50 protein-coding genes (1 of these 50 cut by a window edge) are annotated in these 56717 nt (G+C 71.6%); 26 read left to right on the forward strand and 24 right to left on the reverse strand.

Features of this window, described 5'->3' with window-relative positions; translation table 11 throughout:
* Positions 1 to 96 precede the first annotated feature (96 nt).
* The gene (nucS, locus tag ACH4KB_RS02205) at positions 97 to 768 is read right to left on the reverse strand and encodes an endonuclease NucS (RefSeq protein WP_097870781.1); all 672 of its coding nucleotides are present in this window, start codon (positions 766 to 768) and stop codon (positions 97 to 99) included.
* Between the two features lie 275 nt (positions 769 to 1043).
* On the opposite strand from nucS, the gene ACH4KB_RS02210 reads away from it, so the two are divergent.
* Positions 1044 to 1436, forward strand: coding sequence for an SCO5389 family protein (locus tag ACH4KB_RS02210; RefSeq protein ID WP_003966234.1), 393 nt, complete (start codon positions 1044 to 1046; stop codon positions 1434 to 1436).
* A gap of 130 nt (positions 1437 to 1566) precedes the next feature.
* Here the strand turns inward: ACH4KB_RS02210 and ACH4KB_RS02215 are convergent, their stop codons facing one another.
* Positions 1567 to 2616 (reverse strand): LLM class flavin-dependent oxidoreductase, encoded by a 1050-nt coding sequence (locus ACH4KB_RS02215; protein WP_398062708.1) that lies wholly within the window; start codon positions 2614 to 2616, stop codon positions 1567 to 1569.
* Positions 2617 to 2828: 212 nt separating this feature from the next.
* On the opposite strand from ACH4KB_RS02215, the gene ACH4KB_RS02220 reads away from it, so the two are divergent.
* Positions 2829 to 3158: an ATP/GTP-binding protein gene (locus tag ACH4KB_RS02220; RefSeq protein ID WP_398062710.1), complete on the forward strand. Its 330-nt coding sequence runs from the start codon at positions 2829 to 2831 to the stop codon at positions 3156 to 3158.
* A gap of 90 nt (positions 3159 to 3248) precedes the next feature.
* On the opposite strand, the gene ACH4KB_RS02225 is transcribed toward ACH4KB_RS02220, so the two are convergent.
* The 7 genes from ACH4KB_RS02225 to mce all read right to left on the reverse strand — a co-directional run bounded on the left by ACH4KB_RS02225 (position 3249) and on the right by mce (position 12892).
* A complete protein-coding gene (locus ACH4KB_RS02225; protein ID WP_398062712.1) occupies positions 3249 to 4112 on the reverse strand; it encodes an ABC transporter permease in 864 nt (287 codons plus the stop codon).
* A complete protein-coding gene (locus ACH4KB_RS02230; RefSeq protein ID WP_398062714.1) occupies positions 4109 to 5245 on the reverse strand; it encodes an ABC transporter ATP-binding protein in 1137 nt (378 codons plus the stop codon). Before ACH4KB_RS02230 ends, ACH4KB_RS02225 begins: the two co-directional genes overlap by 4 nt.
* 130 nt (positions 5246 to 5375) lie before the next feature.
* The gene (locus ACH4KB_RS02235; protein ID WP_398062716.1) at positions 5376 to 6155 is read right to left on the reverse strand and encodes an ABC transporter permease subunit; all 780 of its coding nucleotides are present in this window, start codon (positions 6153 to 6155) and stop codon (positions 5376 to 5378) included.
* A 5-nt stretch (positions 6156 to 6160) separates the two neighbouring features.
* Complete coding sequence (locus tag ACH4KB_RS02240; protein WP_398062718.1) at positions 6161 to 7165, reverse strand: ABC transporter ATP-binding protein; 1005 nt, start codon at positions 7163 to 7165, stop codon at positions 6161 to 6163.
* Positions 7166 to 7249: 84 nt separating this feature from the next.
* Complete coding sequence (locus tag ACH4KB_RS02245) at positions 7250 to 8188, reverse strand: cellulose-binding protein (protein ID WP_018958966.1); 939 nt, start codon at positions 8186 to 8188, stop codon at positions 7250 to 7252.
* A 184-nt stretch (positions 8189 to 8372) separates the two neighbouring features.
* Entirely contained in the window at positions 8373 to 12266 is a 3894-nt protein-coding gene (gene scy / locus ACH4KB_RS02250) for a polarized growth protein Scy (RefSeq protein ID WP_398062722.1), read from the reverse strand.
* 197 nt (positions 12267 to 12463) lie between these two features.
* A complete protein-coding gene (mce, locus tag ACH4KB_RS02255; protein ID WP_018958964.1) occupies positions 12464 to 12892 on the reverse strand; it encodes a methylmalonyl-CoA epimerase in 429 nt (142 codons plus the stop codon).
* A 134-nt stretch (positions 12893 to 13026) separates the two neighbouring features.
* Here mce and ACH4KB_RS02260 point away from each other — a divergent pair, with 134 nt between their 5' ends.
* Positions 13027 to 14232, forward strand: coding sequence for an acetyl-CoA C-acetyltransferase (locus tag ACH4KB_RS02260; protein WP_398062724.1), 1206 nt, complete (start codon positions 13027 to 13029; stop codon positions 14230 to 14232).
* Positions 14233 to 14296: 64 nt separating this feature from the next.
* Positions 14297 to 15265: a methylmalonyl Co-A mutase-associated GTPase MeaB gene (meaB, locus tag ACH4KB_RS02265; protein ID WP_398062726.1), complete on the forward strand. Its 969-nt coding sequence runs from the start codon at positions 14297 to 14299 to the stop codon at positions 15263 to 15265.
* An 86-nt stretch (positions 15266 to 15351) separates the two neighbouring features.
* Here the strand turns inward: meaB and ACH4KB_RS02270 are convergent, their stop codons facing one another.
* Positions 15352 to 16089, reverse strand: a complete 738-nt coding sequence (locus tag ACH4KB_RS02270; protein ID WP_398062728.1) for a PepSY domain-containing protein — start codon at positions 16087 to 16089, stop codon at positions 15352 to 15354.
* Positions 16090 to 16206: 117 nt separating this feature from the next.
* Between ACH4KB_RS02270 and ACH4KB_RS02275 the strand changes: the two genes are divergently transcribed.
* Together ACH4KB_RS02275 and ACH4KB_RS02280 are read left to right on the forward strand one after the other, a co-directional pair.
* A complete protein-coding gene (locus ACH4KB_RS02275; RefSeq protein ID WP_398062730.1) occupies positions 16207 to 16869 on the forward strand; it encodes a response regulator transcription factor in 663 nt (220 codons plus the stop codon).
* Positions 16866 to 18353, forward strand: coding sequence for a sensor histidine kinase (locus ACH4KB_RS02280; RefSeq protein WP_398062732.1), 1488 nt, complete (start codon positions 16866 to 16868; stop codon positions 18351 to 18353). The genes ACH4KB_RS02275 and ACH4KB_RS02280 overlap by 4 nt, the downstream gene beginning before the upstream one ends.
* A 12-nt stretch (positions 18354 to 18365) precedes the next feature.
* Here the strand turns inward: ACH4KB_RS02280 and ACH4KB_RS02285 are convergent, their stop codons facing one another.
* The 4 genes from ACH4KB_RS02285 to ACH4KB_RS02300 all read right to left on the reverse strand — a co-directional run bounded on the left by ACH4KB_RS02285 (position 18366) and on the right by ACH4KB_RS02300 (position 21035).
* Complete coding sequence (locus ACH4KB_RS02285; protein ID WP_398062734.1) at positions 18366 to 18842, reverse strand: MarR family winged helix-turn-helix transcriptional regulator; 477 nt, start codon at positions 18840 to 18842, stop codon at positions 18366 to 18368.
* Positions 18843 to 18991: 149 nt separating this feature from the next.
* On the reverse strand, positions 18992 to 19756 hold the full coding sequence (locus ACH4KB_RS02290) for an AIM24 family protein (RefSeq protein ID WP_398062736.1): 765 nt from the start codon (positions 19754 to 19756) through the stop codon (positions 18992 to 18994).
* A complete protein-coding gene (locus tag ACH4KB_RS02295) occupies positions 19753 to 20403 on the reverse strand; it encodes an AIM24 family protein (RefSeq protein ID WP_398062738.1) in 651 nt (216 codons plus the stop codon). The genes ACH4KB_RS02290 and ACH4KB_RS02295 overlap by 4 nt, the downstream gene beginning before the upstream one ends.
* Positions 20403 to 21035 (reverse strand): AIM24 family protein, encoded by a 633-nt coding sequence (locus ACH4KB_RS02300; RefSeq protein WP_398063328.1) that lies wholly within the window; start codon positions 21033 to 21035, stop codon positions 20403 to 20405. Before ACH4KB_RS02300 ends, ACH4KB_RS02295 begins: the two co-directional genes overlap by 1 nt.
* Positions 21036 to 21258: 223 nt before the next feature.
* Between ACH4KB_RS02300 and ACH4KB_RS02305 the strand changes: the two genes are divergently transcribed.
* The 6 genes from ACH4KB_RS02305 to ACH4KB_RS02330 all read left to right on the forward strand — a co-directional run bounded on the left by ACH4KB_RS02305 (position 21259) and on the right by ACH4KB_RS02330 (position 27729).
* Positions 21259 to 21609, forward strand: coding sequence for a DUF3817 domain-containing protein (locus ACH4KB_RS02305; protein ID WP_003966215.1), 351 nt, complete (start codon positions 21259 to 21261; stop codon positions 21607 to 21609).
* The gene (locus tag ACH4KB_RS02310) at positions 21606 to 21899 is read left to right on the forward strand and encodes an MTH1187 family thiamine-binding protein (RefSeq protein WP_265599293.1); all 294 of its coding nucleotides are present in this window, start codon (positions 21606 to 21608) and stop codon (positions 21897 to 21899) included. Before ACH4KB_RS02305 ends, ACH4KB_RS02310 begins: the two co-directional genes overlap by 4 nt.
* A gap of 182 nt (positions 21900 to 22081) precedes the next feature.
* Positions 22082 to 23899: a glycosyltransferase family 2 protein gene (locus ACH4KB_RS02315; protein ID WP_398062741.1), complete on the forward strand. Its 1818-nt coding sequence runs from the start codon at positions 22082 to 22084 to the stop codon at positions 23897 to 23899.
* A gap of 3 nt (positions 23900 to 23902) precedes the next feature.
* Positions 23903 to 25858 (forward strand): galactose oxidase-like domain-containing protein, encoded by a 1956-nt coding sequence (locus tag ACH4KB_RS02320; protein WP_398062743.1) that lies wholly within the window; start codon positions 23903 to 23905, stop codon positions 25856 to 25858.
* Positions 25859 to 25936: 78 nt separating this feature from the next.
* Positions 25937 to 26494: a SigE family RNA polymerase sigma factor gene (locus ACH4KB_RS02325; RefSeq protein WP_398063330.1), complete on the forward strand. Its 558-nt coding sequence runs from the start codon at positions 25937 to 25939 to the stop codon at positions 26492 to 26494.
* Positions 26491 to 27729, forward strand: a complete 1239-nt coding sequence (locus ACH4KB_RS02330; RefSeq protein ID WP_398062745.1) for a hypothetical protein — start codon at positions 26491 to 26493, stop codon at positions 27727 to 27729. Before ACH4KB_RS02325 ends, ACH4KB_RS02330 begins: the two co-directional genes overlap by 4 nt.
* Positions 27730 to 27749: 20 nt before the next feature.
* On the opposite strand, the gene ACH4KB_RS02335 is transcribed toward ACH4KB_RS02330, so the two are convergent.
* A complete protein-coding gene (locus ACH4KB_RS02335; RefSeq protein WP_398062747.1) occupies positions 27750 to 28799 on the reverse strand; it encodes a glycoside hydrolase family 6 protein in 1050 nt (349 codons plus the stop codon).
* A 212-nt stretch (positions 28800 to 29011) separates the two neighbouring features.
* Positions 29012 to 29995, reverse strand: a complete 984-nt coding sequence (locus tag ACH4KB_RS02340) for a DUF5937 family protein (protein ID WP_398062749.1) — start codon at positions 29993 to 29995, stop codon at positions 29012 to 29014.
* Between the two features lie 81 nt (positions 29996 to 30076).
* Between ACH4KB_RS02340 and ACH4KB_RS02345 the strand changes: the two genes are divergently transcribed.
* From ACH4KB_RS02345 to ACH4KB_RS02360, 4 genes are all read left to right on the forward strand, one after another.
* Entirely contained in the window at positions 30077 to 31735 is a 1659-nt protein-coding gene (locus ACH4KB_RS02345; protein WP_398062750.1) for an MFS transporter, read from the forward strand.
* 10 nt (positions 31736 to 31745) lie between these two features.
* The gene (locus ACH4KB_RS02350; protein WP_217226404.1) at positions 31746 to 32255 is read left to right on the forward strand and encodes a MarR family winged helix-turn-helix transcriptional regulator; all 510 of its coding nucleotides are present in this window, start codon (positions 31746 to 31748) and stop codon (positions 32253 to 32255) included.
* A gap of 79 nt (positions 32256 to 32334) precedes the next feature.
* Positions 32335 to 32661 carry a DUF3817 domain-containing protein gene (locus tag ACH4KB_RS02355; protein WP_026290710.1) on the forward strand — a complete coding sequence of 109 codons (327 nt, stop codon included), beginning with the start codon at positions 32335 to 32337 and terminating at the stop codon, positions 32659 to 32661.
* Positions 32662 to 32756: 95 nt separating this feature from the next.
* A complete protein-coding gene (locus ACH4KB_RS02360) occupies positions 32757 to 34457 on the forward strand; it encodes a methylmalonyl-CoA mutase (RefSeq protein WP_398062752.1) in 1701 nt (566 codons plus the stop codon).
* A gap of 37 nt (positions 34458 to 34494) precedes the next feature.
* Here ACH4KB_RS02360 and ACH4KB_RS02365 read toward each other — a convergent pair whose 3' ends face one another.
* Entirely contained in the window at positions 34495 to 35121 is a 627-nt protein-coding gene (locus tag ACH4KB_RS02365; protein ID WP_398062754.1) for a TetR/AcrR family transcriptional regulator, read from the reverse strand.
* Positions 35122 to 35575: 454 nt separating this feature from the next.
* On the opposite strand from ACH4KB_RS02365, the gene ACH4KB_RS02370 reads away from it, so the two are divergent.
* From ACH4KB_RS02370 to ACH4KB_RS02385, 4 genes are all read left to right on the forward strand, one after another.
* The gene (locus ACH4KB_RS02370) at positions 35576 to 36547 is read left to right on the forward strand and encodes a tetratricopeptide repeat protein (RefSeq protein WP_398062756.1); all 972 of its coding nucleotides are present in this window, start codon (positions 35576 to 35578) and stop codon (positions 36545 to 36547) included.
* A gap of 667 nt (positions 36548 to 37214) precedes the next feature.
* A complete protein-coding gene (locus ACH4KB_RS02375; RefSeq protein WP_398062758.1) occupies positions 37215 to 37859 on the forward strand; it encodes a DUF6230 family protein in 645 nt (214 codons plus the stop codon).
* A gap of 93 nt (positions 37860 to 37952) precedes the next feature.
* On the forward strand, positions 37953 to 38531 hold the full coding sequence (locus tag ACH4KB_RS02380; RefSeq protein WP_398062760.1) for a DUF6114 domain-containing protein: 579 nt from the start codon (positions 37953 to 37955) through the stop codon (positions 38529 to 38531).
* Complete coding sequence (locus ACH4KB_RS02385; protein WP_398062762.1) at positions 38521 to 39840, forward strand: hypothetical protein; 1320 nt, start codon at positions 38521 to 38523, stop codon at positions 39838 to 39840. Before ACH4KB_RS02380 ends, ACH4KB_RS02385 begins: the two co-directional genes overlap by 11 nt.
* 99 nt (positions 39841 to 39939) lie before the next feature.
* On the opposite strand, the gene pyk is transcribed toward ACH4KB_RS02385, so the two are convergent.
* The 3 genes from pyk to pta all read right to left on the reverse strand — a co-directional run bounded on the left by pyk (position 39940) and on the right by pta (position 44818).
* Positions 39940 to 41367, reverse strand: coding sequence for a pyruvate kinase (pyk, locus tag ACH4KB_RS02390; RefSeq protein ID WP_398062764.1), 1428 nt, complete (start codon positions 41365 to 41367; stop codon positions 39940 to 39942).
* A 104-nt stretch (positions 41368 to 41471) separates the two neighbouring features.
* Positions 41472 to 42683 (reverse strand): acetate kinase, encoded by a 1212-nt coding sequence (locus ACH4KB_RS02395; RefSeq protein ID WP_398062766.1) that lies wholly within the window; start codon positions 42681 to 42683, stop codon positions 41472 to 41474.
* Between the two features lie 53 nt (positions 42684 to 42736).
* Entirely contained in the window at positions 42737 to 44818 is a 2082-nt protein-coding gene (gene pta, locus ACH4KB_RS02400; protein WP_398062768.1) for a phosphate acetyltransferase, read from the reverse strand.
* 495 nt (positions 44819 to 45313) lie between these two features.
* On the opposite strand from pta, the gene ACH4KB_RS02405 reads away from it, so the two are divergent.
* The gene (locus ACH4KB_RS02405) at positions 45314 to 46339 is read left to right on the forward strand and encodes an ATP-dependent 6-phosphofructokinase (protein ID WP_329159706.1); all 1026 of its coding nucleotides are present in this window, start codon (positions 45314 to 45316) and stop codon (positions 46337 to 46339) included.
* A 90-nt stretch (positions 46340 to 46429) separates the two neighbouring features.
* Here ACH4KB_RS02405 and ACH4KB_RS02410 read toward each other — a convergent pair whose 3' ends face one another.
* From ACH4KB_RS02410 to ACH4KB_RS02420, 3 genes are all read right to left on the reverse strand, one after another.
* Positions 46430 to 47134: a helix-turn-helix domain-containing protein gene (locus ACH4KB_RS02410; RefSeq protein WP_398062771.1), complete on the reverse strand. Its 705-nt coding sequence runs from the start codon at positions 47132 to 47134 to the stop codon at positions 46430 to 46432.
* Positions 47135 to 47315: 181 nt separating this feature from the next.
* Positions 47316 to 47990, reverse strand: a complete 675-nt coding sequence (locus ACH4KB_RS02415; RefSeq protein WP_398062773.1) for a response regulator — start codon at positions 47988 to 47990, stop codon at positions 47316 to 47318.
* Entirely contained in the window at positions 47987 to 49741 is a 1755-nt protein-coding gene (locus ACH4KB_RS02420; RefSeq protein WP_398062775.1) for an ATP-binding protein, read from the reverse strand. Before ACH4KB_RS02420 ends, ACH4KB_RS02415 begins: the two co-directional genes overlap by 4 nt.
* A 161-nt stretch (positions 49742 to 49902) precedes the next feature.
* Here ACH4KB_RS02420 and ACH4KB_RS02425 point away from each other — a divergent pair, with 161 nt between their 5' ends.
* The 5 genes from ACH4KB_RS02425 to ACH4KB_RS02445 all read left to right on the forward strand — a co-directional run bounded on the left by ACH4KB_RS02425 (position 49903) and on the right by ACH4KB_RS02445 (position 54593).
* Positions 49903 to 51267, forward strand: coding sequence for a cation:dicarboxylate symporter family transporter (locus tag ACH4KB_RS02425; protein ID WP_398062777.1), 1365 nt, complete (start codon positions 49903 to 49905; stop codon positions 51265 to 51267).
* Between the two features lie 226 nt (positions 51268 to 51493).
* Complete coding sequence (locus ACH4KB_RS02430) at positions 51494 to 52780, forward strand: LAETG motif-containing sortase-dependent surface protein (protein WP_398062779.1); 1287 nt, start codon at positions 51494 to 51496, stop codon at positions 52778 to 52780.
* A gap of 56 nt (positions 52781 to 52836) precedes the next feature.
* Positions 52837 to 53247, forward strand: coding sequence for a MerR family transcriptional regulator (locus ACH4KB_RS02435; RefSeq protein ID WP_398062781.1), 411 nt, complete (start codon positions 52837 to 52839; stop codon positions 53245 to 53247).
* Positions 53244 to 53648, forward strand: coding sequence for a thioredoxin (gene trxA / locus ACH4KB_RS02440; RefSeq protein ID WP_398062783.1), 405 nt, complete (start codon positions 53244 to 53246; stop codon positions 53646 to 53648). Before ACH4KB_RS02435 ends, trxA begins: the two co-directional genes overlap by 4 nt.
* 51 nt (positions 53649 to 53699) lie before the next feature.
* Positions 53700 to 54593, forward strand: coding sequence for an NAD(P)-dependent oxidoreductase (locus ACH4KB_RS02445; protein ID WP_398062785.1), 894 nt, complete (start codon positions 53700 to 53702; stop codon positions 54591 to 54593).
* Positions 54594 to 54702: 109 nt separating this feature from the next.
* Here the strand turns inward: ACH4KB_RS02445 and glgB are convergent, their stop codons facing one another.
* Positions 54703 to 56717 carry the 3' portion of a 1,4-alpha-glucan branching enzyme gene (gene glgB / locus ACH4KB_RS02450; RefSeq protein WP_398062787.1) on the reverse strand. The gene runs 409 nt beyond the window's last position, so the window shows 2015 of its 2424 coding nt (coding positions 410–2424); its start codon lies beyond the right edge, outside the window — the gene reads right to left on this strand; the stop codon is at positions 54703 to 54705.

Consider the following 56717-nt stretch of genomic DNA (forward strand, 5'->3'; position numbering starts at 1 on the left):
CCCGCCCGGCTGGGCCCCCCCCCGGCGGGGGGGGGGGGGGGCGGGCGCCGCCCCCGCCCCCCCCCCCCCCCCCCCCCCCCCCGTTGACGCCGTCGCTCAGAACAGCCGCAGCTTGTCGTCCTCGATGCCGCGCATCGCGTCGTAGTCCAGGACCAGGCAGCCGATGCCGCGGTCCGTCGCCAGTACCCGGGCCTGCGGCTTGATCTCCTGCGCGGCGAAGACGCCCCGGACCGGCGCGAGGTGCGGGTCGCGGTTCAGCAGCTCCAGATAGCGCGTCAGCTGCTCCACGCCGTCGATGTCACCACGCCGCTTCAACTCCACGGCCACCGTCTGCCCGTTCGCGTCCCGGCAGAGGATGTCCACCGGCCCGATGGCGGTGGGGTATTCGCGGCGGATCAGGGTGTGACCCTCGCCGAGGATCTCCATCCGGTCCGCGAGCAGCTCCTGGAGGTGCGCTTCCACGCCGTCCTTGATCAGCCCCGGGTCGACGCCCAGCTCGTACGACGAGTCGTGGAGGACTTCCTCCATGGTGATGATCAGTTTTTCGCCCGCCTTGTTCACCACGGTCCAGACGCCTTCCTCACCGTCGGCGCCCTCCTTCAGGGTGCACGGCGGGGACATCCAGTTGAGCGGTTTGTACGCCCGGTCGTCGGCGTGGATGGAGACGCTTCCGTCCGCCTTCACCAGGATCAGTCGGGGGGCGGAGGGCAGGTGGGCTGTGAGCCGGCCCGCGTAGTCCACGGAGCAACGGGCGATGACGAGACGCATGGTCGGCAACGCTACTCGACGACGGGGGCTCGACGCGATTTCCCCATCCGTCGCCCCCGCCACTCGGTGCACACCGCGACGCGGCGGAGCGGGCTTGCCCCTCTTTGCGCCCCTTCGTTATTGGCCGGTTGTGTTCCCAATCTTCTGGTGCGGCCCCGACTGCGCGCTTACCGTGTAAGCAGGAGGTCGCCGTCCGTGCACGCTGCGTCGTCGCCGCCCCCCCTTCCCTGCCCGTAAGGCCCCGGCCATCGCCCGGGGTCGCGAGAGGAGAACCCATGTCGCTCGACGTCTCACCGGCGCTGTTGGAACAGGCCGAGCGAGGCGAGGTCGACGAAGCCGACTTCGTCGACTGCGTCCGGACCTCCCTGCCCTTCGCATGGGAGATGATCAGCTCGTTGGTGGCTCAGCTGAAGGTCGACGGCGGACAGTTCGCCGACAACCAGACGCCGCCGCCGGACGAGCAGGCACGTGGTCAGCTGCTGCGCGCGCTCGCGAGTGATGCGATACGCGGCGCGCTCCAGCGGCACTTCGGAGTGCGCATCGCATTCCAGAACTGCCACCGCGTCGCGGTGTTCCCGCTGGACGCCTCGGTCGACGACCGACTGGCCAAGTTCACTTCGGTGAGGGGTCAGTTGCTCAATCAGTCGCCCGAACTCCGGGACTGCTGAACGCCTCTGCTGCCGCCCCGGGCCGCGGGAGGTGTACTGGCCCCGGGGCGGCAGCTCCCGCACCACCGCACCACTCGTCCCACAGATCTCGGCTTCCGGACGGCTCCGAGGAAACACCGGCATGCGCAGATCAGGTGAGCAGGGGCAGCACATCGGCGCCCAGCCGCCGGACGTTCTCCTCGGTGGCCGCGAGATCACCCGACCCCTCCACCAGGAGGGCGAAGCGCGTGATCCCGGTCCGCTCGGCGGTGGCCGCCAGCCGGTCGGCCGCCAGCCGCGGCGGGCCCACCGGATGCAGCCCGCACAGCAGTTCCGTGTACGCGACCGGGTCCCGCATCACGCGGTGCCTGCCGTCGACCGTGACATGGGCGTCGAGCCCCTGGCGCAGCCAGCCGGGCATCGACTTCACCAGCAGCTCCGTGGCCTCTCCGGCGCCGTCCTCGATCTGGGCCACCCCGGCGCACACATGTGCGGCCGCCTCCACCGCCTCGGGCGGATGCCCGGCCTCCCGGGCGGCCGTACGCCACAGGGCGACCATCTCCGCCTTCTCCTCGTCCCCGCAGTGCATGCCCAGCAGCATCGGCAGCGCCTGCCGGGCCGCGAGCCGCACGCTCTTCGGCGAGGTGCACGCCACGACCACCTCGGGCCCCGCCGCTCCCGCTCCCGCGTCCGCCGGGCCCTCCAGCAGCTCGTCCGCGCGCGGCACCACCGCCACCTCACGGAAGCCGAACCGCTCGCCGCGCCCCGCGACGCGCGGTTCCCGCAGCCAGTCGAGCACCAGGCCGAGCGCCTCGGGGAAGCCGTTCTCGTACGCGTCGAGACCGCCGCCGAACACTTCCAGGTCCACCCACGGACCGCCCCGGCCCACCCCGAGCGAGAAGCGTCCGCCGCTGGTCAGGTGCAGCAGCGCCGCCTGCTCGGCGAGCGCGACCGGGTGGTGGTTGGGCAGCACGCTGACCGCCGTGCCGACCCGGATTCTGCGGGTGCGGCCCAGCAGCAGCGCCGCCAGCGTGGTCGCGGACGGGCAGACCCCGTACGGCACGAAGTGGTGCTCGGCCAGCCAGACCGAGTCGAGACCGCTCTCCTCCGCCGCCTCGGTGGACCGGACGGCCCGGTGCAGGGCCTCACCGGGCCCCTGTCCCGGGAACTGGGCTGCCAGAACGAACGTTCCGATGCGCATCGCCTATTGCCTCCTTGCGGCCGACGCGTTTCTCCCCCACCGGCAACAACGTCTGACACGTGCCAAAGGCACGGTCCAGGAGGAAGTTGTTGCGATTTTCCGCTAACTCACCCCAGTGCCGAACAGGGCCGCCGGACAGCCCGACCGCCGCTCCCGACGCCAGGCTCTAGGCTTGGGCGGAACCGTGTCCGATCCGCCCCGTGAGGTGTCCTGTGTCCCCGCGCCGTAACCGCCCCCGTGGTGGCGAGAGTCCCGACGAACACCCCGGATCGGCGCTCGGCAGGTACGGCGGGGGAGGGGCCACCGAGAGCTGGCAGGGCGAGGAGTGGTCGGTGCGCCCGGTCAGCGGCGCGAGCGCCCAGGGCAAGCGGTACCGCTGCCCCGGCTGCGACCAGGAGATTCCCTCCGGCGTCCCGCACCTCGTGACCTGGCCCGAGTTCGGCGGCATCGACGACCGCAGGCACTGGCACAAGGCGTGCTGGAACGCGAAGGACCGCCGCACCACCCGGGTGCAGCGGTCCCGGAACGCTCCGCGCTACTGAGCCCGACCGGCCCCTCGGCCCCCGACCGACCCCTCCAGCCCTGCTCGGGCCCTCGGACATCGCTCGGTCCCTCAGACGTCGCTCGGTCCCTCAGACGTCGCGCCGGTTCAGTATCGCGACGGCCCCGCCCAGAGCCGCGGCGGCCAGGCCCAGCATCAGCAGCAGCGGCTCCCAGCCGGTCGGACCGGTAGTGGTCATCGTCGTGCCGTATATCCCGCCGATCTGGTTGGGGATCGAGTAGTCGATCAGGAAGCGCTGAAGGCCCCGCAGGCTGTCGGCGAACATGAACAGCGCGAGGACCAGGGGCGCCAGCACCACGCCGATCATGATGGTGATCGCGCCCGCCGAGTGCCGCACGATCGCGCCGACCCCGAGCGACAGCAGGCCGAGGGCCGCGAGATAGAGCCCCACACCGACCGTGGCGAGCGCCCATTCGCCGCCCGACGCGGCGGGCCCGTCCAGGATCAGGGTCTGGAGCCCCGCCACGACCGCGGCGGTCACCGTCGTGACGGCGAAGGACAGCGCGGCGAAGACGATCGCCTTCGCCGCGAGCACCCGGCCCCGGCTCGGACAGGCCGTCAGCGTCGTACGGATCATCCCGGTGCTGTACTCGGACCCGATGGTCAGCACACCGAGCGTGATCACACAGATCGAGCCGAGCAGCACCCCGAAGAAGCCGAGGACCAGGACCGGCTCATTCGGCACGCCGCTGCCGCTGCTGCCGCCGTCCCCCGCCAGCAGCAGCAGCGCGGTGCCCGGCCCGACCGTCAGCATCAGCGCGACCATCACACCGAGCGTCCAGAGCGTGGCGCGCACCGAACGGATCTTGGTCCACTCGGAGGCGACCGCGTCGCCGAGGGTGGCGGGCCGGATCGGGATCGGCGACTCGTAGGAGCCCAGCAGGCCGGCGTCCGGCGCCTGCTGGTGGGCCCGCGGGGTGGCCGGCGTCGTCATCGGAGGTCCTCGCTCGTCTGGTCCCCGGCCGCGGTGGCGGCAGAGGGCTCGGCTTCGGGGGAGGGCGCCGCCGGTGCGGGGCCCCGGCCGGGAACGGGCGGCGGCGGGGCGTACCAGCCCTCCTGCGGCACCTCCACCGGCTCGGGGTACACGAAGCCGTCGGCGCTCCCGTACGCGTCCTGGGGGAGCGGCTCCACGAGCCCCGCCTTGGCGTCGTCCGTCGAGCGGTAGTCCACCAGGCCCTGCGTGAGGCGCATGTACGCCTCCTCCAGAGAGGCCTGGTGCGGCGACAGCTCCCAGAGCCGTACGTCGCAGCCGTGGGCCAGGTCACTGATCCGCGGCAGCGGCAGCCCGGTGACCCGCAGCGCGCCGCCCGGCTCCGTCATGACCCGGCCGCCCGCCTCGATGAGCGAGGCCGTCAGCTTCTGCCGCTCCTCGGGGGCGTCGTCCGGCACCCGGACCCGGGCGAAGTCGGCGGAGTTGGCGGAGATGAAGTCCGTGACGCTCATGTCGGAGAGCAGCCGGCCGCGCCCGATCACGATCAGATGGTCGGCGGTGAGGGCCATCTCGCTCATCAGGTGGGACGAGACGAAGACCGTGCGTCCTTCGGCGGCGAGCGCCTTCATCAGATTACGGACCCAGTGGATGCCCTCCGGGTCGAGACCGTTGACCGGCTCGTCGAACAGCAGCACCTCCGGATCGCCGAGCAGCGCCGCCGCGATCCCGAGCCGCTGCCCCATCCCGAGCGAGAAGCCCTTGGAGCGCTGCTTGGCGACGTCCTGGAGGCCGACGACGCCCAGCACCTCATCGACCCGGGCCGCCGGGATACCGGCCAGCTGGGCCAGGGACAGCAGGTGGTTGCGGGCGGTGCGTCCGCCGTGCACGCCCTTGGCGTCCAGCAGGGCGCCCACCTGGCGCGGGGCGTTCGGCAGGTCGCGGTAGGGGTGGCCGCCGATCGTGACGTGACCTGCGGTGGGGCGGTCCAGGCCGAGGATCATGCGCATGGTCGTCGACTTGCCCGACCCGTTCGGACCGAGGAACCCGGTGACAGCCCCCGGCCGCACCTGGAAGGAAAGGTCGTCCACGGCCGTCTTCGCGCCGTAGCGCTTGGTCAGGCCGACTGCCTCGATCATTCTCCAGCCCCATCGACTCACTCTGTCGTTCGGGGCTCGGGCCACCCGGCCGCACACCCCCGTAAGAGTTAGGAGGATAACCAGGCGGTGACGGTTCCGGCCAAGTTGCGCACCGCGTGCGAGCGGACCGTTACGCGTCCCGCTTCTTCAGGACCAGGAAGCCTCCGAGCACCGCCGCCACCACCCAGAGCGCCATGATCCCGAGCCCCGCCCAGGGGCCGTACGGGGCCGGGTCCGTGTTCAACGCGTCCGGGACGACCTGCATGATCTTCGAACCGGCCTGGTCGGGGAAGTACCGGGCGACGCTCTTGGCACCCGGCACCGCCGCGAGGATCTGCGAGACCAGGAAGAAGAACGGCATCAGGATGCCGAGCGACAGCATCGAACTGCGCAGCATCGCCGCGACCCCCATGGAGAAGATCGCGATCAGCCCCATGTAGAGCCCGCCGCCGACGACCGCCCGCAGCACGTTCTCCGCGCCGATGTCGGTGCCCCGGTCGCCGAGCATGGCCTGGCTCAGGAAGAACGAGACGAAGCTGGTGAGCAGCCCCACGACGAGGGCCAGCCCGCCGGCCACCGTGATCTTGCTGAGGAGGAAGGTCCCGCGCTGGGGCACCGCCGCCAGCGAGGTGCGGATCATGCCGGAGCTGTACTCGGTGCCGACCACGAGGACCCCGAACACCACCATCGCGAGCTGGCCGAGAACGGTCCCCGAGAAGCTGACGAAGGTCGGGTCGAACGTGGCCTGCTCGGCCTCCGAGAGGTCGTCGAACGTGGCGTTCAGCAGGGCGCTCAACGCCGCGCCCATCACGACCGTGACGGCGAACGCGGCGATGAGGGTCCAGGTGGTCGAGGAGACCGACCGGATCTTGGTCCATTCCGAGGTGAGAACCGCGGGTACCGATGCCATGGCCGTCACGCCCCCTTGCCGTCGGTGTCGTCGGTGCCCGCGGGCCTGTTCCAGTTCTCGCCCCAGCCGGCCCCCACCGCGGGCGGTTCGACCGCCGGGTCCCGTTCCGAATGGGCGTGGTACTCCACCGAACCGGCGGTCATCTGCATGAACGCCTCCTCCAGGGAGGCCCGCTGGGAACTCAGCTCGTGCAGCACCAACTGGTGCCGGGCGGCCAGCTCACCCAACTCCTCGGTGGTGGCGCCGTCGATCTCCAGGACGCCGCCCACCGTCTCGACGACGGTGAAGCCCTCCTGGTGCAGCACGTCGCGCAGCCGCTCCTGTTGCGGGGAGCGCAGCCGCGCGTAACTGCGGGAGTTCTCGTGGATGAAGTCCGCCATCGAGGTGTCGGCGAGCAGCTTGCCCTGGCCGATCACGATCAAATGGTCGGCGGTCAGCGCCATTTCGCTCATCAGGTGGGACGAGACGAAGATCGTCCGGCCCTCCGACGCGAGCGCCTTCATCAGATTGCGGATCCAGTGGATGCCCTCGGGGTCCAGCCCGTTGACCGGCTCGTCGAACATCAGGATCTCGGGATCGCCGAGCAGCGCGGACGCGATGCCGAGCCGCTGGCCCATGCCGAGGGAGAACCCCTTGGACTTCTTCTTCGCCACCGCGCTCAGGCCGACCATGTCGAGCACCTCGTCGACCCGCTTGCGCGGGATGCGGTTGCTCTGCGCCAGGCACAGCAGGTTGTTGTACGCGCTGCGGCCGCCGTGCATCGCCTTGGCGTCGAGGAGCGCCCCGATGTACTTCAGCGGCTCCTGGAGTTCGCGGTAGTGCTTGCCGTCGATGCGCACCGTACCGCTGGTCGGGTTGTCGAGATCGAGCATCATCCGCATCGTGGTGGACTTGCCCGCCCCGTTCGGGCCGAGGAAGCCGGTCACGATGCCCGGTCTGATCTGACACGACAAATGGTCGACGGCGATCTTGCTGCCGAACCGTTTGGTGAGGCCCTCGAGCTCGATCATGCGTTCACGCTAGAACGCGCGAGCGCCCGGCGCCACCACAAAGGCGGAACCGGGCGCACACGGGGTACTGCACGCGCCGGGGGGTCAGCGGGTCTGCTGGGCCGGGACACCGCGGGTGGCGGGCTCGTCCTCCACCGGGGAGCCGGCGGCGGCCACGGCGGCGCCGGTCAGCGTCGCCAGCATCTCGCGGACGTTGGTCAGCTGCGCGTTGATCGAGTCGCGGCGGTTGGTGAGCGCCGCCAGCTCGCGCTCCGACTCGCTGCGGATCCGGTCGGCCTTGGCGTTGGCGTCGGCGACGATGTCCTCGGCCTGGCGCTGGGCGGTCTCCACCGTCTGGCGGGCCCGGCGCTCGGCGTCCGTGCGGAGCTTCTCGGCCTCCAGGCGGAGCTGCTCGGCGCGGTGCTCGATCTCGGCGAGACGCTTCTCGGCCTTGGCCTGGCGGGACGCGAGGTCTCGCTCCGACTGCTCGCGGCGCTTGGCGAGGTTGGTCTCGAAGTCGGCCGCGGCCTGGGCGGCCTTGGCGCGGGTCTCCTCGAAGAGGGCGTCGGCCTCCTCGCGCTTCTGCTGGGCGTCCTTCTGGGCGTCGGTGCGGAGCGTGTTCGCCTCGCCCTGGGCCTTCTCGACGATGCGGACGCCCTCGTCCTCGGCCTTCGCCTTGCGCTCGGCGGCGAACGACTCGGCGTCGTTGCGCACCTGCTGGGCCGCCGACTCGGCGAGCTCCCGGTGCTGCTCGGCCGCGCGGCGGGCCTCCTCGCGCAGGTCCTTGGCCTCCTCCTCGGCGAGGCGGAGAATCTTCTCGACACGGGCGCCGAGACCGGCGTACGACGGCTCGGCGTCGTTTACCTGGGCCTGGGCGTTCTGCGTCTCGAGGTGCAGCTCCTCGATGCGCTTTTCCAGAGAGGTGATTCGGGCCAGTGCACTGTCACGGTCGGCGACGAGCTTGGTGATGCGGTCGTCCACCTGACCGCGGTCGTAGCCTCGTCGCACGAGCTCGAAGCCGAAGGGGGAGGAAGGGTCACTCATGAGGTTCCTGTCGAATGAGACCGGTGAGGTGATAGGGGGAATCCTAGGGGCCTTGGCGGCGTGTCAGCGTGAAGATGCCGGTTTGATCTGGAGAATGACACCCCTTTTGAGTGGCTGACCCCCGGAGTGCTTGCCACTCGAAGGTTTGAATGTCCATGACGATGCACGGCACACCGCGGATCGGTCACCGCTCGGACGACTTGCCCCCCGACCGCGTGCCCGCCGCCGCCGGGGCCTTGGCGCCTCCCGCGGAACCGCCGCCCGGCTTCCCGCCCCCGGTCGGAGCCTCGAAAGACTCCAACGCCTCCAGCACGTCCTGGACACGGGAGATCTCCGCATTGATGTCCTCGCGCCTGCGCACCAGGACGTCCAGCTCACGCTTGCCCTCGTCGACCGTCTGCTTGGCCTCGGCCTCGGCGTCGGCGCGCAGCTTCTCCGCCTCGCGGATCAGCAGGGCCTTCTTGGTCTCGGCCTCCTTCAGCAGCGACTCGGCCCGTTTCACCGCGGCGATACGGACCTTGCTCGCCTCCGAATTGGCCTCCGCCATCAGCTCCTTGGCCTTCGCCTCGGCCTCGTCGCGCTGCTCGGTCGCCGCCTTCATCAGGTTGTCGACACGCTCGCCGGCGGTCTTCATCTGCTCGGACGTCTCCCGGCGGGCCCGCTCGTGCAGCTCCTCGATCTCGCTCTCCAGCCGGGCCCGCAGCTCCTCGGCCCGCTCCCGGATCGCCGTCGCGTCGCGCCGCGCGCCGACCAGCAGTTCGTCGGCGTCGGCCCGGGCGCGCTCGACCAGGGTGTTGCCCTCGACGGTCGCCTCCGAGGTGATGCGCACGGCCTCCTTGCGGGCCGCGCCGACCATCGTGTCGGCCTGCCCCTCGGCCTCGGTGGCCGTACGCAGCGCCTCTTCCCGCGCCTTGTTGATGAGCTGGTCCGCCTGCTCGGCCGCGTCCGCCCGGCGCTTGGCCGCCGCCTCGCGGGCCTCGTCCAGCAGCCGGTCCGCCTCCTGGCGGGCCTCCGAGCGCATCTCCTCGGCCGCCGCCTCCGCCTCCGCGTGCAGGCGTGTGGCCTCCTCGCGGGTGCGGGCCGCGTGCTCCTGCGCGGAGCCGAGCCGCTCCGCCGCCTCCGCGCGCAACCGCTCGGACTCGCCGGTCGCCTCGGCCAGCATCCGGTCCGCCTGCTCCGTGGACTCGGCCCGGCGGCGGTTGGCCTCCGTGGTGGCCTCGACGACGAGCTGCTCGGAGGCCTGGGCCGCCTCGTTGCGGATGCGTTCGCTCTCGTTGGCCGCCTCGGCCATCAGCCGGTCCGACTGGGCCGCCGCCTCCGAACGGATCCGGTTGGCGTCCTGCCGGGCCTCGGCACGGGCCTTCGACGCGTCCTGCTCCGCCGACGCCAGCGCGTCGGACGCCTCGGTGCGCATCCGCTGGCTGTACTCGGAGGTGTCCGCACGCAGCCGCTCCGACTCGCCGATCGCGTCGGAGACCGTCCGCTCGGCCAGCGCCTTCGCGGCGTCGGTCTCCTCCTCGGCCTCCCGCCGGAGACGTGCCGCCTCCTCGTTCGCCTCGCGGCGCAGCCTGACCGCGTCCTCGGCGGCCCGCTCCCGCTCCGCGTGCGCGTCGGAGCGGACCCGGTCCGCCTCCTCCTGCGCCTCGCTCCGGGTGCGTTCCGCGACGTGCTCCGCCGTCGAGCGCAGCCCGGCGATCTCCTCCTCGGCCTGCTCCTGCAGACCGGCGACGGAGTCCCGTACCTGCTGGGCCGTCTGCTCGGCCGCCGTGACCAGCTCGGTCGCCCGGGCGTCCGCCTCCTCGACCAGCCGCTGCGCCTCGGCCTGGGCCTCCTCGACCCGCTTGCGGGCGGAGGCGAGCAGCTCCTCGCTCTGCTCGCGGGCCCGCTCGCGCTCCTGCTCCGCCTCGGTCCGGGCCGCGCCGAGGATCTCCTCGGCCTCCCGGCGGCGGCGCGTGGCCTCCTCCTGGGCGGCGTTCAACGCCTCGGCGGCCTCGGCGGCGACCCGCTCGGCGGCGGCCGCGGCCTCCGCGCGCACCCGGTCGGCGCTCTCCTGCGCCTCGGACTTGAGCCGCTCCGCCTCGGCGGTGGCCTCACCGCGCAGCCGTACGGCGACACTCTCGCCCTCGGCACGGGACTGGGCGGCGTCGGCTGCCGCCTCGTCGCGCAGCCGCTCGGCCTCCGCCCCGGCCTGCTCGGTCAGCGTCCGTACGCGCTCCGCGACCTCGGCGCGCTGCCGCTCCGCGTCCTCGTTCGTCTCGCGGCGGATCCGCTCGGCCTCGGTCCGTGCCTCGCCCAGCGCCTCCTCGGCGGCGGTGAGCCGGGAATCGGCCTCGGTGTGCAGCCGGGCCAGCTCCTCGGCGGCCTCGGTCTGCCGGGCGGCGACACCGCGCTCGGTCTCCTCGCGCAGCTCGGTCGCGGCCCGCTCGGCCGCCTCCGTGACGGCCGCCGCCTGCTCCTCGGCCTCGGCCCGCAGCCGGTCGGCCTCGGCCCGGGTGCGCTCCAGCGTCTCCTCGGCCTGCTTGCGCAGGCTCGCGGCCCGCTCGGCGGCCTCGGTGCGGATGCGCTCGCTCTCGCCGTTCGCCTTGGTGCGCAGCTCGTCCGCGTCGGAGCGGGCCTCGGTCAGCAGCTCCTCGGCGGTGCGGGCGCCCTCCTCCAGCTGCTGGACCGCCTCGCGGCGGGCCTCGCCCCGGATCCGCTCGCCCTCGGCGACCGCCTCGGAGCGCAGCGTCTCGGCCTCGCCGCGCAGCCGGCGGGCCTCCTCCTGGAGCTCGACCGTCTTGGCCCGGTACTCCTTGGTGTCGTCCTTCGCCGCGCCCTTGAGCTCGTCGGCCTGCTCGGCGGCCTCGCCGCGCAGCCGGTCCGCCTCGGCCTCCGCCTCGCGGCGGATCCGCTCGGCCTCCTCGCTCGCCGCCCTCGTCGTCGACTTCGCGTCCTCGGAGGCCTTGGTGAGCACCTCCTCGGCGCTGCGGGCCGCCTTCGCCAGCTGGGCGGCGGCGTCCTCGGCGGCGACCGTACGGGCCTTCTCGCCCGCCTCGGCGACCAGCCGCTCCGCCTCGGCGCGGGCGTCGACGAGCGCCTGCTCGGCCTCTTCCTTCAGCGCCTCGGTGCTCTTGGTGGCCTCGCCGACCAGCCGGGCGATCTCCGACCTGGCCGTACGGGTGCGCTGTTCGTTCTGCGACTCGGCGGCGGCCAACTGCTTGGCGGCGGCGTCCTTCGCCTCGGCGAGGAGCTTCTCCGCCTCCAGCCGGGACTCGCGCAGCCGGGTCTCGGCCTCCGAGAGGCGCTGCTCGGCGGACCGGTTCAGCTCGGTGGTCTGCTGGCGGGTCTGCTCGGTCTCCGCGGTCGTGCTGGAGCGCAGCTGCTCCGCGTGGCTGCTGGCCTCCTGCGCCTGGGCGGAGGCGGCTCCGAGGAGGCGCTCGGCGTCCTTGCGGGCGCGCAGCAGGATCGCCTCGGCTTCGGCCCTGGCGGTCTCGGTCTCCGAGCCGGCGCGCCGACGGGTCTCCTCGGCCAGCCGGGCGGCCTCGTCCCGGGCGGCGGCCAGCGCCTGTTCGGCCTCGGCGCGGGACTCCTCCAGCAGCCGGCGGGCCTGCGACTCGGTGCGGGCGCGCAGCTGTTCGGCCCAGGCGACGTTCTCGTTGACGTGCGACTCGACGGTCTGGCGGCGCTCCGCCAGCTCCTGGTCGAGCCGCTGCCTGCGCTGGACGGCCTCGGCGTGCAACTCGGCCTGGAGACGCGCCTGGTGCTCGGCGTGCTCCTGGAGTATCCGCTGCGTCTGGGCGCGGGCCTCGCGCAGCTCGCGCTCGGCGTCGCTGCGCATCTGCTCGGCCTGGACCTGCGCGTTCCGCAGCATCTGCTCGGCCTGGTAGCCGAGGTCCGCGCTGTCGTAGGCGGGACGGTTCGCGAGATTGCGCCGGGCCTCGTGCAGCTTGGCACGCAAGACCTCGACCTGGTAGCCGAGGTCCTCGGCGTGCTGGACGGCCTTCTCCCGGTCGGTCTTCAGCCGGTCCATCTTGGCTTCGAACCGCGAGAGATGGTCGTCTTCAGCGAGGTGGCTCTCCTGGCGTTCGTAGCCCCGCACTGCGCGGTCCCATCCTTCCCCGAGCTCAACTTAGTTCGAGCGGGGGAGACCCCTACCCTGGTCGCGACTCTCCGCACGAGCTGCTCGCCGGCGTGAGTCCCCCGGGAATGGTGACAGACAAACGACGAGGACGCGGAACGCCCCCGACCCGGCCCCGGCCCGGAACCGCCCACTCTACCGGGCCGGGTATGCGGTGGTCAGTGCTCCGCCCTGCTCGTGACCAGTTCGGTGAGGACGCCGTGGCAGTCCTTGGGGTGCAGGAACGTGATCCGGGACCCCATCGACCCCGTCCTCGGCTCGTCGTACAGCACCCGGACGCCCTTCTCGCGGATGTCCGCGGCGTCCCCGTCCACGTCCTCCGTACCGAAGGCGATGTGGTGCACGCCCTCCCCGTTCTTCGCCAGCCACTTGCCGACGGCCGAGTCCTCCCGGGTGGGCTCCAGCAGCTGGAGGTAGGAGGCCCCGCCGTCCGAGGTCCCGTTGATCCTGAGCATCGCCTCCCGGACGCCCTGCTCCTCGTTGATCTCGGAGTGGTACACCTCGAAGCCGTACGTGGCACGGTAGAACTCGACCGTCCTGTCCAGGTCGAAACAGGCGATCCCGATGTGGTCGATTCGCGTCAGCATGGATCCAGTGCAGCGCTACCGCCATGGTTACGCAACGTGCGCGCCGTCACACCGGTTGCCGGATGACGGGCGCGACACCGCTCAGTACATTCAGGTAAACCCTCGTTCACATCCGATCCCAAGGGGCCGTGCCCATGCCAGCAACGACCGGTACCACCACCTCAGTGATCGTCGCGGGCGCCCGGACGCCCATGGGCCGCCTCCTCGGCTCCCTCAAGAGCTTCTCCGGCGCCGACCTCGGCGGCTTCGCCATCAAGGCCGCCCTGGACCGGGCGGGCATCGGCGGTGACCAGGTCCAGTACGTGATCATGGGTCAGGTGCTCACGGCCGGCGCGGGCCAGATGCCCGCCCGGCAGGCCGCGGTCAAGGCCGGCATCCCGATGAACGTCCCCGCGCTCACCGTCAACAAGGTGTGCCTGTCCGGGCTCGACGCCATCGCGCTGGCCGACCAGCTCATCCGCGCCGGGGAGTTCGACGTGGTGGTCGCGGGCGGTCAGGAGTCCATGACCAACGCCCCGCACCTGCTCCCCAAGTCCCGCGAGGGCCACAAGTACGGCGCGATCGGGATGCTGGACTCGATGGCGCACGACGGTCTCACCGACGCGTACGAGAACATCCCGATGGGAGAGTCCACCGAGAAGCACAACGGCCGCCTCGGTCTCGACCGCGCCGCCCAGGACGAGGTCGGCGCGCAGTCCCACCAGCGGGCCGCCGCCGCCCGGAAGAACGGTCTCTTCGAGGCCGAGATCACCCCGGTCGAGATCCCGCAGCGCAAGGGCGACCCGGTCCTGTTCTCGCAGGACGAGGGCATCCGCGCCGAGACGACCGTGGAGACGCTCGGCAAGCTGCGCCCCGCCTTCGCCAAGGACGGGACGATCACCGCCGGCACCTCCTCGCAGATCTCCGACGGTGCCGCCGCGGTCGTCGTGATGAGCAAGGCGAAGGCGGAGGAGCTGGGCCTCGACTGGATCGCCGAGATCGGGGCCCACGGAAACGTCGCGGGCCCCGACAACTCCCTCCAGTCGCAGCCCTCGAACGCCATCCGGCACGCCCTGAAGAAGGACGGCCTCGGCGTCGGGGACCTCGACCTGATCGAGATCAACGAGGCGTTCGCGGCCGTCGCCGTCCAGTCCATGAAGGACCTGGGCGTCACCTCGGACAAGGTCAACGTCAACGGCGGCGCCATCGCGCTCGGCCACCCCATCGGGATGTCCGGCGCCCGGATCGTCCTGCACCTGGCCCTGGAGCTGAAGCGGCGCGGCGGCGGCACCGGCGCGGCCGCGCTGTGCGGCGGCGGGGGTCAGGGCGACGCGCTGATCATCCGGGTCCCGGGCAAGTAGCAGCCGTACGGATTCCGGGCCCGTCCGGGTCCCGGGGCAGAGCGAGAGATACGGAGCGGTGAACGTGGACGTGGACGTGGACGTCCCCACGCTGGTCGAGCAGGCACGAGCAGGCAGGCCGCGTGCGGTGGCCCGGCTGATCTCGCTGGTGGAGGGGGCGTCCCCGCAGCTGCGGGAGGTGATGGCCGCGCTGGCGCCGCTGGCGGGCCACGCCTACGTCGTCGGGCTCACGGGCTCGCCGGGCGTCGGCAAGTCCACCTCCACCTCGGCCCTGGTCTCCGCCTACCGCCGGGCGGGCAAGCGGGTCGGCGTCCTCGCCGTCGACCCGTCCTCGCCGTTCTCCGGCGGGGCGCTGCTGGGCGACCGGATCCGGATGGCGGACCACGTCTCCGACCCGGGCGTCTACATCCGCTCGATGGCGACCCGGGGCCACCTGGGCGGCCTCGCCTGGTCCGCGCCGCAGGCCATCAGGGTGCTGGACGCGGCGGGCTGTGACGTGGTCCTCGTCGAGACGGTCGGCGTCGGCCAGTCCGAGGTGGAGATCGCCTCCCAGGCCGACACCTCCGTCGTGCTGCTCGCCCCGGGCATGGGCGACGGCATCCAGGCGGCCAAGGCCGGGATCCTGGAGATCGGCGACGTCTACGTGGTCAACAAGGCGGACCGGGACGGCGCGGACGCCACCGCCCGCGAGCTGAACCACATGCTGGGCCTGGGGGAGGCCCGGGGCCCCGGCGACTGGCGCCCCCCGATCGTGAAGACGGTCGCCGCCCGGGGCCAGGGCACGGACGAGGTCGTCGAGGCCCTGGAGAAGCACCGCGCGTGGATGGAGGAGCACGGCGTGCTGGCCGAGCGCCGCACCGCCCGCGCCGCGCACGAGGTCGAGACGATCGCCGTCACCGCGCTCCGCGAGAGGATCGCCGACCTGCGCGGCGACCGCCGGCTGCACGCCCTGGCCGAGCGCATCGTCGCGGGGACCCTGGACCCGTACGCGGCGGCCGACGAACTGGTGGCGGGGCTGACGCAGGGCTCCTGAACGAACGACACGACGAAGGCCCTCGGAGCGGCGTGCACCGCTGCGAGGGCCTTCTCCTGCTTCACGTGCGTCCGCCCGGGTTTACGTCAGCCGTCGTCGCCGTCCCGGTCATCCCGGTCGTCGCCGCGGTCGTCGTCCTTGTCGTCCGCGCGGTCGTCCCGGTCGTCGTCACCGTCGTCGTCGCGGTCCACGGTGACCTTGCCGGTCTTCGCGTCGACGCGCAGCTCGTGCTGCGTGCCGTCCTTGCCCGTGATGTCGATGTCCCAGCGCAGGACGCTGCCCCGGCTGTCGTCGTCATCGTCGTCGTCCAGGTCGATCGACGTGACGCTGCCCGGCGCGGTCCTCAGGGCCGCGTCCGCCGCCTGGTTCAGGGTGACGGCGGAGGAGCGGGGCGCGTGGCGGTCGCGGTCGTCGTTGTCGTCGTCGCGGGTCTTCAGGACCTTGCCGTTGCCGGCGTCCACCGTCACGTCGTGCCACTTCTTGTCGGAACCGCGGACGTCCAGCTCCCAGACCGCGCGGCCGTTGTCGTCGTCGTCATCGTCCAGCTCGGCCTCGGTGACCGTGCCCGGGACGCTCTTCAGGGCGGCGGCGACCGCCTGGTCGAGGGTGATCCGGGTGCTCTTCGCGGCGGCCGGGGCCCGGTCGTCGGAAGCGTCGTCCGCGCGGTCGTCGGAGGCGTTGTCGTCGGCGAGGCTCACGGCGCTCACGCCCCTGGCGGGCGTACGGTCGCCGTCACCGTCGTCCGCGAAGGCGACGGTGGCGGCGGTGGTGCCGCCGATGAGCACGGCCGCGGTGATCGCCGCGATGGTGACGTTGCGCTTCATGAGGGTTCCTCCCGGGAGCTGCTGCTGTTCGACGTGCCCCACACTGCCGGGACGTTGCTGAACGCAACCTGAAGCCACCTGAAGACGCCTTCAGGTGGAGTTTGCGAGGCTGTGCGCATGCGCCTGTTGATCGTGGAGGACGAGAAGCGCCTCGCGGTGTCCCTGGCGAGGGGACTGACCGCCGAGGGTTTCGCCGTGGATGTCGTGCACGACGGTCTCGAAGGGCTGCACCGGGCGAGCGAGGGCGTCTACGACCTGGTGATCCTCGACATCATGCTGCCCGGCATGAACGGCTACCGCGTCTGCTCGAACCTGCGCGCCGCCGGCCACGAGGTGCCGATCCTCATGCTGACCGCCAAGGACGGCGAGTACGACGAGGCCGAGGGGCTGGACACCGGCGCCGACGACTATCTGACCAAGCCCTTCAGCTACGTCGTCCTCGTCGCCCGGGTCCGCGCCCTGCTGCGCCGCCGGGGAGCCGGCACCGCCGCGCCCGTCCTGACCGTCGGGTCCCTGCGCATCGACACCGCCGCCCGCCGGGTGATCCGCGGCGAGGACGAGATCGCGCTCACCGCCAAGGAGTTCGCGGTGCTGGAACAGCTCGCCCTGCGCGCGGGCCAGGTCGTCAGCAAGGCGGAGATCCTGGAGCACGTCTGGGACTTCGCCTACGACGGCGATCCGAACATCGTCGAGGTCTACGTCTCCACCCTGCGCCGCAAGCTCGGCGCGAGTGCCATCCGTACCGTGCGCGGCGCGGGCTACCGGCTGGAGGCGAAGTGAGGTCCGTACGGGCCAGGGCCGCCATCGGGGCCACCCTGGTCGTCGCCGTCGCCCTGGTGGCGGCCGGTCTCGCCGTGCTCCTGGTCCTGCGGGCCAACCTGATCGACCAGGCGGACCTCCAGGCCGAGGTGGCGGCCCGCGAGGTGGCCGGACAGCTGGCCACGGACACCCCGTACGACGAACTGGAACTGGACGACGAGGAGGACCACCCGGTCCAGGTGACCGACGAGGAGGGCCGGGTCGTCCTCGTCTCCAAGGACCTGCGGGCCGTCACCGGCACCGGCACGAGCGGCGTCACCCCGGTGCCGTCGGCCTCGGCGGGGGCCTCCCCGTCGCCCGGCGAAGATGACGGGGACGGGGACGACGACAGCGCCGATGACGACAGCGCCGACGACGGCAGCTCCGACGACGATGACGGCGGCCGCCCCGGCCGCGGTCAGGTCTCCTCCGACGACCCGGACTTCTCCGACGGCACCGCCACCGTCGACCGCACCACCGCCGACTACCGCTTCGCCGCCGTCGAGGCGACCACCCCTCGTGGCGTCACCCTGACCGTGCACGCGGGCGCACCGCTCGCCGCCGAGCAGGAGGCGGTGGACACGGTGCGCGGGGCGATGCTCACCGGGCTGCCGCTGCTCCTGGTGGTCGTCGCCGGGGTGACCTGGCTGGTGACCCGCCGGGCCCTGCGGCCGGTCGAGGGCATCCGCCGCGAGATGGCGGCGATCACCGCGTCCGAGGACCTGGCCCGCCGGGTCCCGGAGCCCGGTTCGCGGGACGAGGTCGCGGCGCTGGCCCGGACGACGAACGAGACGCTCACCGTCCTGGAGGCGTCCGTGGAACGCCAGCGCCGGTTCGTCGCGGACGCCTCGCACGAGCTGCGTTCCCCGATCGCCTCGCTGCGCACCCAGCTGGAGGTGGCCGAGGCCCATCCGGAGCTGCTGGACCTCCCGGGCGCGGTCGCCGACACCGTACGGCTCCAGGTGCTGGCGGCGGATCTGCTGCTGCTGGCCCGCCTGGACGCGGGGGAGAAGCCCGGGAGCGCGACGGTGGAGCTGGGCGCGCTGGTCCGGGAGGAGGTGTCGCAGCGGACCGGGGACCGGATCGCGGTGGGCGTCGAGGCGCCGGAGGGCGGTGCGTTCGAGGTGAGCGGGTCGCGCGGGCAGCTGTCCCGGGTGATCGGCAATCTGCTGGACAACGCCCAGCGGCACGCCGAGGGGAGCGTCGCGGTGTCGGTGGCGGCCGACGGGCGCGGCGTACGGGTGGAGGTCAGGGACGACGGGGCGGGCGTTCCCGAGGACGAGCGGGAGCGGATCTTCGAACGGTTCGTCCGGCTCGACGACGCCCGCAGCCGGGACGACGGCGGCGCGGGACTCGGGCTGGCCATCGCCCGGGACGTCGCCTCGCGCCACGGCGGGACGCTGACTGTGCACGCGGCGGCCGAGGGCGGTGCGGCCTTCCGGCTGTGGCTGCCCCGCCCCGCCTGACGGCCCCGGGCCCTACAGCTTGCCGCGCTTGCCGCGCAGGTGTTCCGCGATCGGGGTCAGCGCGGCGTGCAGGTCGGCCAGCGCCTCGGGGGACAGCAGGTCCATGAAGTGCTGCCGCACCGAGGCGACGTGGTGCGGGGCGACCTTGCGCATGGTCTCCGCGCCGTGCTCGGTGAGGACCGCGAACAGTCCACGCCGGTCCGATTCGCAGTGGGTGCGGCGGACCAGCCCGGCGGTCTCCATCCGGGTGATCTGGTGCGAGAGCCGGCTCTTGGACTGGAGGGTGGCGGCGGCGAGGTCGCTCATCCGCATGCGCTGGTCGTCCGATTCGGAGAGGTTGACCAGGATCTCGTAGTCGTTCATGGTCAGGCCGAACGGCTGGAGGTCTTTCTCCAGTTGGTGCATCAGCAGCCTGCTGACGTCCAGGTGGGTGCGCCAGGCGCACTGCTCCGCTTCGCTCAGCCAGCGGGTGGCCGTCTCGGTCTCCATATATGGATTCTACCTAAGAAGTTGAAAGCCGGACGAAATTGGGGTGTGTGACGACCGGCACCCCCGGCCCGCGGGAGCGCCGAAAGGCCCGTCGGCAAGCACCGACGGCTGGGCGCAGGCGTTCGACGTCACACTCCGCAGACTACCGCTCACAACCCGAAGCGACGCTGGAGGTCCCCCAGCTGGCCGGGCATGCGCGGAGCGGATCCGGGTCGACCCCCGCCACCCGGAACGCCCGGCTCGTTCGGCACCACGCCCGCCGCCTGCTCCGCCATCAGCGTCTCGCTCGACTGGAGCAGCACCGTGCCCGCCCCGACGAACTCGAACTGGTGCTCCTCGCCCGACGTCCCACCGATCCCCGTGAGTGACCGGATACCGCCCATCACGCCCGTCATGTAGCCGTGGTCGTAGTGGTGGCACGGGGAGGGGCAGTCGGCCCAGCCCACCAGCGCCTGCGGGTCCACCCGCAGCGGCGGCTCCATGAACACCACCGGGCCGTTCGACGCGGCGACGAACTTCCCCGTGCCGATCAGCGTCACGAACCCCGGCACGATCGACTGCTTCAGCGCCATCGTCGGCTGGTACGCCAGCAGGTTCCCGGAGCGGATGGTGAGGTTCCCGTCCTCCAGGTCGAAGGAGTTCACGTCGAACGCCCGGTCCGCCAGCAGCATCTTCCCGCTGCCCTCGGCCACCACCCAGTCGCCCGCGTGCAGCGGCGAATGGAAACTGGAGCGCACCAGCCGCTCGAACCGGCCGTGCCCGATGCCGTCGAACTGGATCTGCCCGTAGTAGGCGATCATCTTGCCCTTCTGCAGGAACCACCGGCTCCCCTTGAGCTCCACGCAGAAGGTGTAGGAGTTGACGTTGTCGTCCGACGGCAGCGTCATCGGGTCGAGGACCACGGGCGTGCTCACAGCTTCTCCTCCGACGCCTGGACGTACACCGCACCACTGCCGCTCAGCTCCAGCTGGAACGCCTCGCCGGAGCCCCGCCCCACCATGTCCCGCCAGCCGACCGCCGTGGACAGCTTGTTCCGGACCTCGCCGTGGTGGGCGACGTAGGCCTGCGGGTCGACGTGGACGTCCCGGCCCGGCGTGATCGGCAGTTCGATCACCCCGCCGTGCGCCATCACCGCGACCGCGCCGTGCCCCTTGAGCGTGGTGGTGAACAGGCCCTGGCCGGTCACCTGGCCGCGCACCATGCCCATCACCCCGCCCTGCGAGCCCATGAACATCGTGCCCTGCTGGAGCGTCCCGTCGAACGCGAGCAGCCGGTCGGCCTCCACGTACAGGGTGTCGCCCGCCAGCTCGATCACCTGGATGTGGTGGCCGCCGTGGCCGAACATCACCGTGCCCGAGCCCTCGACCGTCATCAGGGGCGTCGACTCGCCCGCCACCCGGCGGCCGATCATCGACGCGACACCGCCCTGCCCGCCCTGGATGTTCGGGGTGAAGGACACCTCGCCCCGGTACGCCAGCATCGCGCCGCGCTGGCTGAACAGCTGCTGGCCCGGGGCCAGGGTGGCCTCGACCATCTTGGAGTTGATCTCCCGGAACGGCATCAGACATCGCCCCCGACGGTGTTGCGCTCGCTCGGCTGCACATAGACCAGGCCTTCGCCCTCGAAGCGGATCTGGAACGCCTCGCCGGAGCCCTCGCCCATCAGCGTCCGGAAGTTCACCCCCGCCTGGAAGCTCTGCTGGAGCCGGCCCTGGTGGGCGATGTACGCGCCGGGGTCGACCATCAGCGGATACTGCGGGGACACCCGCAGCAGGACCGCCGTGCCGTCCGACGTGATCGCCGCCTGTCCGGTGCCCTCCACCGTGGTGGTGAACAGGCCGTTGCCGCTCGCCCCGCCGCGCAGCCCGGTGAACGTCGTGCCCGTGCGCAGCCCGGCGTCGGTGGCCAGCAGATTGCTCGCCTCCACGTACAGGGTGTCGCCGCCCAGCGAGACCAGGTTGATCTCGCTCGCCCGGTCGGCGAAGTAACAGGTGCCCTGCCCGGACACCTCCATCACCGTCATCTGCTCGCCGGTCAGCCGGCGGGTCACCATGCCCCGGAGCCCCTCACCGCCGCCGGACATCTTCTTGAAGGACATCCGGCCGTCGTACGCGACCATCGAGCCGTTCTTCGCCTTGACGGCATCGCCCGTCAGGTCGACGGCGAGCGTCTTGCTGCCTTGGAGTCGGAACATCGCCACGCGACGACGGTAGCCGTCCCCGCCGCACCCCGGCCAGAGACTCCGGAACCGTTACGTCCCTGATGCGCACGCGGACCGGCCCTGATATGCGGCGATACGCGCACCGGCGGACGGGGCGGCCCCCGCCGCCGGGGGCGCGCCGGTGCGATGCCACAATGGGGGCGGCTTGTGCGTGTCTTCACAAGCTCACGCGACCCTCCCACTCGAAGGTGCCCTCGTGGACATCAAGACCGCTTCCGCCCTGCACCGGCTGCGCCTCATCTCGCTCCCCGAGGCGCTCTCCTTCCCGGCGCTGCTCATCTTCGGCTCGCTCCTCATGCGCGTCTCGGACATCGACTTCCTGATGCCGCCGCTGGGCGCGCTGCACGGCCTCCTCTTCACGATCTACGTGGTGTTCCTGCTGGACGTCTGGGTCAAGGCCAAGTGGCCGCTCAAGCGCGTCGCGCTGTTCTTCGTCCTCGCGGTCATCCCCTTCGGCGGGCTCTACGGCGACAAGCTCCTCAAGAAGTACGAGGCCGACGGCGTCATCGCCGCCCGCGCCCGCCGCGAGGGCACGGTCAGCGCATGATCGTCGCGTTCTCCGTCTCCCCGCTCGGTGTCGGCGAGGACGTCGGGGAGTACGTCGCCGACGCCGTCCGGGTCGTGCGTGAATCCGGTCTCCCCAACCGCACCGACGCCATGTTCACCTCCATCGAGGGGGAGTGGGACGAGGTCATGGACGTCGTCAAGCGCGCCGTGGCCGCCGTCGAGGCCCGCGCCGGCCGCGTCTCCCTGGTACTTAAGGCCGACATCCGACCCGGCGTCACCGACGGCCTGACCTCCAAGGTCGCGACCGTGGAGCGTCACCTCTCGTCCTGACGCGCCGTCCGCGCGGGACGTCCCGCCTCCATCCGCGTTCACCCGAAAAGCCCCCAGTGCCACACGGCCGGGGGCTTTTCCGGTTCCGGACCAAAAACCGCTCACTCGGACCCGCCAAGTCGACACACCGTTAGCCGTCCCCTTCTGTGGGGATATCAACCCGTTCGACAGTGGGAGGCACGGTGCGGTCGGAGGGCTACGACTACGACACCTACAGCCGGCTCGCGGGTCCGCTCACGGAGCCGGAACCGACGGGGTACCGGGTGCGGTACAAGAGCCTGCTCTCGACGGAGAAGCACCGAATAAGAGCCGTCCTGCTGATGACCCTCGCCCCGGTGCTCACGGGCGTCCTGCTCCTGTACCTGGTCTGGCCCACGCACTGGACCGAGCGGGAGAACGGGGAGCGCTGGCTGGTCGTCGCCGACACCGTGATGCTGGTGTCGATCGCGCTGATCGAGCTGTTCATGCTGGTCAACGTGGTCTCCATCGCACACGCCACGCTCGTCGCGCGGGACCCGGTCCCGGTGACGCCCGAGCCCGGCACCAGGGTCGCGTTCCTGACCACGTACGTCCCCGGCAAGGAACCGCTCTCCATGGTCCGCGCCACCCTCAAGGGCGCCGTACGCCTGAAGCACCCCGGCCCGCTGGACGTCTGGCTGCTCGACGAGGGCGACGACCCCGGCGCCCGGATGCTCTGCGCCGAACTGGGCGTCCACCACTTCACCCGGCGCGGGGTCCCCGAGTGGAACCGGGACAAGGGCGTCCACAAGGCGAAGACGAAGCACGGCAACTACAACGCCTGGATCGCCCTGCACGGCGGCGACTACGACTTCTTCGCCTCCGTCGACACCGACCACGTGCCGATGCCCAACTTCCTGGAACGGATGATGGGCTACTTCCGCGACCCGGACGTCGCCTTCGTCGTCGGACCGCAGGTCTACGGTAACTACGACTCGGCCGTCACCAAGGCCGCCGAGTCGCAGCAGTTCCTCTTCCACGCCCTGATCCAGCGCGCGGGCAACCGCTACGGCGCCCCGATGTTCGTCGGCACCAACAACGTCGTGCGCATCGCCGCGCTGCGGCAGGTCGGCGGCCTGTACGACTCGATCACCGAGGACATGGCCACCGGCTTCGAGATCCACCGCCGCCGCAACCCGCGCACCGGGCGCTACTGGCGTTCGGTCTACACGCCCGACGTGCTGGCCGTGGGCGAGGGGCCCGCCTCCTGGACGGACTTCTTCACCCAGCAGCTGCGCTGGTCCCGGGGAACGTACGAGACGCTGTTCAAGCAGTACGGCAAGGCGCTGTTCCGGGTGCCCCCCGGCCGCCTCCTCAGCTACACGCTGATGCTCGTCTACTACCCGATGACCGCGGTCAACTGGCTGCTCGGCGTGGGCAGCTGCGTGCTGTTCCTCTGGTTCGGGGCGTCCGGCACCCAGGTCGCCGCCTCCATCTGGCTGATGCTCTACAGCGACGCCGCCGCCCTCCAGATCGGGCTCTACCTCTGGAACCGCCGGCACAACGTCTCCCCGCACGAGCCCGAGGGCTCCGGCGGTCTCGCCGGCATGGCCATGTCCGCGCTCTCCGCGCCGATCTACCTGAAGTCGCTGGGCTCGGCCGTGCTGCGCACCGACGGCCGGTTCGTCGTCACGCCCAAGGGCGGCCAGGCCTCCCCGGACCGGCTGCTCACCTTCCGTATCCACCTCTTCTGGGCGGCGGTCCTGCTCTCCTCGCTCGCCGCGTCGGTGTACCTGGACCACACCCATGTGGCGATGCGGACCTGGGCGACGCTGGGGCTCGCGATAGCGCTCTCCCCGGTCGCCGTCTGGGCCTGGACCGTCCGGGAGGACAGGCGCGCCGAGACGGCGCGCGCCGTCCCCGTCTTGGCACCCCCGCCGCCCGAACCGGTCTACGTCACCACCACGGCCGGCCCCGCCCCGTCGGCGACCACCGCGGCGAGCGCCGGCACCACCGCCACCACCACCGCAGGAGGGAACTGACCCATGGCCTACCGGCCCTCGAAGCAGATGAGGAAGACGCTCCTGGGAGGCGGCGCGGTGCTGCTGCTCGCCGGGCTGAACGCTCCCGCGGCCCTGTCCTTCGCCGAGGACAGGTACCACGCGTACAAGATCGACCAGCCGGAGTACAAGGCGGAGTACGGCTCCTGGGAGCAGGTGAACATCCCGAAGGAGTACCGGACCAACGCGATCCACGCGGCGCTTCTGCACACCGGGAAGGTGCTGATCGTCGCGGGCTCCGGCAACGACGAGGCGCACTTCGACGCGGGCACCTTCGACACGGTGCTGTGGGATCCGGCCGAGAACACCTTCCAGAAGATCCCCACCCCCGAGGACTTCTTCTGCGGCGGCCACGCACAGCTCCCCGACGGCCGCCTCCTGATCGCGGGCGGCACCGCCCGCTACGAGGTGCTCGACGACAAGGTGAAACGGGCCGGCGGCGGCATGCGGGTCAAGAACGAGAACCCGGACAAGCCGCTGAAGCTCAAGAAGGGCACGGTCTTCCGCTCGCCCTCCGGCGTCGAGTACGTGGCCAAGTTCGACGTCACCGTCCCCAAGGCCAAGCGCGAGTTCGAGGTCGACTACTTCGAGAGCGGCCAGATGAAGCCGTGGAAGACGAAGGTGACCGCCTCCGAGCAGCGGGTCTTCGTCGAGGCGGTGGACGAGGGACCCGAGGCGGTGGCGGCGGACGCCGCCCAGTACGAGATCGTCGGGCTGAAGGGCAAGGCCGCCGACAACTCCTACGGCCTCGCCGAGAAGATCACCATGGACAAGCAGGACTTCCAGGGGATCCGCGCCGCCTACGAGTTCGACCCCACGGCGGAGAAGTACATCCAGGTCGACCCGATGAAGGAGGCCCGCTGGTATCCGACGCTCGTCGGCCTTGAGGACGGCCGGGTGCTCTCCGTCTCCGGCCTCGACGACGTCGGCGCGATCCTCCCGGGCGACAACGAGATCTACGACCCGAAGACGAAGAAGTGGTCCGAGGGCCCCTTCCAGTACTTCCCGACCTACCCGGCGCTCTTCCTGACCAAGGGCGGCAAGCTCTTCTACCCGGGCGCCAACGCCGGTTACGGGCCGGCGGACAAGGGGCGCGAGCCCGGGATCTGGGACATCAAGAAGAACACCTTCACCAAGGTGCCCGGACTGACCGACACCGACCAGCTGGAGACGGCCGCCTCGCTGCTGCTGCCGCCCGTGCAGGACCAGAAGGTGATGGTCCTCGGCGGCGGCGGGGTCGGCGAGTCGAAGAAGTCCACCGCACGCACGGCGGTCATCGACCTCAAGCAGGACAACCCGGCCTTCGAGCCCGGCCCCGACCTGCCGCAGGGCACGCGCTATCTGAACAGCGTGATCATGCCCGACGACACCGTCTTCACCAGCGGCGGATCCGAGGACTACCGGGGCCGTGGGAACAGCAACATCCTGAAGGCGCAGTCCTACGACCCGAAGACCAACACCTTCAAGGAGGCGGCCGAGCCGACGGTGGGGCGCAACTACCACTCCGAGGCGCTGCTGCTGCCCGACGGCCGGGTGGCGACCTTCGGTTCCGACTCGCTCTACGGCGACAAGGACAACACCAAGCTCGGCAAGTTCGAGCAGCGCATGGAGGTCTACACCCCGCCCGCCCTGCACCGGGGCGGGGACGAGCGCCCGGTGATCGGCAACGGCCCCGAGAACGCCGAGCGCGGCACGACGGTCACGTACGAGAGCGCCGACGCCGACCGGATCGCCACCGCCCGGCTGATGCGGCCGAGCGCCGTCACCCACACCACCGACGTGGAGCAGCGCTCCATCGAACTGGGCCTGAAGAAGGGCGACGGCAAGGTGAGCGTGACCGTGCCGGACGACCCCACGCTGGTGCCGCCCGGCTGGTACATGCTCTTCGTCACCGACACCGACGGCGTTCCCTCCGAGGCCAAGTGGGTCAAGGTCGCCTGAGCAGGCATAGCGGGAGACACCCGCGCGCGTCAGTACGGTCGGGGAGGGCAGGGGCCCGCCCAGGAGGAGAAGGTGACCGTGGACGCGGCAGGCCAGGAGAGCTTCGTCGATTTCGTGAGCAACCGTTCCGCGGCGTTGCTGAAGACGGCCGTGGTGCTCAGCGGCGGAGACCGCCACGCGGGCGAGGACCTGTTGCAGAACGCGCTGATCAAGGCCGCCGGGCGATGGGGGCGGATCGAGGAACCCGAGGCGTACGTACGCCGGATCCTCTACCGGCAGCAGGTCAGCCGCTGGCGGCTGAAGGGGCGCAGACGGGAGGTGACCGTCGCCGAGCCGCCCGACCGCGGCAGCGGCACGGACGGCTCGGGCGCCGCCGATCTGCGTCTCGTGATGCGTGAGGCGCTGTCCCGGCTCACCGCTCGGCAGCGCACCGTCCTCGTGCTGCGCTTCTTCGAGGACCTGCCCGAGGCCGATGTCGCCCGCCTCCTCGGCTGTTCCGTCGGCACCGTGCGGTCCACCACCCACCGGTCCCTGGCCAGACTGCGTGCCCACGCGCCCGAACTCACGGCGCTCGGCGGGTTCGGCGTGGAGCAGCCGCCGTCCCGCAATCTCGCTTCCGTGGAGGTACGACCGTGAACGTCGAGGAACTCGTCCGTGACGCTCTGCGCGAGCAGGCGGCCGGCGTCCCGGCCCCGCGTCCCGGCCTCGCCGGCCGGATTCTCGCCGAGCGACGCCGGCGCCGGGCCCGTACCCTCGCCGCTGCCGCCGGGACCACGGTCCTGGTCGTCGTCGCGGCCGTGGGCGTACCCACGCTGCTCGGCTCCGGCGACCCGGACACCGGCAGGGGGCGCGGGATCCACGTGGTCGGCGGCGAAGTCTCCGACCACGGTGTCCAGCGCCAGGTCGACCAGTCCCCGCCGCGTGACAGGATCGCCGTCGGTGATCAGGTCCTCGCCGCGTACTTCACCTCCGAGAAGGTCCGGCAGCCCAACCGCGACGAGGTCGTCGAGCGGACCTACTCGGTGCTGAACCAGGAGACCGGCCGCTACGAGGTGGACGAGCGCTGGTCCTTCCTCGCCGTCGCCCCCGGTATGCGGACCGCCGCCGTCCTGGAACGCGAACTGCCTGCCCCCCGCGTCGGGCTGCTCGACCTCCGTACCGGGAAGGTGACCCGCTGGATTCCGCTGGCCCAGGGTGTGGGCGGCCTCTTCTTCTCGCCCGACGGCAGCAAGCTGGTGGCCACCACGTACGACAAGAACCCGGACCGCGCCTACTGGTCCCACAAGGTTCAGGTGAACGACGGCTACGAGCCGTGGCGGGTGCCCTGCCGCACCGGATTCGCCGTCGTCGACGTGGCGACGGGCGCATCCAGCTGGCATGCGCTGCCCGCGTTCTCCGGTGGGGGAGGGAACTACGGCTCCGGCGAGAACCTGCGCTTCAACACCGACGGCACCCTGCTGTACGAGCCCATCAACATGGCCCCCGGCGTCGTCTACCGCGACTTCGACGGCAAGGCGGTGACCGTACCGGCCGAGGAGGCCCACGTGGACCTCATGTCCGCGCCCGCGGGCCTCTCCCCGGACGGCGAACTCGTCGCCGGTTCCTTCGCGGGCGGTGTGAAGACCACCGCCACCCAGGTCCTCGACCCCCGGACGGGCAAGCGCGTCGCCAAGCTGCGCGGTCAGGAACTCCTCGCCTGGGTCGACAACACGCGGTTGATCGCCTGGGACATCGCACCGGGCGGCGGGGAGTACGAGAACCGGTTGGTGCTGGTCGGCATCGGCAGCAAGGAGACGATCTCCCTCAGTGGCGCCCGCACGCCCAGGGACCACTCGGCGAAGCGCTGGGAGCCGATCTTCGCCCGGGGCTGAGGGCGCGCGCCGCGACCGGCTCAGGACGCGGCGCGCCTCGCCAGGCCGAGCGCGTACTCCGGCCACCAGTCGCCGGCCGGCGGGCCGCCCCGGCAGGTGCCGTCGGAGTCGCCCGGCCGCTTGATCCACAGATAGGCGTCGAGCCGGTCGTCGCCGGTGTCGGTGGTCGGCGGCGTGCCGAGCCCCCGGCCCGGCGGATTGCACCAGGCCTCCTCACGGCCCCCGGACAGGGGGCCGTTGCCGTTGCGGCTGGTGTCGATCACGAAGTGCGAGCCACCCACGGCGTCGGAGAGCCGCTTCGCGTACGCCTTCACGCTCTCGTTCGACTGGAAGTTGGAGACGTTCAGGGAGAAGCCGTCGGCCCGGTCGATGCCGGCCTGCCGCAGTGGCTGCGCCATCTTGGACGGCTCGTCGATCCAGTCCGGGTTGCCCGCGTCCAGGTAGACCTGGGTCTTCGGCAGGGCCTTGAGCGTGTCCACCGCCTCGGAGAGGAGCTGGTAGCGCTCGGCGTGGTGCTCGGGCGGGGTGCAGCCGTCCGTGATGTGGGGGAGGGCGTCGGGCTCCAGGATCACGGTCGCCGGAGCGTTGCCGATGGCGTCGGCGAACTCGCCGATCCAGGAACGGTAGGCGTCCGCGTCCTTGGCGCCGCCCGCGGAGTAGAGCCCGCAGTCGCGGTGCGGGATGTTGTACGCCACCAGCAGGATGGTCTTCTTCGTGCGGGCGGCGGACTTCGCGGCGGCCCGGATGCCGGGGGCCGGGTCGTCCCACGCGGGCCAGTCGGCCACCGGCCGGCCGGAGATCCGCCGCAGGATCTTCGCCTCCGCCTCGCGCCCCTCCTTCTCCCAGGCGCGCACCTGGCGGGCCGCGTCGCTGTTCGGGTCGACCCAGTACGGGGAGGCCGCGCTCGGGGCGGGCTCCCCCCGGACGAGCTCTTCCGCCGCGTCGGCGGTTTTGGTTACGCGCGGTTCCGGTGTCGAGCAGCCCGCGGTGAGAACGGCCGCCAGGGTGAGGGCGGCCAGGACGGGGACGGTACGGGGGAGAGCGCGGGGGACGATTCTGCGGCCGGACATCCAGACCCCTCGGACGGTGATGACTCACGGACACGGAACACAGGGAGCGTGGGCCATCGTGACACATTCGTTACGGAGAGTGTCAGCGTGACACCCTCCGTGACCCGTACGCCGCCAGGTCCTGTCGCCGAACTCCCGTCGTCGCCCGTAGGGCGGCCCTGCGGGGTCAGGCGGGAGTTCGACGACAGGGCCTGGGCCCGGCCCGGCGCGCGTCACTCCGAGGCGGCCAGCGCGATCCCCAGCGGAGTGCGCTCGTACAGCACCTGGTGTCCGTAGCGCCGCGAGGCCAGCAGCCCCGCCCCGCGCAGCACGGAGAGATGGGCCGACACGGACGAGGGGGCGATGCCCAGCCGGTGCGCCAGCGCGCTCGTCCCGGCCGGTTCGTCCAGCGCGCACAGCACATCGGCCCGGACCCGGCCGAGCAGCCGGGCGAGCGTCTCCGGGGTCCGGTCGCCGGACTCGCTCCACAGCCCGCCGATGCCGCGCGCCGGGTAGATCAGCCCCGGCCGCCACGGCTCCTCGTGGCCGCCCACGACCTCCGGCCAGACGAAGACGCTCGGCATCAGGACCAGCCCCTGCCCGCCCAGCACCCGCTCGTGGTCGCCCCGGGTCCCGGCCACGGTGAGCGTCGAGCCGTTCCAGCTGAGCCGGGGACTCACCTCGCCCAGCAGCTGCTCGAGGCCGCTCTCCGCGAGCCGCCGGGAGTGGTAGGCGATGTCGGCCTCCAGCAACGCCCGCAGCCGGGGCCAGTACGGCTCGATCAGCGCCTGCCAGGCCCGCTCCAGCAGGTCGGCGAGCTCGCGCACGGCCCGCGCCGGATCGGCCAGCAGCCGCCGGCCCGTCGCCGACGCGGCCCCGCCGGGCCGGTCCGCCAGGGCCAGCGCCATGTCGGCCCGCGCCACCTCCGGATCGACCGCCCGGACGGCCGCGATCTCCTCCTCGAACGTCGCGAGCGGCCCGATCGGCGGCGGGCAGATGAAGTCCGGGTTGTGGCCGACGGCCGGCATCAGCAGCCACAGCGGCTCCAGGTCCAGCGCCCCGGACGCCTCCCGGATCCGGCGGAGCCACGGCAGGTGGTAGCCGTGGCGGCCGGTGCGGTGCAGGGTGCGCACCGCCTCCTGGGTCTCGAACAGCGGTGACAGCGCGAACCGGCAGCGCAGCAGATCGCTCTCGCCGAAGTGCAGCTGGAACGGCATGCCTCCCCCTCGCGTCGGCCCGGACTTTCGGCTCCAGCCGAAAGTCTAGGACCGGCCGCGTTCGGGCCGCAGGCTCGCCCCATGCCGACCGACAGCCCCGCCCCGGCGGACACACCCCGCACCCCGCCCGCCCCGGCGGCACCGGTCCCGGCTCCGCCCCCGGAGCGTGCCGCCCGCCCTGACCCGGGCTCCGGGCCCACGCTCCGGGAGCCCACCGCCGGCCCGGGCGCCCCGGCTCCCTGGGCACCCGGCCCCGTGGCCCCGGCGTCCTGCGCTCCCGGTCCCGAGGTTTCGGCGTCCTGCGCTTCCGGTTCGGGCGCTCCGGCTCCTTGCGCTTCCGGTTCGGGCGCTCCGGCTCCTTGCGCTTCCGGTTCGGGCGCTCCGGCTCCTTGCGCTCCCGGTCCCGGCGCCCCGGCGTCCTGTGCTCCCGGTTCGGGCGCCCCGGCCTCTTGCGCTTCCGGCCCCGCCGCCCCGGCGTCCGCCGCCCCGCGCGGCTACCGGGCCGTCTTCGCCGTCACCGAGTTCCGGGCCGTCTTCGCCGCGCACCTGCTCTCGCTGCTCGGCGTCGTCGTCAGTGAGCTGGCGCTCACCGTGCTCGTCTACGACCTCACCGGCTCCCCGCTGCTCAGCGCGCTGACGTTCGCGCTGGGGCTGCTGCCGTACATGATCGGAGGGACGCTGTTCGCGGGGGTCGCCGACCGCTACCCGGCCCGCCGCGTCCTCGTCGTCTGCGACCTGCTCTGCGCGGCCTGCGTCGCCGTGATGCTGGTGCCCGCCACCCCGGTCGCCGGACTCCTCGCCCTGCGCTGCCTGGTCGCCGCCGTCGCACCCGTCTTCACCGGTACCCGGATGGCGGCCCTCACCGACATCCTCGGCGAGGGCGACCTCTACGTACTGGGCCGTTCGCTGCTGCGGATCGTCTCCCAGAGCGCGATGCTCATCGGGTTCGGCGCCGGTGGGGTGCTGCTCACCGTGCTGTCCCCGCGCGGCGCGATCACCGTCACCGTGGTGACCTTCCTGTGCTCGGCCGCCCTGCTCCGCTTCGGCACCCGTGACCGCCCCGCCCGCGCCTGTGCCGGTGGCGGCGGCGGAACGCTGCTCAAGGAGTCGCTCTCCGGGGCCCGCCTGGTGCTGGGCGACCGCCGCGTCCGGGCGCTGATGCTGCTGTTCTGGCTGCCCCCGATGTTCGTGGTGGCCCCGGAGGCGCTCGCCGCCCCGTACGCCGACGCGATCGGGGCCCCGCCCGCCGCGCTCGGGCTGCTGCTCTGCGCGATGGCCGTCGGGCACATCGGGGCCGAACTGTTCGTGGGCTCCGCGCTCAGCCCCCGTAACCGCTCCCGGATCGTCCTTCCGGTCGCCGCCGCCGGCCTGCTCCCGCTCCTCGTGTACGTGGTCCGCCCCGGGCTGCCGCTCGCCCTGGCGGTCCTCGCGCTGGCCGGCGCGGGCGCGGCCTATGCGATCGGGCTCGACCAGTGGTTCGTCGACGCCGTGCCCCAGGAGCTGCGGGGCCGGGCCATGACGCTGCTCACCGCCGGGCTGATGACGGTCCAGGGTCTTGGGATGGCGCTGGCGGGGCTCGCGGCCGAGTTCTTCCCCGTGCACCAGGTGGTCGCCGGATCCGGAATCATCGGTACCGTCCTTACGCTCCTGCTGGTCGCCGAGGTCCGCAGGACAGCCCCCGGACGAATGTCCGATACCGAAGGGCGAGACGGGGCTGACCGGCATGTGACCAATGGGTAAGGTCGATGCCGTGCCGAAGCCGCTCAGTCTTCCCTTCGATCCCATCGCCCGCGCCGACGAGCTCTGGCAGCAGCGCTGGGGACCCGTGCCCTCGATGGGGGCGATCACCTCGATCATGCGGGCCCAGCAGATCCTGCTCGCCGAGGTCGACGCCGTCGTCAAGCCGTACGGGCTGACCTTCGCCCGGTACGAGGCGCTGGTGCTGCTCGCCTTCTCCAAGGCCGGTGAGCTGCCGATGTCCAAGATCGGGGAGCGGCTGATGGTGCACCCCACCTCGGTCACCAACACCGTGGACCGGCTGGTCAGGTCCGGTCTCGTCGACAAGCGGCCGAACCCCAACGACGGCCGCGGGACGCTGGCGTCCATCACCGACAAGGGCCGCGACGTCGTCGAGGCGGCCACCCGGGACCTGGTCGCGATCGACTTCGGGCTCGGGGTGTACGACTCCGAGGAGTGCGCCGAGATCTTCGCCATGCTGCGTCCGCTGCGGGTGGCCGCCCAGGACTTCGAGGAGAAGTGAACGCGGGCCTCCGGTGAGGCCGGGGTCGGGGCCGGGGTCGCGCGAAGATCGCCCCGGTCCTCCCGTTACGCTCGTAGCCATGAAACAGAACGTGCTCACCCGCTATCGGGTGATGGCCTACGTCACCGCCATCTGGCTGCTCGTCTTCACCGTGGCGATCATCGCGAAGTACGGCTTCGAGACCGGCGACACCATGCTGATCTCGCAGATCCACGGCGTGCTGTTCATCGTCTACGTCGTCTTCGCGTTCGATCTCGGCTCCAAGGCGAAGTGGCCCTTCGGCAAGCTCCTGTGGGTGCTGGCCGCCGGCTGCATCCCCTTCGCCTCGTTCTTCGTCGAGCCGAAGGTCAGCCGCGAGGCCCGCGCCCTGGTCACCGACCCCGCACCGGTGACCGCCAAGGCCTGAGCTCCAGGGCTTCCAGGTTGCCCCGAACCGCCCCGCGCAAAGCGCCGGGCGGTTTGCCATCGACATTTACTAGGACGTCCTAGTAAATTCGAGGTATGGACGCTGACGCGATCGAGGAAGGCCGCCTCCGCTGGCAGGCCCGTTACGACAAGGCCCGCAAGCGTGACGCGGACTTCACCACGCTCTCCGGGTACCCGGTCGAGCCCGCGTACGGGCCACGCCCCGGCGACACGTACGAGGGATTCGAGCGGATCGGCTGGCCGGGGGAGTACCCCTTCACCCGCGGGCTGCACCCCACCGGTTACCGGGGCCGCACCTGGACGATCCGCCAGTTCGCCGGCTTCGGCAACGCCCAGCAGACCAACGAGCGCTACAAGATGATCCTCGCGGCGGGCGGCGGCGGCCTCAGCGTCGCCTTCGACATGCCGACGCTGATGGGCCGGGACTCCGACGACCCGCGCTCGCTCGGCGAGGTCGGCCACTGCGGGGTCGCCATCGACTCCGCCGCCGACATGGAGGTCCTCTTCGGAGACATCCCCCTCGGCGACGTCACCACCTCGATGACGATCAGCGGCCCGGCCGTGCCCGTCTTCTGTATGTACCTGGTCGCCGCCGAGCGCCAGGGCGTCGATCCGGGCGTGCTCAACGGCACCCTCCAGACCGACATCTTCAAGGAGTACATCGCGCAGAAGGAGTGGCTCTTCCAGCCCGAGCCCCACCTCCGCCTCATCGGCGACCTGATGGAGCACTGCGCCCGCGACATCCCCGCCTACAAGCCGCTCTCCGTCTCCGGCTACCACATCCGCGAGGCCGGCGCGACGGCCGCGCAGGAGCTGGCGTACACCCTCGCGGACGGCTTCGGCTACGTGGAGCTGGGCCTCTCGCGCGGCCTGGACGTCGACGCCTTCGCCTCCGGGCTCTCCTTCTTCTTCGACGCGCACCTGGACTTCTTCGAGGAGATCGCCAAGTTCCGCGCCGCCCGCCGCATCTGGGCCCGCTGGATGAAGGAGACGTACGGCGCCAGGAGCGACAAGGCGCAGTGGCTCCGCTTCCACACCCAGACCGCCGGCGTCTCGCTCACCGCGCAGCAGCCGTACAACAACGTGGTGCGCACCGCCGTCGAGGCGCTCTCCGCCGTGCTCGGCGGCACCAACTCGCTGCACACCAACGCCCTCGACGAGACCCTCGCACTCCCCTCCGAGCAGGCCGCCGAGATCGCCCTGCGCACCCAGCAGGTGCTGATGGAGGAGACCGGCGTCGCCAATGTGGCCGACCCGCTGGGCGGTTCCTGGTACGTCGAGCAGCTCACCGACCGGATCGAGGCCGAGGCCGAGAAGATCTTCGACCAGATCAAGGAGCGCGGCACCCGGGCCCACCCCGACGGGCAGCACCCCATCGGGCCGATGACCTCCGGCATCCTGCGCGGCATCGAGGACGGCTGGTTCACCGGCGAGATCGCCGAGTCCGCGTTCCAGTACCAGCGGGCCCTGGAGAAGGGCGACAAGCGGGTCGTCGGCGTCAACGTCCACCACGGCTCGGTCACCGGCGACCTGGAGATCCTCCGGGTCAGCCACGAGGTCGAGCGCGACCAGGTCAGCCAGCTCGCGGACCGCAAGGCCGCCCGCGACGACGCCAAGGTGACCGCCGCCCTCGACGCGATGCTCGCCTCCGCCCGCGACGGCTCGAACATGATCGCGCCGATGCTGGACGCGGTGCGGGCCGAGGCCACGCTCGGCGAGATCTGCGGGGTGCTGCGCGAGGAGTGGGGCACCTACACGGAGCCGCCGGGGTTCTGAAGCCCCTACACGGAGCCGCCGGGGTTCTGAAGCCCCGCTATCCGGCCTGCGCGCCCGCCAGCCCCAGCAGGAGCAGCGAGGTGAAGCCGCTCGCCCAGGCGGAGTCCACCGGCTCCGCACTCACCAGCGTGCGGTGTACCACGGCCCCGGCGATCACGTCGAAGATCAGGTCCGCGTTGCGGGCGGCGGTCGAGGAGTCGTCCTCGTACCGCAGCTCGCCGCGGGCCTGGGCGCGTTCCCGGCCCAGCAGCACCAGCCGCTTCTGCCGGTCCACGATGGCCGAGCGGATCCGGAGGCGCAGCGAGTCGTCGCGGGTGGCCTCGGCGACCACCGCCATCAGCGCCGTACGGGCCTCCGGCCGCTCCAGCAGGGCGGCGAACTGGAGCACGACGCCCTGCACGTCGGCGGCCAGGCTGCCCCGGTCGGGCAGCTCCAGCTCGTCGAAGAGGACGGCGACCGCGTCCACGACCAGTTCGTTCTTGCCCGCCCAGCGCCGGTAGAGGGTCGTCTTGGCGACCCCGGCCCGGGTCGCCACATCGCTCATCGTCAGCTTCGACCAGCCGAGATCGACCAGGGACGCCCGCGTCGCTTCGAGGATCGCGGCATCGGCCGCGGTGCTCCGCGGACGTCCTGTTCGAGTGGTTCGGGGGTCGCTGTCGCTCATGATGCGGCGACCATACCGGCCGGTAGGGGAGATGGTTGTGCTCCGGTACCCGTGAGACAGATCACCGGGATCACCTGTCCGGGCGGGGTGATCGGCAGTTACGCTACGGGTCGTAGCGTAAGGAAGGCGGCCGGATCGCCCCCTGCGCCACGGAACGAACGAGCGACAGCCACCGGGGTCCCCACGGGGATCCCAGGCGCCGGGTGGGGACCCGGAGCCGCACGGACCGGCCGGATGGGGATCCGGCAGGTCCACCCGGGCCCTTCGGGGTCCGGTCAGTTCCAGCCAGGGTCTTTCAGGGGCCCGTCCGGTTCCTCCGGGCCCCACGGGCGCTCCGGGGAGCCGGGGCCGCCTCGGCCCGTCCGCCCCCCGCACACCGGTTGGGGGCGACCGGGCCGGTCCGGTTCTCGCACTCGCTTTCCGGAACGGTGTGCTCAGGGGGGAGGATGTACGCATGCAGCCTAGGAACATGTCCATGAGCGGCGTTGTCGACCTCGCCGCTGTCAAGGCGGCCGGTGAGGCCAAGGCCAAGGCGGAGCAGGCCCGCGCGGAGGCCGCCCGTACCGGGGGCTCCGGAGCCGTCGCGCCCACCGCCCTGGTGATCGACGTCGATGAAGCCGGATTCGACCGCGATGTCCTCCAGCGCTCCGCCGAAGTCCCCGTCGTCATCGACTTCTGGGCCGAGTGGTGCGAGCCGTGCAAGCAGCTGGGCCCCCTGCTGGAGCGCCTGGCCGTCGAGTACAACGGCCGCTTCCTGCTGGCCAAGGTCGATGTCGACGCGAACCAGATGCTGATGCAGCAGTTCGGCATCCAGGGCATCCCGGCGGTCTTCGCCGTCGTCGCCGGGCAGGCCCTCCCGCTCTTCCAGGGCGCGGCCCCCGAGGCCCAGATCCGCGAGACGCTGGACCAGCTGATCCAGGTCGGCGAGGAGCGTTTCGGGCTGACCGGGATCGCCGTCGACCCTCACGCCGCCCCGGCGGACGCCGTCCCGGCCGAGGTGCCGGCAGGCCCGTACGACGCCGTGCTGGAGGCCGCCGCGTCCGCTCTCGACGCCAATGACTTCGGTGGCGCGGTCCAGGCGTACAAGAACGTCCTCGCGGACGACCCGGGCAACCCGGAGGCCAAGCTGGGCCTGGCCCAGGCGGAGTTGCTCGGCCGCGTCCAGGGCCTGGACCCGCAGGCGGTCCGCAAGGAAGCCGCGGACAGTCCGGGCGATGTGAACGCGCAGCTGGCCGCCGCCGATCTCGACCTGGTCGGCGGGCACGTCGAGGACGCCTTCGGCCGGCTCGTCGAGGCGGTCCGCCGCACCGCGGGCGACGACCGCGACGCCGCCCGGCTGCGGTTGCTGGAGCTGTTCGAGGTGATCGGTCCGGAGGACCCCAGGGTCACCGCCGCGCGCACCGCGCTGGCCCGCGTCCTGTTCTGATCCGAACGAGAGGTCCCGGGCCCGCCGTCCGCTCCGGACGCGCCCGATTGTGCCGAAGTGACAAGACGGCCGCACTGCCTTCTGGGCGGCGCGGCCGTTTTGCCGTCCTGGCGCCAAGGAAGCGCCCGCGAAGCCCTCGCTTTACCAAATCTTGACAAAGATGCAAGCTGTTACTCGCAGTAAGGCGGGTCGGTTGTTCTGTCCCGTTTTCATGAAGTTTCCCGCCATTCGGATGTCCCTTTCGTGCCACCCTGTGTCGCCGTGTGATGCCGCCCTGTCGACCTGTGGTTATCGGGCCGTTACTAGTCAGTAACGATCCCCCTTGTGTCACGGCCGTGAATGGACCACGATCGGCCACGCTCGGTCCCATACCCTCAGCCCGGTCTCCAGCCGGTGCCCGAGGGGCTGTTGGGTCCCCACCGAGTGGTCGGCGGCAGTGACGCCGACCACGGACAGGGGGGTTCCCGCCCACAGGCGGGGCCTGTCCGACCGGCCGCGCGGACAGCGCGGCCAGTGGTTGTCGCTCGGGGGTGAACGCCGGTGGATCGGATGCGGGACACGTCTCCGAGTGCGGGCGCTCTCCTTCCCGAGGACGTAGCACTTCTCCCATCCCGGGACGGGCACGACGCCCGGACCGGAGATGTACGTCCGAGAAGAAGGAGCAAGTATGAGTTCCCAGGTTCGCGGTGGGACGAGATGGAAGCGGTTCGCTCTGGTCATGGTGCCGAGCGTCGCCGCGACGGCCGCGGTCGGCATAGGCCTGGCGCAGGGCGCGCTGGCCGCGTCGTTCAGCGTTTCCGGGCAGGAGTTCAAGGTCGAGGCCAAGCAGCTGGAGGGCTGGGACTTCGTCCAGTACGGCAGTGTGGCGTCGGGCAAGACGCTGGACGGCAAGCCGATGCACGCCCCGGTCGCGGTGTCGGGCTTCAGCAAGGCATACATCACCGACATGTGCCAGTCGGTGGTGACGCCGAACCTGCCGTTCGACCTCGGCAACGTCACCCTCAAGCTGACGGCAGGCACCGGCAAGGAGAAGGTCTTCGCCAAGGATCTCTACCTCGATGTGTCGGAGCTCGGTGCGGACGCCGAGTTCAGGAACATCGACATCGGTGTCGCGGCGGGGTCGCTGCCGAAGGCGGATGGCAAGCCCGGTATCCAGCCGGGGACCACGGCCAACGAGAACGGCTTCTCCCAGCGCGCGGACAAGGCTGTGCTGAAGGGCGTCAAGCAGAAGGCGTGGGCCACGACGGCGGGGACGTTCAAGCTTCCCGACCTGTCGCTGAAGCTCGTCTCCGGCGTCGATGAGTGCTACTAGCACTCGCTCGGGCGGCCGGTGCTTCAACGGCGTTCGGCCGCCCACCCTTTCTTCTTCTCCTCCAGCAGTACCGGTTCCAGGGAGCTGTTTTCCATGAGCCCCGAGTCCACAGGGCAGAACGAGCACTACATCCGCGCCTATCGGCGAGGCTTCCGCGCCTGGCGGGGTAACCGGCCGTTCTGGGCTGGCATGTTCACCATGGCCGGTGGCCTTCCCATCGCCTACTTCCCGTACGCCAATATGCACCTCGGCAACGTGACGCTGGCCATGTCCACCACGGCCGGCGCCGGGTCCCTGATCATCGGGGTCCTCCTGGTCACGCTCGGCCTGACGATGTGGTTCCACAGCATCGTCCGGGTCTTCGCCGGCGTCGCCTCCATCCTGCTGGCGCTGATCTCCATACCTGTCGCCAACATCGGCGGTTTCGTCATCGGATTCGTCCTCGCCCTCATCGGCGGAGCCCTGTCCATTTCCTGGGTCCCGGGCGAGACCAGGAGCGACGAAGAGCCGTTCGGCGAGCACGGATCCCGGCGCGCGCCGGCGAAGGACCTGCCGTACGAGGAGCGCTCCGAGGACGAGTCGCACGCCGCGACCTCGGCCGTGCCGCAGCAGCAGGGCGCCGGATACGACCTGGCAGCCGACGGCGACGCCGGGAGGAACCGTGCGGGGTGACGACGGACAGCGGATGAACGCCCACCCCGGCGACGACCTCCGCGAGCGCAAAGGCCCCCGTCACGCGGCCCCCAGGAAGTCGCTGCTGACCAAACTCCACCTGCCCAGCGGCAAGAAGGCCCTGGCGCTCGCCGCGATGCCGACGGCGGTCTTCGTGGGCATGGGGCTGACGCCCAAGCTGGCTCTGGCCGACGACCGTGCCGACATCCCGTTCGCGCCCGGACCGTGCGTCACCCGGTCCGACGAGCCGAGCGAGTCCGAGTCGCCGGAGGCCACCCCGTCCCCGTCGGCCACGGCGAAGGACGAGAAGGACAAGGGCGAGGGCGGCGGCACGGACGACGCCGCGACCCCGAAGCCCTCGGCGAGCGGCTCCGCCTCCGACACCGGCAAGGACGGCCCCGCGCCCGGCACGGACGCGGACAAGTCGGCGCGGTCCGCCGGGGAGACGCCCGCCGAGGCGCCCTCCGCGACCCCGACGCCCACGAAGTCGAAGAACCCGCTGGACCCGCTCGGGGTCGGCGACGCGCTCAAGGACCTCTTCGACGGGCCGGACGACAAGGCTGGGACCCAGGAGCCGGCGAGCCCGTCCCCGAGCCCCACGACCGAGGCCCCGAAGCCGTCGGACGAGCCGTCCGACGAGCCGACGGACCCGGCCGGGAGCGCGGCGGACAAGGCGAAGGAGACGTCCGACAAGACGGCCGACGCCATCCGCGAGGCGGCCGGGAAGGCGGGCAAGGACGTCGAGGAACTCGACGAGGACGTCAAGGGACTCGACCCCAGGAAGGACGAGGACATCCCGGACGGTGCCAAGCCCCGCTTCCCGTGCCCCGAGCCCGACCCGGACGCGCTCGCCGCCGCCGAACTGGAGCCCGGCATCCCGCTGCTGCCGTCCGACCCGTGGATCCTGGAGTCGACGCTGCTCACCCTCAACGGCCTGGACTACCACGGCATCGTCGAGGTGAAGAAGGGGGACGGCAGCATCAAGAAGGTGCTGAAGTTCACCGCCAGTTCCATCGACATCAAGGACCTGCACCAGCTGACCGTCGGCCCCGCGGGCACGACCGGCCATGTGAAGTCGCGGCCCGGATCCACGTCGACGATCCGCGACGGCGAGGTGACGATGTACACGGAGGAGCTGAAGGGCAACCTCTTCGGTCTCATCCCGATCACCTTCAGCCCCCAGACCCCGCCGCCACTGAACGTGCCCTACGCCTTCTTCACCAAGGTGAAGGTGGTCCAGGCCGGCCAGTTCGGCGGAACGCTCACCGTTCCCGGGCTGAAGAACTACCTCGACGGCGGCAACGGCTGACAGCCGCCCGACCCCGGTCCCGTCCGGGAGCCGCACAGGGCCGTGGGCCGTACTCCTCACCAGGAGTACGGCCCACGGCCCTGTCGGTGCGGGGTGCGGTCAGTCCCGCTCGCCGCCCAGGTGGTGCACCCGGACCATGTTGGTGGTGCCGGGGATGCCGGGGGGCGAGCCGGCGGTGATGATCATCGTGTCGCCGTCGTTGTAGCGGTTCAGCTTCAGCAGCTCCGCGTCGACCAGGTCGACCATCGCGTCGGTGTTGTCCGCGTGCGGGACGACGTGCGACTCGACGCCCCAGCTCAGCGCGAGCTGATTGCGGGTGGACTCGTCCGTGGTGAAGGCCAGGATCGGTTGGGCCGTACGGTAGCGGGAGAGGCGGCGGGCGGTGTCGCCCGACTGGGTGAAGGCGACCAGGGCCTTGCCGTCCAGGAAGTCCGCGATCTCGCAGGCCGCGCGGGCCACCGAACCGCCCTGCGTACGGGGCTTCTTGCCGGGGACCAGCGGCTGGAGGCCCTTGGAGAGCAGCTCCTCCTCCGCCGCGACGACGATCTTCGCCATCGTCTTGACCGTCTCGATCGGATAGGCGCCCACCGAGGACTCGGCGGAGAGCATGACCGCGTCCGCGCCGTCCAGGATGGCGTTGGCGACGTCGGACGCCTCGGCGCGGGTCGGCCGCGAGTTGGTGATCATCGACTCCATCATCTGGGTCGCCACGATCACCGGCTTGGCGTTGCGCCGGCACAGCTCCACCAGGCGCTTCTGCACCATCGGGACCTTCTCCAGCGGGTACTCGACGGCCAGGTCGCCGCGGGCCACCATCACACCGTCGAACGCCGCGACGACGCCCTCCATGTGCTCGACGGCCTGCGGCTTCTCCACCTTGGCGATGACGGGGACCCGGCGGCCCTCCTCGTCCATCACCTTGTGCACGTCCTTGACGTCCTCGGCGTCCCGGACGAAGGAGAGGGCGACCAGGTCACAGCCCATCCGCAGCGCGAAGCGCAGGTCCTCGACGTCCTTCCCGGACAGGGCGGGGACGTTGACCGCCGCGCCGGGCAGGTTGATGCCCTTGTGGTCGGAGATGACACCGCCCTCGATGACGATGGTCCTGACCCGGGGGCCCTCCACCGCCACGACCTTCAGCTCGACGTTGCCGTCGTTGATCAGGATCGGGTCGCCCTTGACGACGTCGCCGGGCAGCCCCTTGTAGGTCGTGCCGCAGATCGACTTGTCGCCGGGGACGTCCTCGGAGGTGATGGTGAACTCGTCCCCGCGGACCAGCTCGACCGGGCCCTCGGCGAACTTCGCCAGCCGGATCTTCGGGCCCTGGAGGTCGGCGAGCACGCCCACCGCGCGGCCGGTCTCGGCGGCCGCCTTGCGGACACGGTCGTAACGGCCCTGGTGTTCCTCGTGGGAGCCGTGACTGAAGTTGAAACGGGCCACGCTCATGCCGGCCTCGATCAGAGCGACGAGCTGCTCATGGGAGTCGACGGCGGGACCGAGGGTGCAGACGATTTTGGAACGGCGCATGAGGCGGATCCTATCGGTTTGTTTCGCTGCGGAATATTCCGTCTGGTGGAAGGTACAAAGGGGCGCGGGGGTGCTCAGTTGTCGACCCCTCCGATCCCCGCGGGTTACGGTCGGCCGACGAGCGCGAACGTCTGGTCGGCGATCTCCAGCTCCTCGTCCGTCGGTACCACGGCGACCGCCACCCGCGCGTACTCCGGCGAGATCAGCCGCGGCTCTCCGGACCGTACGGCGTTGAGCGAGGCGTCCACCGCCATGCCCAGCTCCTCCAGGCCCGCGATGGCAGCTTCCCGCACCGGGGCCGCGTTCTCCCCGACCCCCGCCGTGAACGCCACCGCGTCCACCCGGCCGAGCACCGCGGTATAGGCGCCGATGTACTTCTTCAGCCGGTGGACGTAGATGTCGAAGGCCAGCGCGGCCCGCTCGTCGCCCTCGTCGATCCGGCGGCGGATCACCCGCATGTCGTTGTCGCCGCAGAGGCCGACCAGCCCGCTCTTCTTGTTCAGCAGGACGTCGATGTCGTCGGCCGACATGCCCGCCACCCGCTTCAGGTGGAAGGTGACCGCCGGATCGATGTCCCCGGAGCGCGTACCCATCACGAGCCCTTCCAAAGGTGTCAGCCCCATGGAGGTGTCCACGCACCGCCCGCCCGCGACCGCCGACGCGGACGCCCCGTTGCCCAGATGCAGCACGATGACGTTCACGTCCTCCGGCGCCCGGCCCAGCAGCTCGGCCGTCTTCCGGGAGACGTACGCGTGCGAGGTGCCGTGGAAGCCGTAGCGCCGGATGCGGTGCGCGTCGGCGGTCTCCACGTCGATCGCGTACCGCGCGGCCGCCTCCGGCATCGTCGTGTGGAACGCCGTGTCGAAGACCGCGACCTGCGGCAGGTCCGGCCGCAGCGCCCGCGCCGTGACGATGCCCGTGATGTTCGCCGGGTTGTGCAGCGGTGCGACCGGGACGAGGCGCTCGATCTCCTTCAGCACCTCGTCGGTGACCACGGTCGGCGCGGTGAACCTCAGCCCGCCGTGCACCACTCGGTGCCCGATCGCGGCGAGTTCGGGGGAGTCGAGGCCGAGGCCGTCCGCCGCCAGCTCCTCCGCCGCCGCCTTGAGCGCCGCGTCGTGGTCCGCGATCCGGCCCGTACGCTCACGGGGCTCCGCGCCACCGCCGGCCAGCGGCGTGTGCACCAGGCGCGAGGTTTCCTCGCCGATCCGCTCGACCAGGCCCGAGGCGAGCCGGGAGCGGTCGCGCATGTCGAGCAGCTGGTACTTCACCGACGAGGAGCCGGAGTTGAGGACGAGGACGCGGTGCGGTTCCACAGGGGCTGCCGTGCTTTCTTTTCCGGAGTCAGTGGCCGGGGGAGTGGGTGTCGTCATGCGGGGCGCTCCTCGCCCTGCGCCTGGATCGCCGTGATCGCCACGGTGTTGACGATGTCCTGGACGAGCGCGCCGCGCGACAGGTCGTTGACCGGCTTGCGCAGACCCTGGAGCACCGGGCCGACCGCCACCGCGCCCGCCGAGCGCTGCACGGCCTTGTAGGTGTTGTTGCCGGTGTTCAGGTCCGGGAAGATCAGCACGGTCGCCTGGCCCGCCACCTCGGAGCCGGGCAGCTTCGTCGCCGCGACGGACGGCTCGACCGCCGCGTCGTACTGGATCGGCCCCTCCACCCGCAGCTCGGGCCGCTCCGCCCGCACCCGCTCGGTGGCCTCGCGCACCTTGTCGACGTCCGCGCCGGAGCCGGAGGTCCCGGTGGAGTACGACAGCATCGCGATCCGGGGCTCCACGCCGAACCGGGCCGCCGTCACCGCCGACTGCACCGCGATGTCCGCGAGCTGCTCCGCGTTCGGGTCCGGATTGACCGCGCAGTCGCCGTACACGAGGACCTTGTCGGCCAGGCACATGAAGAAGACGGACGACACGATCGACGCGTCCGGCCTCGTCTTGATGATCTCGAACGCCGGGCGGATGGTGGCCGCCGTGGAGTGCACCGACCCGGACACCATCCCGTCGGCAAGACCCTCCCGCACCATCAGCGTGCCGAAGTAGTTCACGTCCGCCACCACGTCGACGGCCAGCTCCACCGTCACCCCGCGGTGCGCGCGCAGTTCGGCGTACCGCTCGGCGAAGACGCCCCGCAGCTCCGAGGTGTGCGGGTCGATCAGCTGGGTGTCCGCGAGATCGATGCCGAGGTCGGCGGCCTTCTTGCGGATCACGTCCACGTCGCCGAGGAGCGTGAGGTCGCAGACGTCCCGGCGCAGCAGTACGTCGGCGGCGCGCAGCACCCGCTCCTCGGTGCCCTCCGGCAGCACCACACGCTTGCGGTCGGAGCGGGCCTGTTCCAGCAGCGCGTGTTCGAACATCATCGGCGTGACGCGTCCGCTGCGGGCCACCGAGATCCGGTCGAGGAGGGCGCCGGTGTCGACATGTCGCTCGAACAGGCCGAGGGCGGTCTCCGCCTTGCGGGGGGTCGCCGCGTTCAACTTGCCTTCCAGGGCGAAGAGTTCGCCGGCGGTGGGGAAGGAGCCGCCGGCCACCGAAACGACCGGGGTCCCCGGTGCGAGCCGGGCGGCCAGCGTGAGTATCTCCTCGCCGGGGCGCTCGTTCAGGGTCAGCAGCACGCCCGCGATGGGCGGGGTGCCCGCGCTGTGCGCGGCCAGCGACCCCACCACCAGGTCCGCCCGGTCCCCGGGGGTGACCACCAGGCAGCCGGGCGTCAGCGCGTTCAGCAGGTTCGGCAGCATGGCCCCGCCGAACACGAAGTCCAGCGCGTCGCGCGCTAGCCCCGAGTCGTCGCCGAGCAGCACCGTGCCGTCCAGCGCCGCGGTGATCTGGGCGACGGTGGGCGCCGAGAGCGCCGGGTCGTCCGGCAGGACGGAGACGGGCACCGGCAGCCGGGCCGCGAGCCGCTCCGCGATCGTCTCGCGGTCCTCGGCGGCGACCCGGTTCACCACCATGGCCAGCACATCGCAGCCGAGGCCCGCGTAGGCGCGGTAGGCGTTACGGGTCTCGGCGCGGACGGACTCCGCGTTCTGCCCCTTGCCGCCGACCACCGCGATCACCGAGGCCCCGAACTCGTTGGCCAGCCGGGCGTTCAGCGCCAGCTCGTCGGGGAGCTGGGTGGCGGCGAAGTCGCTGCCCAGGACGAGGACCACCTCGTACTCACGGGCCACCTGGTGGAAGCGTTCGACGAGCCGGGAGACCAGCTCGTCCGTGCCCTTCTCCGCCTGCACGGCGGAGGCCTCGTGGTAGTCCAGGCCGTAGACGGAGGCCGGGCTCTGGGAGAGCCGGTAGCGGGCCCGGAGCAGCTCGTAGAGCCGGTCGGGTCCGTCGTGGACCAGCGGACGGAAGACGCCGACCCGGTCGACCTGACGCGTCAGAAGCTCCATGACTCCCAGCTCGACGACCTGCCGGCCGTCCCCCCGGTCGATCCCGGTCACGTACACGCTGCGCGCCACGCGTGCTCTCCCGTCCTTGTGTTCGGTGCCGCGACCCGTAGGGCGTCCGGACGTGCGGTGATGCCCCCGTGCCCGCCCGGTGATCCGCCGGGTGCGGCATTGGCCTGCATTGCCTCTTGACGATACCTGCGGGGGCCGCTAGGCCGCCCGCCGGAGAGCCCGCCCCGGCGGGGACCCTGGCTTCCCGCCCGAGAGGGCCTCCTACCCCCTGCGCCCGGCCGAAAGCGCGGGGCCCGTGCCGGGCGTGGGACAATCGTCCTGGTTCAGGGCACGGGGACTGCCAGGGCCCTTTCGTTTGGATCAGGGCGGATCAGGGAGCGGGGTCCGGTGCGTGCAGCTGCAAGGCGGAGGATTGAGGCAACGCGGAGCGTTGGTGATTGACGACAACGCCGCAGATGCGCGTGCCGGACCCCGCGAGCCCGCCCTGATCCAAACGAAAGGGCCCACGGTCGGTCCCCCGGAAAAGCGCGACTAACGAGCAGGAGACATACCTCGATGCGCATCGGAATTCTCACCGCGGGCGGCGACTGCCCCGGCCTGAACGCAGTGATCCGGTCGGTCGTCCACCGGGCCGTGGTCGGCCACGGCGACGAGGTCATCGGCTTCGAGGACGGCTTCAAGGGGCTGCTCGACGGCCACTTCCGCCCCCTCGACCTCAACGCCGTCAGCGGCATCCTCGCCCGCGGCGGCACCATCCTCGGCTCGGCCCGCCTGGAGCGCGACCGGCTGCGCGAGGCCGCCGAGAACTGCGAGGAGCTGTCCCGGCGTTACGGCATCGACGCGCTCATCCCGATCGGTGGCGAGGGCACGCTCACCGCGGCCCGCATGCTCTCCGACGCGGGCATGCCGGTCGTCGGCGTCCCGAAGACCATCGACAACGACATCTCCTCCACCGACCGGACCTTCGGGTTCGACACGGCGGTGGGCGTCGCCACCGAGGCCATAGACCGTCTCAAGACCACCGCCGAGTCCCACCAGCGCGTGATGGTCGTCGAGGTCATGGGCCGGCACGCGGGCTGGATCGCGCTGGAGTCCGGAATGGCCGGCGGCGCCCACGGCATCTGCCTGCCCGAGCGCCCCTTCCAGGTCGACGACCTGGTCAAGATGGTCGAGGAGCGGTTCGCGCGCGGCAAGAAGTTCGCCGTCATCTGCGTCGCCGAGGGCGCGCACCCGGCGGAGGGCTCCATGCCGTACGCCAAGGGCGAGATCGACCAGTACGGCCACGAGCGCTTCCAGGGCATTGGCAACCGCCTCGCCATCGAGCTGGAGACCCGGCTCGGCAAGGAGGCCCGGCCGGTCATTCTCGGCCATGTCCAGCGCGGCGGCACGCCGACCGCGTACGACCGGGTGCTCGCCACCCGCTTCGGCTGGAACGCCGTGGAGGCCGTGCACCGCGGCGACTTCGGCCGGATGACCGCCCTGCGCGGCAACGACATCGCCATGGTCCCGCTCGCCGAAGCCGTCACCCAGCTGAAGAGGGTGCCCGCCGAGCGGATGTTCGAGGCCGAGTCCGTCTTCTGAGGCCGAGTCGGTCTGCTGAGGCCTTCCGGCAGGGGCAGGCCCTCCGGAACCGCACGGGCCGCACGGGCCGCACGGGCGGCCCGTGCGGGGTCATACCCCGGCGGTCCGCCAGAACTGGTCCACCACCCGGGCCAGGAACGCCCGGCCCGCGTCGCCCGTCGACCCGGCGCGTTCCTGGCCGGTGCTGCTCCAGCTCAGCGTGGAGACCATCAGGGCCTGGTAGTCGGCGTGCAGCTGTTCCAGCACGTCCTGGATCAGCGCCCGGTCCAGCGGGACGATCTTGGCGACCGGGCGGACGTACGCCTGCCAGCGCGTGGTGACCGCGCTGCTCAGCAGCTCCGCCAGCTCCGCGTCGCGGCCCGTCGCCGTCAGGAACTGCGCGGCCGTCAGCTCCAGCGCCCGGCACAGGGCCGCCGACTGCTTCTCGTTGCCCCGCCAGCGCCCCGACTCCTCCATCCGCAGGTACGAGGCGCCGGTCATCCCCAGCAGGCGGGCCAGGTCGTCCACGGTCAGTTCCCGCGTCATCCGGTGCTCGCGCAGCGTGGCGGCGGCCGCCAGCAGCTCCCCGGGGGCGCACCAGAGGACGCCGGCGAGGGCGGTCAGCTCGCGCTCCCCGGGCGTCGCGAGGCCGCGCTCCCAGGCGATGACGGTCTCTGCGCTGATCCGGAGTCCGTACTGGGCGGCGAGCCCGTAGGCGACATGACCGGGAGCCATCCCCAGAGCCTCGCGGAGACTGCGCGCGGCGGGGGCGTTGAATGGCGGGGTGGGGTGCACGGGCCCACCGTAGAAGTCCATTTCCGCCCTGGCTACGGTACGTTCCCCACAGATCACGCTTCGTAGGAACCTCCAGCCGCGAACCGGGCGGGCGGTACGCGAATACCGTCCCACCAGCGCTTTCTTTTGCGTCTGCGGAGGGGGGTGCCACGGCCGTGAAACCGACCGGCAAGCGCTTGTCGGCCCTTCCCGCGCCGAACGGTCAGCGCCCGGAGACCAGCCAGCGGTAATGCAGTTCCGGTCGGCCGACCTGCCCATAATGCGGACGCCTCGTGGCGCTGCCGACGGTCACGAGGTGCTCCAGATACCGCCGGGCCGTGATCCGCGACATCCCGAGCCGCTCCCCGGCGGCGGCCGCCGTCACCCCTTCCGGCGACTCCTTCAGCACCCGGGTCACGGACTCCAGCGTCGGGCCGCTGAGCCCCTTGGGCAGCGCGGCCGGATGCGCGACCCGCAGCGCGCCCAGCGCCCGGTCCACCTCCTCCTGCCCGCTCGCCTCCCCGGCGGCGCCCCGGAACTCCGCGTACCGCACCAGCCGGTCCCGCAGCGTGGGGTACGTGAAGGGTTTCAGCACGTACTGCACGACGCCGAGCGACACCCCCTCCCGCACCACGGCGAGATCCCGCGCCGAGGTCACCGCGATCACGTCCGCCCCGTGGCCGGAGGCGCGCAGCGAGCGCAGCAGCCCGAGTCCGTGCCCGTCGGGCAGATAGAGGTCGAGCAGCAGCAGATCCACCGGCATCCTCTCCAGCGCCCGCACCGCCGCCGCCCGGGTGTGCGCCACCGCCGTGACCGTGAAGCCCTCCACCCGTTCGACGTACATCTGGTGGGCGTCGGCGGCCACCGGATCGTCCTCCACCACCAGGACCCGGATCATGCCGTGACCTCCTTGTGCACGGACCCGGGCGCGGACCCGGACCCGGACCCGGGCGCGGCCCCGGACCCGGGTGTGGGCCGTGAACCCGTCGGTGCCCGGGCCGGAAGCGGCAGCCGTACGGTGAACCGCGCGCCGCCGTCCGGACCCGCGTCCAGCTCCACCGTGCCCCCGTTGCGGTACGCCGCCTGCCGCACCAGCGCCAGACCGAGCCCGCGCCCCGCCCCGTGCGTCGACCAGCCGCGCCGGAACACCTCGTCCGCCGCCTCCGGGCGGATGCCCGCTCCGGTGTCCGCGACCCGCAGCAGCAGCTCCCGCTCGTCCGCGAGCGCGGTCACGGTGACCCGGGCCCGCGCCACCGGGCCTCCGGGCGCCCGGGGCGCGGGCACCGCCGCGGCGCCGTCGTCCGAGCCGTCGTCGGCGCCGTCCGAAGCCGCCTCCACCGCGTTGTCGATCAGGTTGCCCAGGATCGTCACCAGATCACGCTGGGCCAGCGAGGGCGGCAGTGCCCCGTCGTCGATCAGGCTGTCCTCCGCGAGCACCAGCTCCACGCCCCGCTCGTGTCCCTGGGCGGCCTTGCCGAGCAGCAGCGCGGCCAGCACGGGCTCCTCCACCGCCCCCACCACCCGGTCGGTCAGCACCTGCGCCAGCTCCAGCTCCGCCGTCGCGAAGTCCACCGCCTCCTCCACCCGGCCCAGCTCGATCAGCGACACCACGGTGTGCAGCCGGTTCGCCGCCTCGTGGGCCTGGGAGCGCAGCGCCTGCGTGAAACCGCGCTCGGAGTCCAGCTCCCCGGTCAGCGCCTGCAACTCGGTGTGGTCCCGCAGGGTCACCACCGTGCCGCGCCGCTCACCGCCCACCACCGGACGGGTGTTGACCACGACGACCCGCTCCGCCGTCAGATGCAGCTCGTCCACCCGCGCCTCGGACGCCAGCAGCGCCCCGGTCAGCGGCGCGGGCAGGGCCAGCTCGTCGACCGTACGGCCGACCGCCTCCGCGTCCGGCCTCAGACCCAGCAGCTCCCGCCCGGCGTCGTTGATCAGCGCGATCCGCCGCCGCCCGTCGAGCATCAGCAGACCCTCGCGCACCGCGTGCAGGGTGGCCTGGTGGTAGTCGTGCAGCCGGCTCAGCTCGGCCGCGTTCATCCCGTGGGTGTGCCGCCGCAGCCGGGCGTTGACCACGTACGTGCCGATCCCGCCGAGCGCCAGCGCCCCGCCCGCGGCCAGCGCGAGCGCGCCGAGCTGTTCCCGTACCTGCGAGGAGACCCGGTCCACGGTGATGCCCGCGCTGACCAGGCCGACGATCCGCCCGTTGTCGCGGATCGGGGTCACCACCCGTATCGAGGGGCCCAGGGTGCCGGTGTACGTCTCGGTGAAGGTCTGCCCGTCCAGGGCCTTCGCGGTGTTCCCCAGGAAGGTGTCCCCGATCTGGTCGGTGTCGGGATGCGTCCAGCGGACCCGCGCGGTGTCCATGATCGTGATGAAGGCGATCCCCGTGTCCTCACGCACCCGTTCCGCGTACGGCTGGAGCGCCGCGGACGGGTCCGGGGTGCGGATGGCCTCCCGTACGGAAGGAGAATCGGCCACCGCCAGCGCCGCCACCCGTACCTGCCGCGCGGCCGTCTCCTCGGCCTGCGCGCTGCCCGAGACGTACGCGAAGACGGCGCACCCGGCCACCACCGCGGCGATGAGCACGACCTGCATGGCGAAGAGCTGGCCCGCCAGGGATCGGGGGAGGGTACGGGGGAGGCGCATACCCCACAGTCTGCCTCGCCCCGCCGGGCCTTCTCCGGGTGGCCGGAAAGTGACTGTGAACGATATGAACGCAAGGGTGACCGGGGTCACAGCTCAGTGGATAGTCGCCGAAGCCCCCAGGGACGGGGGCGCAAGCTATGACCGAGCCGAGGAGCCCCACCATGGCTGTGGCAGCCAAACAACGGGACCGCACCCACTACCTGTACATCGCCGTGATCGCCGCCGTGGCGCTCGGCATCCTGGTGGGCTTCGCGGCCCCCGGGGTGGCCGTCGAGCTGAAGCCCATCGGCGCCGGTTTCGTGAACCTGATCAAGATGATGATCTCGCCGATCATCTTCTGCACGATCGTCCTGGGCGTCGGCTCGGTGCGCAAGGCCGCCAAGGTGGGCGCGGTCGGCGGTCTCGCGCTGGGCTACTTCCTGGTCATGTCGACCGTGGCCCTCGCCATCGGCCTGCTCGTCGGCAACGTCCTGGAGCCCGGCTCCACCCTCCACATCACCGAGCAGGCGCGGGCCGCCGGCGAGGCGCAGGCGTCGGGTGCGAGCGAGTCCACGGTGGACTTCCTGCTCGGCATCATCCCGACCACGATCGTCTCCGCCTTCACCGCGGGCGAGGTCCTCCAGACCCTGCTCGTCGCGCTGCTCGCGGGCTTCGCGCTCCAGGCGATGGGCTCGGCCGGCGAGCCGATCATCCGAGGCATCACCCACATCCAGCGCCTCGTCTTCCGCATCCTCGCCATGATCATGTGGGCCGCCCCGGTCGGCGCGTTCGGCGCGATCGCCGCGGTGGTCGGCGAGACGGGCCTCGACGCCCTGAAGTCCCTGGCGATCATCATGATCGGGTTCTACGTCACCTGCGCGCTGTTCGTCTTCGTGGTGCTCGGCGCGATCCTGCGCCTGGTCGCCGGGGTCAACCTGTTCTCGCTGCTGAAGTACCTGGGCCGTGAGTTCCTGCTCATCCTGTCCACCTCCTCCTCCGAGTCGGCCCTGCCGCGGCTGATCGCGAAGATGGAGCACCTCGGCGTCAGCAAGCCCGTCGTCGGCATCACCGTGCCGACCGGCTACTCCTTCAACCTCGACGGCACCGCGATCTACCTCACGATGTCCTCGCTGTTCATCGCCAACGCGATGGGCGACCCGCTGAGCGCGAGCGAGCAGATCTCGCTGCTGGTCTTCATGGTCATCGCCTCGAAGGGCGCGGCGGGCGTGACGGGCGCGGGCCTGGCGACCCTGGCCGGTGGGCTCCAGTCGCACCGCCCCGAGCTCGTCGACGGCGTCGGCCTGATCGTCGGCATCGACCGCTTCATGAGTGAGGCCCGCGCGCTGACCAACTTCGCGGGCAACGCGGTCGCCACGGTGCTGGTCGGCCACTGGACCAAGGAGATCGACAAGGACCGGGTGGGCGAGGTGCTGGCCGGGCGGGTCCCGTTCGACGAGAAGACCCTCGTCGACGACCATGCCCCGGCAGGCGGCTCGGGGGAGGTCCCCGAGCAGCGGGACACCGCGGAGCAGCCCGCGAAGGTCTGACCCGACGCCCCGCCTCCACATCCCTCACAGCCACTGCGGCCCCCCACCCGAGGACACCCGTACCCCCCCGGTACGGGTGTCCTCGGTCTCCGTGTCCGGTACTGGTGCCTTGTGTCCGTGTTCTGTCACGACCGTTCCGGACCGCACAACCCTCCTCGTCCGGCTCCGGTCTGGAGAGGTGCAGGACCGTAGTCCGCCCATGAGCCTCCACGACCGAAGGACTTTCATGCGCATCCCCCCTTCCCGCAGCCGTATCCTGCGCGGCGGGACCGTCGCCGTAGCCGCCGCAGCGATGGTGGCGCTGGGCGCCGTGCCGGCGCTCGCCGCCGAGCCGGAGCCGGATCTCGGCGTCGGAACGATCGCACCGATCAAGGGAGTCCAGGCCGGAAGCGCGTTCTCCACACCCCTGACCTTCCTCAACAAGGGGACGGAGGAGGTGGCCGTCTCCTACGTGACGTACGCCGTGTCACCCGGTCTCCAGGCCGACGAGATGTACAAGAACTGCAGCTACTACACGATCCCCTCCTACGACGAGATGCCCGACTCCCACGTCGCCGCCTGCACGATCGACCAGCCGCTGAAGCCGGGCGTCGTCTACGGGACGGAGAAGCCGCTCTCCCTCAAGGCGCTCGACTCCGCGCTCAACGACGACCTGCGGGTGACGCTGGGCGTCACCGAGCCGGACCCGGACCAGGGCGACAGCGGCTCCACCGATCCGGTCCAGGGCACCGGCGACCCGCTCACCCTCGTGGAGAAGGGCCCCGCCACCGACGCCGACCGGGAGAACCACCCCGAACCGACCGCCGAGGCCGCCGTCACCGCGGCGAACACCGCCGACTTCGGCCTGACCGGCGCCGAGCTGAAGGGAAAGGCCGGCGACAAGGTCGAGGCGACGGTGAAGTTCGTCAACAAGGGCCCCGCCCGGGTGCAGGGGAAGACCGGCCAGAGCGTGACCACCGTCGACATCCGCATCCCGAAGGGCACCTCCGTCGTCAAGGCGCACGGATACTGCGACGCGGTCACCAAGACGCACTACAGCTGCGGGACCTCGCAGTCCTGGGTGGATGCGGACGGCGGCGAGAGCTACCCCTTCGTCCTGCGCATCGACAAGGCGGTCGGCCGCGCCACCGGCGAGGTCTCCTTCAGCGGGCAGGAGCGCCCCTTCGACCGGAACGCGGCCAATGACACCGCGCAGATCGTGATCGACACCGGCAAGGAACCGGACACCTCGGGCTCCACCGGCTCCACCGGCGGTACGGGGGGTACGGGCGGCTCCTCGTCCACCGGAGGCTCCGGCTCCACCGGCTCCACGAGCACCGTCGGCGGGACCGGCACCACCGCCGGCACGGGCGGCTCGACGGCCGGCGGCGCGACCCCGCAGACGACCGGCGGCAACCTCGCCGCGACAGGCTCGGACTCCACCGCCCCGCTCGTCGGCATGGCGGCCGCGGCGGTCGCCGCGGGCGGCGGCGTCATCTGGGCCGTACGCCGGCGGACGGCCCGCGCCGACTGACGGCGCGGCGCCGACGCCCTTGCGTTGACGTCGGCGTCAAGGAATACGTTCGTCCCATGCGAATCGGGGAGCTGGCGAGACGAGCCGGAACGACGACGCGGACGCTCCGCTACTACGAGTCGCGCGGACTTCTGCCCGCGCGGCGCGCGGAGAACGGCTACCGCAGCTACGACGAGGGCGACCTGCGCCTCCTCCTCCAGATCCGGACCTTGCAGGACTTCGGGTTCGACCTGGAGGAGACCAGACCCTTCGTCGACTGTCTGCGCTCCGGTCACCCGGCCGGGGACTCCTGTCCCGCCTCGCTCGCCGGCTACCGGCGCAAGCTCGACGAGCTGGACGCCCTGATCGACCAGCTCACGAAGGTGCGCGCCGAGGTCGGCACGCAGCTCGCCCGAGCCGAACTGGAGGCGTCGGCCGCCCTGCCCGGTGGACCGGAGCCCCGCTGCCAACTGGGAGGACACCCATGATCCGGACCGAAGGCGTCACCGACGTCACCGACGTCACCGAGGAGACCTTCGAGGCGGAGGTGCTGGAATCGGCGCTGCCCGTGCTGGTCCAGTTCACCGCCGACTGGTGCGGCCCCTGCCGCCAACTCGCTCCGGTGCTGCGGGAGATCGCCCGCGAGGAGGCCGGCCGGCTCAGGATCGTCCAGCTCGACGTCGACCGCGAAACCGCGATCTCCGTACGGTACGGGGTACTGGCGACACCGACCCTGATGGTCTTCCGGGCGGGCGAGCCGGTGAAGTCGATCGTGGGCGCCCGGCCGAAGCGGAGGCTGCTCCAGGAGCTGGCGGACGTCCTCGCCCCGGCAGCCCCCACCGGCCTGGACCGCGCCGACCTGGACGCTTACCCGAAAGTGCGTATCTGACAGTCAAGTGGGTTCTGGTCAGACCCTGTTCGCCCGCCCAGCATGGTCCCCATGACGCAAGCGGACACGACCACCGAACCCACCCCCGTCACCGTCCTCGGCCTCGGCGACATGGGCCGCTCCCTGGCCCGCGCCTTCGTGGCCGCCGGTCACCCCACCACTGTCTGGAACCGTTCTCCCGAGAAGGGCGAGGACGTCGTCTCCCTGGGCGCGGTGCGAGCCGCGTCCGCCGAGGAGGCCGTGCGGGCGAGCGGGCTCGTCGTGGTCTGCCTCGTCGACTACGACGCCTCCGACGCGGTCCTGGAGCCGCTGGCCGGGGCGCTGGAGGGGCGGGTCCTGGTCAACCTCACCTCGGACACCCCGGCCCGGTCGCGGCAGGCCGCCGCCTGGGCCGAGAAGCACTCCTTGGCGTACCTCGACGGGGCGATCATGGTGCCGGTCGACGTGGTCGGCTCGGCGGACGCGCTGGTGTTCCACTCGGGCGACCGGGCCGCGTTCGAGGCCCACGAGTCCGCCCTCAAGGCGCTCGGCGCGCCCGCCACCTTCCTCGGCGAGGACCACGGGCTCGCCGCCGCCTACGACATGGCGATGCTGGACTTCTTCTACGGAGCCATGGGCGGCCTCGTCCACGCCTTCGCGCTGGCCCGGGCTGAGGGCATCGACGGCGCGTCGCTCGCCCCGTACCTCAACACGATCGCGGGCATTCTGCCGCCGATCGCCGCGTACACGGCGCAGGACATCGACACGCGCTCGTACACGGGCGAGGGCGCGAACCTCGCCATGATGGCGGCCAGCGTCGACCACATCCTGCACACCGCGAAGGATCGAGGCCTGGACGTCTCGCAGCTCGCCGCGCTCAAGGGCGTCGCCGACCGGGCGATCGCCAAGGGCCACGGCCCCGACTCCTGGTCGAGCATCGTCGAGGTGATGGCCGCCGACCACTGACCCGCCGCCCACTGGGACACGCCCTAAGGGGGAGACGCCCTAAGGGGGAGGGGCCCGCACCACGTCGTCATCGACGCGGTACGGGCCCCCGGCCGTTCACCCCGGCCGGCTACGCCGGGCGGAACCACACCGTGGCCAGCGGCGGCAGCGTCAGCGAGATGCTGCACGGGCGGCCGTGCGCGGGCACCGCCTCCGCCTTCAGCGGCTCCTCGTTGCGCACGTCGCCACCGCCGTACCGGGCGGCGTCGGTGTTCAGCACCTCCACCCAGCCCTCCGTACCGGTCTCCGGCACGCCGAGGCGGTAGTCCTGCCGGACCGCCGGCGAGAAGTGGGAGACCGCCAGCAGCGGGGAGCCGTCCGCGTCGTACCGCAGGAACGCGAACACGTTGTCCTCGGCCGCTCCGCCGTCCACCCAGCTGAACCCCTCCGGCACCGTGTCCCGCTGCCACAGCGCGGGCACCGCCCCGTAGACCGCGTTCAGGTCGCCGACCAGGTCTCGCACCCCGCGGTGGTCGCCGGACGCCCCGTAGGAGGGGTCCAGCAGCCACCAGTCCGGACCGTGCCCCTCGGACCACTCCGCTCCCTGGGCGAACTCCTGCCCCATGAACAGCAGTTGCTTGCCGGGATGGGCCCACATGAAGCCCAGGTAGGCGCGGTGGTTGGCGCGCTGCTGCCACCAGTCGCCGGGCATCTTCGCCACCAGCGCCTGCTTGCCGTGCACCACCTCGTCGTGCGAGATCGGCAGCACGTAGTTCTCGCTGTACGCGTACACCATCGAGAAGGTCATCTCGTTGTGATGGTACTTGCGGTGGACCGGCTCCTTGGCGATGTACTGGAGCGAGTCGTGCATCCAGCCCATGTTCCACTTCAGCCCGAAACCCAGGCCCCCGCCGTCGGTGGGCCGGGTGACGCCGTCCCAGGCCGTGGACTCCTCGGCGATGGTGACGACTCCGGGGTTGCGGCGGTAGACCGTCGCGTTCATCTCCTGGAGGAAGGCGACCGCGTCCAGGTTCTCCCGGCCGCCGAACTCGTTGGGCGACCACTGGCCGTCCTCGCGGGAGTAGTCGAGGTAGAGCATCGAGGCCACCGCGTCGACCCGCAGGCCGTCGATGTGGAACTCCTCGCACCAGTAAGTGGCGTTGGCGACGAGGAAGTTGCGGACCTCGGTGCGGCCGTAGTCGAACTCCAGCGTTCCCCAGTCCGGGTGCGCCGCGCGCCGCGGGTCGGAGTGCTCGTACAGCGGCCGGCCGTCGAACTCGGCCAGGGCCCAGTCATCGCGCGGGAAGTGCGCCGGCACCCAGTCCATGAGCACGCCGATGCCCGCCCGGTGCAGGGCGTCCACCAGGAAGCGGAAGTCGTCCGGGGTGCCCATCCGCGAGGTCGGCGCGTAGAACCCGGTGACCTGATAGCCCCAGGAACCGCCGAAGGGATGCTCGGAGACCGGCATCAGCTCGACATGCGTGAAGCCCAGGTCCTTCACGTAGGCCGGGAGCTGCTCGGCAAGTTGACGGTACGTCAATCCGGGGCGCCAGGAAGCGAGATGCACCTCGTACACCGAGAACGGGGCCTCGTGGACCGGCCGGTCGCCCCGGTGGGCCATCCAGTCCGCGTCCTGCCACTGATGGTGTGACGCGGTGACGATCGAGGCGGTCGCGGGCGGCACCTCGGTGCGCCGGGCCATCGGGTCGGCCCGCACCGTGTGCGAACCGTCCGGGCGGCAGATGTCGTACTTGTACAGCGCGCCCTCCCCGACCCCGGGCAGGAACAGCTCCCACACCCCGGTCGAGCCGAGCGAACGCATCGGGAAGCCCGTGCCGTCCCAGTAGTTGAAGTCACCGGTGATCCGCACGCCGCGCGCGTTCGGCGCCCAGAGGGTGAACCGGGTGCCGGCCACCCCCTGGTGCTCCATCGGCTCCGCGCCGAGCGCCCGCCACAGCTCCTCGTGGCGGCCCTCGCCGATCAGGTGCAGATCGAGCTCGCCGATCGCGGGCCAGAAGCGATACGCGTCCTCCACCTCGATGACGTTGTCTTCGTACGCCACTTCGAGCCGGTACGCGGGGGCCTCCGGCACCGGCAGCACGCCGGAGAAGAAGCCGTCGCCGTCGTCGTGCAGCTCGGCCCGCA

Source organism: Streptomyces sp. NPDC017520 (assembly GCF_044329855.1).
GTDB lineage: Bacteria > Actinomycetota > Actinomycetes > Streptomycetales > Streptomycetaceae > Streptomyces.

Bases quoted from the DNA above. Each gene is read 5' to 3' on its own strand.
- ACH4KB_RS02370 (WP_398062756.1), top strand. From the start codon at position 35,576: ATGCAGCCTAGGAACATGTCCATGAGCGGCGTTGTCGACCTCGCCGCT.
- ACH4KB_RS02295 (WP_398062738.1), bottom strand. From the start codon at position 20,403: ATGCCGTTCCGGGAGATCAACTCCAAGATGGTCGAGGCCACCCTGGCC.
- ACH4KB_RS02340 (WP_398062749.1), bottom strand. From the start codon at position 29,995: ATGCCGTTCCAGCTGCACTTCGGCGAGAGCGATCTGCTGCGCTGCCGG.
- ACH4KB_RS02335 (WP_398062747.1), bottom strand. From the start codon at position 28,799: ATGTCCGGCCGCAGAATCGTCCCCCGCGCTCTCCCCCGTACCGTCCCC.
- ACH4KB_RS02435 (WP_398062781.1), top strand. From the start codon at position 52,837: ATGCGAATCGGGGAGCTGGCGAGACGAGCCGGAACGACGACGCGGACG.
- ACH4KB_RS02300 (WP_398063328.1), bottom strand. From the start codon at position 21,035: ATGTTCCGACTCCAAGGCAGCAAGACGCTCGCCGTCGACCTGACGGGC.
- nucS (WP_097870781.1), bottom strand. From the start codon at position 768: ATGCGTCTCGTCATCGCCCGTTGCTCCGTGGACTACGCGGGCCGGCTC.
- ACH4KB_RS02360 (WP_398062752.1), top strand. From the start codon at position 32,757: ATGGACGCTGACGCGATCGAGGAAGGCCGCCTCCGCTGGCAGGCCCGT.
- ACH4KB_RS02405 (WP_329159706.1), top strand. From the start codon at position 45,314: ATGCGCATCGGAATTCTCACCGCGGGCGGCGACTGCCCCGGCCTGAAC.
- ACH4KB_RS02430 (WP_398062779.1), top strand. From the start codon at position 51,494: ATGCGCATCCCCCCTTCCCGCAGCCGTATCCTGCGCGGCGGGACCGTC.
- ACH4KB_RS02275 (WP_398062730.1), top strand. From the start codon at position 16,207: ATGCGCCTGTTGATCGTGGAGGACGAGAAGCGCCTCGCGGTGTCCCTG.
- ACH4KB_RS02355 (WP_026290710.1), top strand. From the start codon at position 32,335: ATGAAACAGAACGTGCTCACCCGCTATCGGGTGATGGCCTACGTCACC.
- ACH4KB_RS02235 (WP_398062716.1), bottom strand. From the start codon at position 6,155: ATGGCATCGGTACCCGCGGTTCTCACCTCGGAATGGACCAAGATCCGG.
- ACH4KB_RS02380 (WP_398062760.1), top strand. From the start codon at position 37,953: ATGAGCCCCGAGTCCACAGGGCAGAACGAGCACTACATCCGCGCCTAT.
- ACH4KB_RS02285 (WP_398062734.1), bottom strand. From the start codon at position 18,842: ATGGAGACCGAGACGGCCACCCGCTGGCTGAGCGAAGCGGAGCAGTGC.
- ACH4KB_RS02410 (WP_398062771.1), bottom strand. From the start codon at position 47,134: ATGGACTTCTACGGTGGGCCCGTGCACCCCACCCCGCCATTCAACGCC.
- ACH4KB_RS02420 (WP_398062775.1), bottom strand. From the start codon at position 49,741: ATGCGCCTCCCCCGTACCCTCCCCCGATCCCTGGCGGGCCAGCTCTTC.
- ACH4KB_RS02365 (WP_398062754.1), bottom strand. From the start codon at position 35,121: ATGAGCGACAGCGACCCCCGAACCACTCGAACAGGACGTCCGCGGAGC.
- ACH4KB_RS02230 (WP_398062714.1), bottom strand. From the start codon at position 5,245: ATGATCGAGGCAGTCGGCCTGACCAAGCGCTACGGCGCGAAGACGGCC.
- ACH4KB_RS02210 (WP_003966234.1), top strand. From the start codon at position 1,044: ATGTCGCTCGACGTCTCACCGGCGCTGTTGGAACAGGCCGAGCGAGGC.
- ACH4KB_RS02345 (WP_398062750.1), top strand. From the start codon at position 30,077: ATGCCGACCGACAGCCCCGCCCCGGCGGACACACCCCGCACCCCGCCC.
- ACH4KB_RS02225 (WP_398062712.1), bottom strand. From the start codon at position 4,112: ATGACGACGCCGGCCACCCCGCGGGCCCACCAGCAGGCGCCGGACGCC.
- ACH4KB_RS02425 (WP_398062777.1), top strand. From the start codon at position 49,903: ATGGCTGTGGCAGCCAAACAACGGGACCGCACCCACTACCTGTACATC.
- ACH4KB_RS02320 (WP_398062743.1), top strand. From the start codon at position 23,903: ATGGCCTACCGGCCCTCGAAGCAGATGAGGAAGACGCTCCTGGGAGGC.
- trxA (WP_398062783.1), top strand. From the start codon at position 53,244: ATGATCCGGACCGAAGGCGTCACCGACGTCACCGACGTCACCGAGGAG.
- ACH4KB_RS02445 (WP_398062785.1), top strand. From the start codon at position 53,700: ATGACGCAAGCGGACACGACCACCGAACCCACCCCCGTCACCGTCCTC.
- pyk (WP_398062764.1), bottom strand. From the start codon at position 41,367: ATGCGCCGTTCCAAAATCGTCTGCACCCTCGGTCCCGCCGTCGACTCC.
- ACH4KB_RS02310 (WP_265599293.1), top strand. From the start codon at position 21,606: ATGATCGTCGCGTTCTCCGTCTCCCCGCTCGGTGTCGGCGAGGACGTC.
- ACH4KB_RS02415 (WP_398062773.1), bottom strand. From the start codon at position 47,990: ATGATCCGGGTCCTGGTGGTGGAGGACGATCCGGTGGCCGCCGACGCC.
- ACH4KB_RS02260 (WP_398062724.1), top strand. From the start codon at position 13,027: ATGCCAGCAACGACCGGTACCACCACCTCAGTGATCGTCGCGGGCGCC.
- ACH4KB_RS02245 (WP_018958966.1), bottom strand. From the start codon at position 8,188: ATGAGTGACCCTTCCTCCCCCTTCGGCTTCGAGCTCGTGCGACGAGGC.
- ACH4KB_RS02215 (WP_398062708.1), bottom strand. From the start codon at position 2,616: ATGCGCATCGGAACGTTCGTTCTGGCAGCCCAGTTCCCGGGACAGGGG.
- ACH4KB_RS02375 (WP_398062758.1), top strand. From the start codon at position 37,215: ATGAGTTCCCAGGTTCGCGGTGGGACGAGATGGAAGCGGTTCGCTCTG.
- ACH4KB_RS02240 (WP_398062718.1), bottom strand. From the start codon at position 7,165: ATGATCGAGCTCGAGGGCCTCACCAAACGGTTCGGCAGCAAGATCGCC.
- ACH4KB_RS02270 (WP_398062728.1), bottom strand. From the start codon at position 16,089: ATGAAGCGCAACGTCACCATCGCGGCGATCACCGCGGCCGTGCTCATC.
- mce (WP_018958964.1), bottom strand. From the start codon at position 12,892: ATGCTGACGCGAATCGACCACATCGGGATCGCCTGTTTCGACCTGGAC.